Raw genomic sequence first — 57,671 nt, 5'->3', positions numbered from 1 at the left:
TCTTCCTTAATTTTGAACCGGGAGGCAGAGCGGTGGGCCTTTATGGAATGCAGCAGTATACTACTTTTTCCATGGTATTTGTACTGGTTGTCCTGATCACACTGCTCAACTGGAAGCTCCTCAAATCCCGCTATGGCAGGGCCCTTTATGCTATAAGAGAAAACGAAATCGCTGCTGAGGCATGTGGTGTTAATACAACCGGCATGAAAGTGGCTGCTTTTACTATTGGCGCTTTCCTGGCTGGTCTGGCAGGAGGGCTTTATTCCCATTACATGGGCTATATAGCACCGCAGGATTTTGGTTTTATGCGTTCGATTGAGATACTCAACATGGTGGTACTGGGCGGAATGGGCAGTATTCCGGGTGTGATACTGGGAGCAGCTATCCTTACTGTGCTGCCTGAGATGCTGCGCATAGTAGCGGATTACCGTTTGCTCTTCTACGGGGCTTTACTTGTGATCCTCATGATTTTCAGACCTAATGGTATTATGGGAGATATGCGCATTTATGACCTGAAACAGCTTTTCAGGGCAAAAGAGGTGAAAACATGCAAATCCTGAAATTGGAAGGGATAACCCAGGAATTTGGAGGGCTGCGCGCTTTAGACTGTGTTGACCTGGAAGTAAAAAGAGGAGAGATTTTCGGAGTTATAGGCCCCAATGGAGCCGGTAAAACTACTCTTTTTAATATAATTACAGGTATATATATTCCTACCGGAGGCGACTTGATTTTTAAAGGCGAGAGATTAAACGGCCTGCCTTCCCATAAAATTGCTTCCCTGGGGATAGCGCGCACTTTCCAAAATATAAGGCTTTTTGATCGGCTTTCGGTGGAGGATAATGTGAAAATAGGCAGTATGGGGCTTATGCCAACAGGGTTTTTTAGAAGCCTTTTAAGTTTGCCGGCAGAAAGAAAGGCGGAAAAAAGGATACGGGAAAAGAGCAGGTTTCTTTTGCAGATGCTGGGCTTGTATGAGAAAAGGTTAGAATATGCTTCTTCTTTGTCTTATGGTGAACAGAGAAAGCTGGAGATTGCAAGGGCTTTGGCTTTGGAGCCATCGCTCCTTCTTCTGGACGAACCGGCAGCCGGGATGAATCCAGCGGAAAAAGAAGAACTTATGGAGTTAATCCGCAAAATAAAAGGAGAAATGGGGATAACCATACTTTTGGTCGAACACGATATGAACCTGGTTATGAATATATGTGAGAGGATAGCGGTTCTGGATTATGGGCGCAAAATTGCGGAAGGAAGTCCAGATGAAGTAAAAAATGATGAAAGGGTAATCATGTCGTATCTGGGGGATTTGGGAGATTGATTATGAAAAAAGGAATTGTATATCTGGTTGTTGTTCTGGGCGTTCTTTGCATGTCAACAGCTTCCATAATGATAAGAATGTGTGCAGCCCCTGCTCTGGTTATTGCCTTTTATAGAGTTTTATTTACCTCTTTTATTGCTCTGGCTTTGAACTTTATGGGCAAAAAACAGGCTGACTTGAGCCTGGCGGTCAGGAATGATTTCCTTTATATAGCAGGAGCCGGTTTTTTTCTGGCTCTGCATTTTGCTTTCTGGATAACTTCCCTTTCTTATACCAGTGTTTCCAGTTCGGTGCTTTTTACCAATCTGCAGGTCATTTTTGTACTCCTTTTTTCCTTTTTGTTTCTTAAGGAAAAGCTCGGGGGAATGGGGATTGCTGGAATAATTATTGCCCTCTGCGGATCTGCTTTTATAGCAGGAGGGGATTTGAGGGAAGGGAAGTTTCTGGGGGATATACTCTCCCTTTTAAGCGGTTTTTTTATTGCCCTTTATTTTATAATTAGCCGGCGGGTGAGGAATAAGATAGATACCTTTGTTTATATGGCAATAGTTTGTTTGGTATCTGCCGGAGTGCTTCTCCTGTTTAATTTGATAGGTGGACAGGATTTAGCAGGGTATGCTGGCTATAACTGGCTGCTTTTTTTCCTGCTGGCTCTGGTTCCCGGCATAGGAGGCCATGCTTCTATTACCTGGGCTTTAAAATATATAAAGGCTCCCATAGTAGCTGTTTCTGTTCTGGGTGAATCAGTGGGAGCCAGTATGCTTGCTTATTTATTTTTTAAAGAGAGTCTTATGTGGTATCAGTGGGTGGGAGGAAGCCTTATAATAATCGGCATATACATAGCTGCTTTAAACGAGTATAAAGGGGAAAATCAGTCATAAAGCTTCATCATTCTCGCTTTGGGGAAGTAGTGATTTATTATTTGCGAGAACTTTTTGCCTTCCTTGGCCATAGTGTAAGCTCCCCATTGTTCCATGCCGGCTCCGTGCCCCCAGCCGCTGCCTTCAAAAACAATATAGCTTCCCTGCGGGTATATGCGGCTTAACTGGGTGGAAAACAGGCGGTCAAAACCTATTTTTTCCCGTAATTCTACGGCAGATATAGAAGCTTTGCCAGCTGATATGGTAAGAGCTCTGCCGGAAGGCCCTCTTTTGCTTATGCGTATATCATCAAGAGAACCTGCTTTGCTCCCCATTATGGCACGCACTTCGCTTCTTTGCACTTTTACTTTCCATTTTTTATACTTGTCGGGTGCGTTTTTTAAGCCGTTAGTTTTGACAGGAACCAGATAAGGGGCTTTATTTTTAAGTTTGGGGAAGCTTTCGGTTATGTCAGCAGTTTTATCTTTAGATGCAGAATGAAACAGGGCATAAACGAATTTCCCTTTATCGGATATTAAAAATTGTCCGCGGGTAGCCTCTACTGCCCGGGATATTTTATCGGTGACTTTATTTGGGTCATAAGCCTGAAACTCGGTGTGATTGTCGCTGGCATCAGTATTGTGAATTTTTCTGGTGCCTCCTTCATATTCAATTAAGGCCATGGTCATGGTGCGGGCTACTACCGCCTGGGATTTTAGAGCTTCCATAGGGAATTCATCACCGATTTCCGCTGCCACTACCCCTTTAATATATTGTTCAAGGGGCAGGCTTTCTTTAGCTCCCGTAGCGGAGCGGTAGAGGGTTATGGTAGGTTCATTGTTTTTTATTTTGGCCACTTCCGGGGCTAACCTGGGAGGGGGCAGGGGCTTTTTTGCCTCTTTTTTGGCACAGCCGGGTAGCGTAAAGGCTATAAGGAGGACTAAAATAAAAGTTAAGAGGGTTAGAAGGCTAAAACGCTTTGGTTCAGTTTTACGGTACATTTATACCTCTCCTTATAAAAATTTTTTCATATTTTTGCCCTTATAAAGCTTTATTATAACTGGCAAAGTTATGTATAATTTATTCTACTGATTTATAAAACATGGAGGCATGGTATGCATATAGTTCTGGTTGCACCTGAGATACCTCAGAATACAGGAAATATAGCCCGCACCTGCGCTCTTACCGGCAGTAAACTGCATCTGGTGAAGCCTCTGGGTTTTTCTCTGGAAGATCGCTACCTTAAAAGAGCTGGGCTTGATTACTGGGATAAAGTAGAAGTCAGGGTCTGGGAAAATTTTTATGAAGTGGAGGAATTTTTGGCTGGACGCAACATATATCTTGCTACTACGAAGGGAGCCAGGTTCTATCATGAAGTAAAGTATACCGTAGATGATGTACTTGTATTTGGCTGTGAGACGAAAGGGCTTCCTGATTATATTTTGGAGAGGTATCCTGAAAACCGGATCAGGATACCCATGATAAATATAGGGCGTTCCCTTAATTTGTCCAATTCGGTAGCTATTATTTTGTATGAAGCCTTAAGGCAGACCGGCTTTAGAGGTTTGTGCTGATTTTTTTAAAAAGAAAGGTGCGGATAATTATGGATAGACCGCAGATGCAGCTTATGGATGTTCTTCTGGGTTTCTCGGAAGCTCTGGACCTGGTAGATCACTCTATGGCCAACCACCATATGCGGGTGGCCTATATAGCCTTCAGCATAGCTGACCGGCTGGGTTTTTCTGTGGATGACAAGAAACAGATTGTCATGGCCGGGGCTTTGCATGATATTGGCGCTTTATCAGTACAGGAAAGGCTTCTGGCTTTACAGTTTGAAGATCATTTGACACACCAGCATGCAGAAGTAGGGTATCTTTTTTTAAAAGAATTCGCTCCTTTGAAGCGGGCAGCAGAGATCATCCGCTATCATCATGTGCCCTGGATTTATGGCAAAGGAAAGCGCATTTTTGACTTTGAGATACCTATAGAAAGCCACCTTTTGCATCTGGCAGACCGGGTGGCTGTGCTTATAAAAAATCGGGATTGTATTCTGGAGGAAAAAGATAAGATATGTGAAAGGATAAAAAGGTACAGCGGCATAGGTTTTGTGCCGGAGCATGTAGACGCTTTCCTGGAGCTGGCAGAATATGAATATTTCTGGCTGGATATGGTGTCCAATCAAATACCTAATATCCTTAAAAGATATTTAAAGCCGGCGACTATCGATTTGTCTATAAGGGATTTGCAGGTTTTTTCCAAGCTTTTTTCCCGTATAGTTGACTTCAGAAGCCCCCTTAATGCATCACATTCCAGCGGAGTAGCCCTGGCAGCCAAAAGGCTGGCAGAAATGGCGGGTTTTTCAGAAGGGGAGTGTGAGCTTATGCTGGTGGCAGGTTATCTGCATGATTTGGGCAAGATTGCGGTACCTCCTTCTATTCTGGAAAAGCCGGGCAAACTTACTCCCCAGGAAGTTATGGTTATAAAACGGCATCCTTATTATACCTGCAGCATTTTAAGCAGTATTGAATCTTTGAGCACCATAAACAGCTGGGCTTCTTTGCATCATGAAAGGCTGGATGGCAGAGGATATCCTTTTCATCTGAAAGAAAAGGATATCCCGAAGGGGGCTCAGATTATGGCGGTAGCCGATGTTTTTACAGCCATATGTGAAGATAGGCCTTACCGCAAGGGGATGACCAGGGAAGAAGTGTTCAGGGTGCTTGATAATATGGCTTTGAATAAAGCGATAAATGGGGATATAGTGGCTTTTTTGAGGGACGATTTTGATTTTATCGACGCGGAAAGGAGAAAGGTGCAAAAAGAGTCGCTTATAGAGTATGAACATATAGTACATCCGGTTAGAAACCTTAAGATATAGTGTGATTTTGTTATAGTCTTCCTGGTAGTTAATTTAAAGGGCTTAGTTTATAATATTTTTATGATTTACAACTGTTTATGGGGGTACGAGGGTGGCCAGAATACTTGTGGCTGATGATGACGCAGTATCCAGAAGGATTTTGGAAGGGACGCTTAAGGCTTGGGGGTATGAGGTTATAATCGCAGATGATGGGCGACAAGCCTTGGAAATATTAAGCACGGATGATAGGCCGAATTTGGCTATTATAGACTGGGTTATGCCTGGCCTGGACGGAACCGAGGTATGCAGAAGGGTGCGGGAAAGGGAATCTCCCGGCTATGTTTATATAATCTTACTTACAGCCAGGTGCGGGAGGGAAGATATAGTAAAAGGGCTGGAATCAGGCGCTGATGATTATATGGTAAAGCCTTTTTATCCGGAAGAGCTCAAATACAGGCTGAAGATTGGGGAAAGGATAATAAAGCTGGAACAGGATATTTTAAAAATAGCGCGTACTGACTATTTAACCGGGGTCTTAAACCGCATGGCTTTTATGGAGAGGCTGGCCGGAGAAATAAACCGGGCCAGGAGGGAAGAAAAGCCTTTAGGAATAATAATTGCTGATATAGACCATTTCAAGAAAGTTAATGATGAATATGGGCATCAGGCAGGGGATGTGGTGCTTAAGAACTTTGCCCTCTGTCTTAAGAAGGTATGCCGGGATTATGACATAGTAGGAAGGTATGGCGGCGAAGAGTTTATCGTTTGCCTTCCTGGCTGTGATAGGGAAAAAACATTTCAAACAGCAGAGCGTATGCGCAAAGTGGTAGAGCTTAATGCAAGTTATATTGAGAATATTAATAAAGATATTCCAATTACAGCCAGTTTTGGAGTTACCAGTTTGGAAGCGGGGGAAAAGAAAAGCATTGATGATCTGATAAAAGAAGCGGACGAGGCTCTTTATGAAGCTAAAAGAACGGGACGCAACCGGGTAGTTAAAGCAGGTGGATAAAGATAAAAGAACCGTCACCTTGATAAGTTTATGTAGAAAGGGGACGGTTCTTTTTATGGGCTTTATTCCTCGGGCTGAGGTGCGCCGACCGGGCATACATCAGCACAGTTTCCGCACTCGGTGCAGAGTTCGGGGTCGATAACATATTTGTCTTCGCCTTCAGAAATGGCTTCTACCGGGCATTCTTCCACGCAAACTCCGCAGGCGATGCACTCATCAGTAATGATGTAGCTCACCGTTTTCCCCCCTTCACGCAAACTCAATACTTGAATTATAATTAAGGCTTGGCTTACTTGTCAATTTTTAATACCCCCAAACGTGTATTAACTTTTTGATAAATTTAAAGCCATTGCTCCTGTTCACCAGTTAGTATAAAATTGATATTACTGGTTGTTTGAAGATGATAAGCGGGAGAGAGAAATGGTTATGAAATGTGTGATAATGGCGAACGGGGAGTATGGAGAGGTAGAAGAATACAGAAAGATTGCCAGGGATGCTGATTTTGTTTTTTGTGCTGATGGTGGGGCAAACTATGCTTATAAGGCAGGGATAGAGCCATTGGCGATAATTGGCGATATGGATTCCATAGAACCTGAAGTTAAGGATTTTTACCTTAAAAAAGGAGTTATCTGGCGTAAATATCCCCGGAAAAAGGATTTTACCGATACCCAGCTAGCCCTGACTCTGGCGGAGGAAAAAGGGGTACGGGAAATAATATTTTTGGGCACTCTGGGGGGAAGGTTGGACCATACTTTGTCCAATATTTATGCCGGTATTGAATATGTAAAAAAAGGCATAAAGATAAAGCATTACGCACCTTCATACATAGTTTACCTAACCGGAGATGAACTGGAGATAACAGGCAGGGAAGGGGAGATTGTTTCCCTCCTCGTGCTAAGCGATATAGCCCGGGGGGTATGGCTAGAAGGTTTTGCCTATGAGCTTAATGATGCTGATTTAGAAAAAGGAAATCCCTATACCATATCGAATGTATTATCAGTTCCCCGTGCTCTTATAAGGGTCAGGGAAGGCATACTGGCAGTTATACATTATACAGGTAACAATTCTTAATATTTAACATGTGGAGGAATAAGAGTTGGATTTGAGTTTTTTATCCGGTGTATTTGCCAGCCCTTTTAACATAATAAAGAGCATACTTGATATTACTATTGTCGCCTACATTTTTTACCAGATTTTGAAACTTATAAAAGGTACCCGGGCAGAGCAGCTTTTAAAAGGCCTTATCCTTCTGCTCATTTTTTCTGCTTTAGCCCGTTTTTTGCGGCTGGATGTGGTAAACTGGCTTCTTTCTAAATTATGGCTGGTATTTGCCATCACTTTGCCGGTAGTTTTTCAGCCTGAATTAAGAAGGCTTCTGGAGCAGATAGGGAGGGGAAGCTTTTTTTCTTCCAGCCGTTTTACTTCTTTGCCTGATGAATACAGGCAGATTATAAGCGAAATATGTGATGCAGTGTATAATCTTGCTAGAACCCGCACCGGGGCTTTAATAGTTATCACCAGGGAAACCGGTATAGGAGAGTACATAGAAAGTGGGGTTACGCTTGATGCTGCGGTAACCTCGCATCTCCTGATGAATATATTTTTCCCTAATGCTCCGCTGCATGATGGAGCAGCAGTTATAAGCGGAGGAAGGATCTATAAAGCCGGGTGTTTTTTGCCTTTAAGCGATAACCCTCTGGTAGATAAAGAATTAGGTACCCGCCACCGTGCTGCTTTAGGCATAACTGAAGTATCTGATGTTATTGCAATAGTTGTATCAGAGGAGACGGGAGCCGTTTCGGTAGCCATGGAAGGAAAACTTAAACGTTCTTTGCCCCGGGAAAATTTAGAGGCTCTTTTGGAAAATGAACTGGTATCCCGGGAGGGCTTGAAAGCAGCCTTTTACAGGGGGTGGCTGGCAGATGATGTCAAAAGAAAACAGGGATAAAAATACCGGTTTAAAAGTTTTATCGGTGGTTTTTGCTGTTTTATTATGGCTTTATGTAATAGGCGAAGGGCAGGATCCTACCCGGCATACAGAAAAAGAAGTAAATTTGAAATATTATAATCTGGCAGAAGGGTTTACGGCAGAAGGGCCTGATACTGTAAAAGTTAAAACCTGGGGAACGGAAAAGGAAAATGGAGATGTTGAAGTATATATTGATCTGAATGGCCTTAAGGAAGGGCAGTATAAGCTTCCGGTAAAGGTAAAGACATTAAAGGGGGCTTTGCTGACAGCCGTTGAACCCAAGGAAGTAGAAGTTACGATAAAAAGGATAAATGAACATACTTTCCGGATAAAACCCCATATGACTGGAAGTTTGCCATCAGGCTATGAACTGTGGGGCCTGGAGATTTCGCCGGATACCTGTCTGGTAAAAGGAGAGGAAAAAGCGGTAAAAAGGATAAAAGAAGTCTGGTGTGAAATAGATCTGGCCCAGGTAAAAGGAACAGCGGTGATGGAAGCACCGCTTAAAATGGTTGATGAGAGAGGGGCTGAAGTAAAAGGCGATTTGCGGATTATTCCTTCCAAAACAACTGTTTATCTGGTAAGCGGGGATATGCTGAAAAATAAAGAGGTAGGGGTAAACGTTATCTTTGAGGGAATTCCTGAAGATAAGCATGAACTGGGAGTAGTAAGCATCATTCCGGATAAAATTACGGTACTGGGTAATCCTAGTATCATAGAAGGACTGCAAAAAGCTGATACTTTACCGATAAGTTTGGAAGGAAGGAATGCTTCTTTCAGTCAAAGGGTAAAGCTGGTTTTGCCGGATAAAGTAAGGGCTTATCCAGATGAAGTGCTGGTAAATGTGGAAATAAAGAAAAAAGAAAATGAGTGAGAGGTATGAAGATAAGGGTAAGAGAAATAAGGCTGCCTTTAGATCATGAAGATGATGATATAAAGGTAGAAGCTGCCAAGAAGCTTAGGATAAAACCGGAAAATATAAAGAATTTTACCCTGGTCAGGAAAGCGGTTGATGCCAGGAGAAAGCAGGTTTATTTTACTTATATAGTAGATGTGGAACTTAAAGAAGGGTTTACAATCCCGGAGGATTTATTTTTTTCTCCTGATATTGCGAAGGTCAAAGAAGAAGAGGAAGAAAAAATAACCAGGGGGGATGAAAAACTTACCTTTTCTCCGGTAATCATAGGTTCCGGCCCTGCTGGACTTTTTTGTGCCCTTCTTCTTGCTCGCTATGGTTATAAACCGGTAGTTATTGAGCGAGGACAGGATATAAAAAGGCGGATAAAGGCGGTAGAAGATTTCTGGCAAAAAGGGATATTAAATGAGGACTGCAATACCCAGTTCGGAGAAGGAGGAGCAGGCACTTTTTCCGACGGCAAATTGACTACCCGAATCGGAGATAAAAGGGTAGATTATGTTTTGAAAACCATGGTTGAAATGGGAGCCCCTCCTGAGATAGTGTACCTCAAAAAGCCGCATGTAGGTACTGACAATATACGAAAAGTGGTAGTGAGGATAAGGGAAGAGATAATAAACCTGGGCGGCGAGTTTTACTTTGATGCCTGCCTTACAGATATAAATGTTAACCAAAAGTATCTAAAAAGCATAGTAATAAATAATAGGTATGAAATTCCCTGTTCAGTTCTTGTGCTGGCAGTAGGCAACAGTGCCCGGGATGTTTACCGTTTGCTTTTAAGAAAAGGGATTATGATAGATTCCAAGCCTTTTGCGGTAGGGGTCAGGATAGAACATCCCCAGGAATTGATTGATAAGATTCAGTATGGTGATTTTGCCGGACATCCCAGGCTTAAAGCTGCCGATTATCATCTTACCTATCAGGACAGGATAACCGGACGTTCTCTTTATACTTTCTGCATGTGTCCGGGAGGTTATGTTATTGGAGCTGCATCAGGAACTGGCCAGGTGGTGACCAACGGCATGAGCTATTATGCCCGGGACAGCGGTGTTGCCAACAGTGCACTGGTTGTTACGGTAAAACCGGAAGATTTTAACAATGAGCCTTTAGGTGGCATAAAACTGCAGGAAGATTTAGAAAGCAAAGCTTTTGTTCTGGGGGGAGAGGATTATAAAGCCCCCTGCCAGAGGCTGGTTGATTTTTTAGAAAAAAGGGCCACTTTATCCCTGGCTGGCAGTATAGCCACTTTCAAGCCGGGAGTAAAGCCTGCCAATCTGTGGGAACTCCTGCCGGCTGAATTTTGTGAGGTCTTAAGGAGGGGCATTTATTATTGGAACAGGAAAATGCCCGGATTTATCGATGAACGAGCAATTTTAACCGGGGTAGAAACCAGAACTTCAGCTCCCGTGAGGATAGTAAGGGATGAGGGTTTTGCTTCTGTAAGCAGCCCTTTTATATATCCATGTGGTGAAGGGGCAGGTTATGCAGGCGGCATAGTAAGCGCGGCTGTTGACGGGTTAAAAGTGGCGGAAGCAATTATAAGGAAATATTCTCCTCCGGAAGTTAGGGTGGAGGTTAATGGCGAAGGGATAGTAAGGGGCAGCAGCCTCTAGAATTAAGTATAGTGGAGGGACGAAAGTGGGCGTTCTTTTTGGAACCGATGGAGTAAGAGGAGTAGCTAACCGGGAGCTTACTCCCGAGCTGGCTTTTAGCCTGGGGAGAGCTGGCAGTTATGTGCTGGCACAGGATAGTAAGGGCAAGAGAACCTGTATTCTGGTGGGGAGAGATACCAGAATATCAGGAGATATGCTGGAAGCGGCCCTTGTTGCTGGCATATGCTCAACCGGGGTTGATGTTTTAAAGGCTGGGATTATAACCACCCCGGCAGTAGCTTATCTTACCAGGATTTATGGAGCTGCCTGCGGCATTGTTATATCAGCTTCCCACAATCCGGTAGAAGATAATGGAATAAAGTTTTTTGGCCCTGATGGTTACAAACTTCCTGATGAAGTGGAAGAAAAGATTGAAGAATTAGTCATAAAAGGGGTTGATAACCTGCCGCGGCCAGCTGGTGCTGAGGTAGGAAGGGTATATGAGCTTGATGATGCACTGGAAAAATATCTGGATTATTTGCAGGGGACCTATGGCCTTAAAGAAGACTTAAGCGGGCTTACCGTGGTAGTTGACTGTGCCAATGGAGCAGCCTATAAGGCGGGGCCGCTTCTGTGGGAAAGGATGGGAGCCAGGGTTATACCTATAAATTATAAACCAGACGGTGTAAATATAAATTACAAATGCGGTTCCACCCACATGGAAAGCCTTAAAGAAGCGGTAAAGCAGCAGGGGGCAGATTTTGGCATAGCCTATGATGGGGATGCTGACCGCTGCCTGGCTGTGGATGAAAAGGGAGAAGAGCTGGATGGAGACCAGATAATGCTTATTTGTGCCCTGGACATGAAAAGGAGAGGGGTTTTGAATCCTTCCAGGGTAGTGGCTACGGTTATGAGCAATATTGGACTGGAGGTAGCTTTGCGAAAAGAGAATATATCTGTTATAAGCTGCAAGGTAGGCGACCGTTATGTGCTGGAGAAAATGCAGGAAACAGGAAGCATAATAGGAGGAGAACAGTCAGGCCATATAATTTTTTCCGGCTATGCGACTACCGGTGATGGTCTTCTGACTTCCCTCAAACTGGCCGAAGTAGTAAAAAGAAGCCAGCAGCCCCTGTCCAGGCTGGCTGGAGAGATGAAAAAATACCCGCAGATTCTGGTTAATGTGAGGGTGGAAAACAAGGAACAGGTTTTATCAAGGCCTTCGGTAGTAGAAGTGCTTAAAGAGGCAGAGGAAAAACTGGGCGAATATGGCAAACTGGTGGTAAGGCCTTCGGGAACAGAGCCGCTGGTTAGAATAATGGCCCAGGGTCCGGATGAAAATATATTGAAGGAGGTGATAGAAAAGATAAGAGAAGTGGTGGAAAAAGAAAATCTATAGCCCTTAGATGGGCAAAAGCGCCTGCCCCGGATATATTTCCGGGTGACGAGGAGAGGGTTTATCGAGTTTTCGGCGGGTGCCCTCCGGTGAGCCGCCATCGTAAGCCTGGCTACAAAACTGGCTAGCAATAGCCAGGACAAAAGGCCAGGTAGCGGCATTTAATTTAAATAAAAGAACTAACTGGAGGTTTTTTTATGTGTGGCATTATGGGATATATAGGCAAAACCGCAAGTTTGCCGGTAATAATAGATGGACTTTGCAAACTGGAATACCGCGGCTATGATTCAGCCGGGGTAGCTTTCTACAAAGATGGGAAAATAAATATTGTGAAAAAGAAAGGCCGGCTGGCTGATTTAAAAGAGGCTTTGGGAGAGATGGCAGAAAGCCATATCGGAATAGGCCATACCCGCTGGGCCACCCATGGGGTACCGAGTGATACCAATGCCCATCCGCATACCGACTGCAGTGAAAGGATTGCGGTTGTGCACAATGGCATAATTGAAAATTATGCCTCACTGCGCAAGGATTTGATTTTGGAGGGGCATGATTTTGTATCGGAAACGGATACCGAGGTTATAGCCCACCTTATTGAAAAGTATTATGTTAATACTTCCCTGGAAGAAGCAGTGCGCAAAGCCCTTAAGCACATGCACGGCTCTTTTGCCATTGGTGTTATATCGAAGGATGAGCCGGATAAAATAGTGGCTGCCAAAAAAGACAGCCCCCTTATTGTAGGGATAGGGGAAGGAGAGAACTATATAGCTTCTGATATTCCTGCCATACTGGGAAGGACCAGTAAAGTTTATATAATGGAAGATAATGAATTTGCAGTAGTTACTAAAGATGAAATAAGGTTTAGCGATTTTGAAGGGAATCCGATACAGAAGGAAATCTTTCAGGTCACCTGGGATCCGGTAGCTGCTGAAAAAGGCGGCTATGAACATTTTATGCTGAAAGAAATCCATGAACAGCCAGAAGCTCTGCGCCAGACTTTACGGGGCAAAATAACTGAAGGCCGGATAGATCTGGGGGATTTAGGCATTTCTCCTGATAAAATCGGGAAAATCTATATAGTAGCCTGCGGAACTGCCTATCATGCCGGACTGGTAGGAAAACTGGCCATTGAAAAACTGGCCAAAATACCGGTAGAAACCGATATAGCTTCAGAATTCAGGTACCGGGAGATACTGTGGAAACCAGATGATTTGATGATAGTGATAAGCCAGTCTGGAGAAACGGCTGATACACTGGCTGCCTTAAGGGAAGCAAGGCGCAACGGCATAAAGGTCCTGGCGGTAACCAATGTGGTAGGGAGCTCAGTAGCCAGGGAGGCGGATAAAGTTATCTATACCCATGCCGGGCCTGAAATTGCGGTTGCCTCTACCAAGGCATATTCTACCCAGCTTTTGATAATGTATCTTCTGGCGCTCTACCTGGCTCAGGAAAGAAAAACCCTGGCGGCAGATGAGATAATAAGGATTACTTCTGAACTTATAAATATAGATGGGAAAGTGGAAGAAGTATTGAAACAGGAAGAAAAGATAAAAGACCTGGCTTACCGCTACAAGCATGTAGAGAGCACTTTTTTCCTGGGACGCAGTTTCGACTATGCGGTGGCTATGGAAGGAGCCCTGAAGCTTAAAGAAATCTCCTATATCCATGCCGAGGCTTACGCGGCAGGTGAGTTGAAACACGGCCCTCTGGCCCTGATAAGTGAAGGGGTGCCGGTTCTGGCACTGGTTACCCAGGATAGCCTGGTAGAGAAGACCATGTCCAATATTAAAGAAGTTAAAGCCAGAGGGGCGGTAGTGGTAGTAGTCTGCAAATCTGCGCTGCAGGAAGCCTGCCAGGAATGTGAAGAGCAGATACTGCTGCCTGATGTAGATCCCTTGCTGGCGCCAATTTTATCGGTAGTTCCCCTGCAGATATTTGCCTATTACATGGCTGTATTCAGAGGAGCGGATGTAGATAAGCCGAGAAACCTGGCCAAGTCGGTGACGGTGGAGTAGGCGGGTAAAAAATATTAAACGAAGGAACCCGGGAGGCGGCTAAGAAGAAAAAAGGCTGCTTCCCGGGTTTTATTTATTTAAGCAGCAGGCATCGGCAGCGGGGGCAGATTTATTCTTTTATATCCCAAAGGTTGCCGCAGGCGTTGCAGAAGATGATGGCATCTTTTGATTTGTCAGATTTTTCGTAGGAGTTCAGGAATCCGTGGTAGCGCACTTTATCACCAATCTGGTAGTAGTTGTATATGACATCATTGTCAGCGACGCTTATTTTATGGATTTTCCCATCCTCACTGCGGACAAGATGGAAAAGGTTCAGGAAAAGATTTCTAAAGGCGATCAAGGGCTTATAAAAGTAATATCAGTCGCGGCCATGCTGGGTTCTTTTGGGGCTTCAGTATCAGGACACCTGGTGGCTATGAATAAAAATACCATTGCGGCGCTGGCTGGGGGGCTATCATGCTAATCTTATCTCCTCTGGCGGACAGGAGAAATATTAAATGGCTCAAGGAATGGGCTATGGCCATAGCTCTATTTGGCGGCATGCTGGTAGCAGTTTCCTTCTAGCTGGAATGAAAGCAGGGATAAGGAGGTAAGGTATTGATGGATAAAAAACAGATATTTGAAAAAGCAGGATACAGGTTGATTTTACAGCCTGTATCCTGCTTTCTGTTATAAAAGGTGGGGGAGAGTTTTAAGCAAGAGAAGGTTCGGGGACTCTGTCCAGTTCTTTGAGCTCGCGGTAAGAACCAAGGTCGGTATGGACTTCTTCTCCTTTGAGGATATTCTTCTTGTATTTGAATACCTTGTAGTAATGATATACAAATACTGCTATGTTGGAAGCCAGCGACAGTCCGCTTACTACCATGAGGGCTGCTGGATCATGGGAGGATTTTACCGCAAATACTGAGGTATCTACAAAGCTCGGGAAGGTCATTACAAACATCATCCAGATGCCCAGGGTTTGTGCTCTATGCTGCAGCCAGGCTCCTTTTCCTCCGCTTAAAAATGCAGGTATGGTACAGGAGAGGAGCAGTGCTGCGCCTGCATAGAAGGAATGGTCAGGTACGCAGTTGTAGACATAGGCAAAGTTCCAGAGGTCGTAGGCGATAATCCAGAACCAGAGCTGATCAGGCCAGATCATGTCCCGGCGCTTGCGGTTCTGGGAGATGTAAATGCCTGCCCAGCCGGAAATAGTTATTATGTTGAGAATGCCTGCGATCCCGTTCATGATGTTCCATGGTCCGCCGACTATGAGCATCCCATCTACAAAACCGTTGAAGCTGAAGCACTGAAAATCGCGGATTACTGCTTCCAGTATGTTGATGGAAAGTATAGCCGGGGGAAACATCAGGAAATACTTGTTCTGGGCAGCCCCTTTGATATAGCGCAGAGCCAGGAAGCCAAGACATCCAGCAAGTGATGAGTAGACTTTTGCCCAGTGGAACCAGGTGCCGACACTGCTGCCTGGAGTTGCGGTTTTGGTCCAGACGGCAAAGGTAAGGATGAGCGGCAGCACCAGGAAAAGCAGAAGACCTGTCCACAGGTTAGCCCTGCCGAACTCATTGAGCAGCATGAGGCCGCACAGGACTACGATAAACATGATAATCTGCGACCAGGTAAGCGGTTCCCAAAGAAACATGTTTTATACCTCCTTTTACCGGTTTTTATTAGCTGTTTTTATAATAGGATTTGTTTTTTACAGGATTGTGTACTTTTTTTAACAAAGTTGTAATAAAAAGCTGGCAAAAGGAGGCTTTTGTTTTTATTCTTTTAGAGCCTGGGGAAGTGAAAAAAAGAAAGCGACTCCCAAAGAGGTGTTATATGCCCCATACCTGCTCCCGTGCAGGTCCAGAATATTGCGGGTGATGGCCAGGCCAAGGCCAGTACCGCCGTATTCCTTGCTGCGGGATTTGTCTTTTCTGTAAAAAGGCAGCCAGATTTTGTGCAGCTCTTCTTCTTCCAGATGAGAACCTTCATTTTCGACAATAAAAAGGATTTCCCCTTCTTTTTCCTGCAGGGTGATTTTTATTTTCCCTTTTTCTGGGGTATTCTGAATGGCATTGGTAATGAAATTGGCGAGACAGATTTCTATTTTGCCATAGTCTGCTTTTACTATCGGATATGAGGCATTATTTTCAGCTTCCAGCATAAGTTTTTTATTTTCCAGATAGCTTTGAAAGCGGTGGACGGTTTTGATGGCCAGCTGATAAAGGTCGAATTCCTGGTATTCCAGATGGGTGTAACCTTTTTCCAGCCGGGAAAGGTCAAGCATGTCGCTTATGAGTTTGCCCATATAGGAGGTTTCCTGGATGATGGTGTTGAGGTATTGTTCCTGTTTGGCAGGGTTTACCCCGTCTTTTACCGCCTCTGCATAGCTCTGGATTATGCTGAGAGGAGATTTCAGCTCATGTGAAGCGGCGGCGATAAAATCTTTGAGGATGCCTTCCAGCTCTTTTTCTTTCTCAATATCTTCCTGCAGGCGGTCATTGGTGTATTTTAGCTCACTGGCCAGCTGCAGAAGCTGGCGCATGGTGTAGGTGCCTATAGCCCCTGCGATACCTACCCAGGAGTAGTTGAGGTAGCGTATGAATTGTTCAGCTGGCACCCCTCCTGAAGGGATAGAAGATGGGAAAAAGAGGACGAAAATATAATCTCCAGCTATGCAGAGGATAGTGGCATATATTACCAGGAGATAATCAAAATAGAAGATGGAGAGGATTATGCTCAAATATAAAATGGTATGGACCTCGATGGCAGCATGAGCAGCAGCTCGGAACATCATGAAGATGGAAAACGCGGAAGTGATAACCAGCCATTTGCTCCAGTCGTGTTTGCCGTATTTAACCAGTATACGGTGCAGCAAAAGGAGGATAATGGCACTGGCAATAACTACTTTCACAATGTTGGATAGTGAAAGGTAGGGGCTGGTAAGTCCACCTATTTTCATAAGGACGGTTACCGGCACGATGATGGCCAGCAGAAAAGAAACCAGTTTAAGGATGAAAAAATTGTTGTGCTGGGTATTGTTTTCAAGCAGGTGGCTTATAAGGCTGCTGTTCATAAATTTACCCTCCTGTGGGCTATTTGAGGTTTTAGTTTTGCCAGCCAGAGAGGCTGAATTTATAGCCGAATCCGCGCACTGTTTGAATGAGATCGGCAGCTTTACCCAGTTTATCCCGCAGGCGGTTGATGTGAGTGTCAACTGTGCGGACATTGCCGTAATAGGAATATCCCCATACCCCTTGCAGGATTTGCTCCCGGGAAAGCACAATATCGGCGTTATTTATAAGATAGAGCAGAAGGTCGTATTCCCGGGGAGAAAGGTATATTTCTTCGTCATTTATGAAAACCTGATGGGACAGGCGGTCTATTTTTACCGGGCCTATCTGAAGAAGTTCCGCAGGATAAGCGGTTTTTTCCTGTACCCTTTTTAGAAGGGCTTTGATTCTGGCTACCAGTTCCCGGGGACTGAAAGGCTTGGTCACATAGTCATCAGCTCCCAGTTCAAAGCCGAGCAGGCGGTCTTCTTCCTGGGAACGGGCAGTAAGTATTATAACCGGTATACTGGAAAAAGTTCGGATATTGCGGCACACGCTCCAGCCGTCTATGCGCGGCAGCATGATGTCAAGAACTATGAGGTCAGGATGTTCTGTTTTTATAAGCTGCAGGGCAGTTTCCCCATTGTCTGCTTCCAGTACCGCAAACCCTTCTGTTTCCAGATAATCTTTTATGATTTCTCTTATTTTAGTGTCATCTTCTGCCAGGAGGATTTTTTTGCGCATCTGGGAAATTCACTCCTGTCCATAAGTTTTCTTGCATTTATTTTAGCAATTTTATCTGGATGAATGCTAAATTTTTCATTGCAGTCTAATACAGGATGAGGTATTATTTAAAGCGATAATTGAAATAATTGCGGGAGATGATGAAGATGTTCAGAGCTAAAAAAGTTGCATTATTATCAGCGTTGTTGGTCCTATTTTTTGTATCGCCGGTTTGGGCAGACATCGGTCTGGATATTAACGGCAAAAATTACCTGCCGGCTGCTAAACCGGTAGTTAAAGATGGTATTACTTTTATTCAGCTTGAAGAGCTGGAAAAAGTACTGGGGGCGAATACTTCGTTTTCATCAAGCGATAATTGGGCAACTATATCTAAAAATGGCAAAGTCATAAAGATGTTTGTAGGAGAAAACTGGGCCTATATTGATGGAGAGAAAATAGAAATGCCAGCTGCAGTATTAAAGAATGATAAGGGGATAATGGTGCCTCTGCGTTTTATAGCGGAAAATCTGGGCTTTTCGCTTGCCTGGGATAAAAGCAGCCGGGTAGTTAAAATAAATTATGATGAAAAGAGAGAAGGGATGTCTGTTGAGGAGGTTTTTCTTAAAGCATCGCAAAAGATGAACGGGTTTAAAAAGTACCGGATGGTGAGTGAAGCGGAGTTTGATTTAAAAATAGAGGGATTGCCGGAGGAAACTAACGGAAATGTAAATATAAAGGCAGCTTCTTCTTCGGAGAGTTTTTATCAAAAGGAACCGCTTGCTATGTATGTAAAGCAAAAAATATTGATGGAACTTCCGCCGGAAATGACGGGGGATAGCCGCCAGGAATCGGTTGATATGGAAAGCCTTTTTGTCGGCAATAATTACTATATGCGCATGGGGGAAAAAGGCTGGATTAAGATGGATATGAGCGGACTAAATCTGGAACAGGTAATAGAAAAATATAACAGCAGTAATCCAGCTGTTATGATGCAGATAATAAAGGATTGGGGCATGATTTCGGTTTTCCGTGATGATAAGGTGATTGATGGTAAGGAATACTGGGTTATAAATACGGTGGTTGATAAGGATAAATTTATGAATGAGTATGAGAAGTTTATGGGGGCTTTTATGCAGTCTATGCCTTCCGAAACAAAGCAAATTATGAAGGATGCTAGCTTTGATTTTAATTGTATAAGTTACATAAATAAGGAAACTTTTATAAATGAAATGACAGAAATGGACATGAAAATGAAGATGGGCATGGAGGTTCCGGAGGCTAAAGGTCAGAAGGTATGGTTGTATGGTACTGCACATATGAAAGGTTATATTACTGATTTTGATAAGGATTTTGCTCTTCCTGATGTGAGCGGGGCGCTGGACATAGCTCAGCTGGCAGATAAAGATAAAAATTAAATATTAAAAGCCGGTGGTTCTTAAAAACACCGGCTTTTAAATATTATGGCCTTATTTCATCAAGAGCTATATCCTGATAGGTATGAAAGAGTTTATCGCAGAATAAGTCCCACTTTTCTGCCATTTCTATTGTCTTATCGTCCAGGGTGTAAATGTCAGGATAAGAGAGGAAAAAGGAAAGCTCTTCCTTAAGTTCTTTTATTTGTACGCTTTCTCCTCCCTTAAGCAGGTTGTCAACAAATTTTTCCGGTGCGTACCAGGATGCTGCCCGCTTGAGGTCCCGGTATATCTGGGTTAAAAGCACATTGCGCGGGCCTTCCCACAGTTCATTTACGTTAGAATCGCGGTACAAACGAGGAAGGGAGGAAAAGTCTTCTATTACTCCATGCCCTCCGAAGACTGACATGGCAGTATGGAGGATTTCGGTAGCGTCTTTGGCGGCAGTTATTTTCTGCAGCATTATAAGCTCCCGGACTTCAAAGCGCTTCTGCCTTACTGGTTCAGGTTCATCGGTTATGAGGCCCCCTTTTAATCCTTCCGGCAAGCTCAAAAACTCTTTATAGATTTTAAAAGCAGCGGCAGTAGTCCTTTTGGCGGCTCTGTCTATTTTTTTCAACTGATAGGCGAGCAGGGGAAACATGCCTATTTTTCTTCCAAAGGCTTCCCGGAACTCTGCATATTTTAAGGCTTCTCTGGCTGCCCTGGTCATGGAGGCAGCGCTGGAAAGGCCTACTGTTAATCTGGAATAAGTAAGAACGATTCCCACCATGTTGGCCAGGCCTCTGTCAAGCGGGCCTACCGGGTAGGCAACAGCTCCGTTAAAGGTTATTTCAGCGGTAGTAAGTTCGCTGGTTCCCAGCTTCCACTTTATGCGGTCAATGGTAAAGTTGTTGCGGATTTCTTTTTCTTTGTTTCCCGGCAGCCAGGAAGGAACCAGAAAAAGGCCAATTTTTTCCGAACCCTGTGGTTTGGCGGTTACCAGGGCATAGTCAGCATGGGTGGCGGAACAGAAGAACTTGGTGCCGTAAAGCCTGAAAAATCCATTTTCTTTGACTGCCTCCAGGAGATTGGCAGGCACATCTGATCCTCCCTGAATTTCGGAAAGATACTGGGCTCCTATGCCAAAATCGCCATCGATGCCTTCCTTGCAGTGGGTAAGTATTCTTTTTAATTCAGGAGTATCTGCGTATTTTTCTAAAAGGGCTACCAGACCTTCGGTACAGGTTAACGGACAGGCAATGCATGCTTCCCCGTTTTGATAGATGAGATACATTTTGATAAGCCTTTCCCAGAGGGAAGTACGGGATGAAAAAAGCCCCAGGGAAAAGATTTCTTTTTCCATGATTTCTGTTTCTTTGGGCCTTACTATGCGGTCAATGCGGTTGTTAAATGCGTCATAGTGCAGTATAAAAGGCTGTTTTTCCGGACGGGCTATGGCATCGGCCATTTTGCGAAAACGCTGGGAAACAACTGGTGACAGCTCGCGGGCTTTTTGGTCTACCCTTTCCCATTCTTTTTCGTCAGCAATATAATGTTTAAGGACTTTTTGAATAAAAGGGTCATCGGCATAGTAATCCACTTTTTCCCGCCACTCCAGAAATTCCTGAAAACTGTACGGATTATTGCGGTCAGGCAGGGACATAAACATACCTCCTTATTACATTTGTAATAAATATATCATAATATTATGGAAAAGTTGTTATGCTATGAAAATTTTTGTAAAAACAGGTGCTAGAAGCTGAAGATAAAGCTATAAATGATATAATTTTATAAATAATCGCTTTTAAAACAGGAGATGATGCTTTTATGCCCAGAAAAATCAAACTTTTTGTTCTTTTTTTTATAGTTGTGGCTGCTGGCATATATGCTGGCTTTAAGCTCTTGTACATTTCGCCGCCTCCTGAGTCAGAAGATTTTGCAGGAAAAGGAGAAATGATAAGCTTGCCTGAGCCTTCATATAAGAGTGAGGTTTCGGTTGAAGAAGCTCTTAAAAGACGTCGTTCGGTGCGTGATTATAGTGATGAACCGATAACCTTAAAAGAACTGGGGCAGCTTCTCTGGGCCGCTCAGGGGATAACCGACAGCGAAAGGGGGCTAAGAACAGCTCCTTCTTCCTTTGCCCTTTATCCTCTAAAGATATATGTGGCAGCAGACAGGGTAGAGGGGCTGCCGGCAGGCCTTTATGGATACAGTCCTGAAAATCATGCCCTGGTAGCTCTGGAGCCCCACAGCTATAAAAACCACCTGTTTCTGGCAGTCAAGCAGCCGTCTATCAAAAGGGCCCCCTGTTTGCTTATTATTGCGGGCAGTTATGAAGAGATGGAAAAGAGGATAGGGGATAAAAAGAGAGGAAAAGAAATGGCCAAATTCTGCGTACAGGCTGAAGCTGGACATGTGGCGCAGAATGTCTATCTGCAGGCCGTTTCCCTGGGATTGGGTACGGTTTCGGTGGGCGGATTTGATGATGGAGAAGTAAAAAAACTTTTGAATATCGAAGATGAAGATATATTTTATATTATGCCGGTAGGTAAAATAATGAGGTAAATTATTATATTATTTTGGCAGCCCGGTTGGGACAGGTCTGGATACAATTCAGGCAGAGGATACATTCAGTGCCGTTTTTTCTGGTGCGCTTTGGATTTAGCATGTCTACCTGCATGGGGCAGGAATTGATACATTTTTTACATTGGGTGCATTTTTCCGGGTCGACTTTTATGCGGAGCAGGGAAAAATAGCTGGCTGGTTTTAAAAAAACGGTTATCGGGCACAGGTATTTGCAAAAAGCGCGGTTGTCTTTGTATATAAAGGCAAGAATAATGCCTGCTGTGTAATACAGGAGGTTGCTTATGATAAAAAGAACGAGCAGGGCATTTTCTGTTATAGAAGTTTTAAAATAGCGAAGGATTATTACTCCTATAAATATAGCGGAAAATATAAAATAGCGCAGATATCTCAGCTGGTTAGAAACTGCTTTTTCCGGCATTTTATAGGGGAGCAGGTCTAAAAGCATGGCTGTCCAGCAGGCATAGCCGCAGAATCCCCGGCCGAAAAAGAGGGGCCCTCCTATTTTGGCTGCAAAATAGTGGATAACAACTGCTTCTGTAAAAATACCTGCTGTAAGGTAGTATAAGAATCCTTCTATTTGCAGGTTATTATTTTTTAACAATCCGAGTATAACTAAAAGATAGCTTCCAACAATCAGCTGTATTATTTGCCGGGAATAAGGATGTTTTTTCATATAAAGAAGTATGCTGAGTGTTATCATAATGCCTATAAAAGAGAAATTAAGCAGATAAAAAAGGCTGTGCAGCTTTATAAAGAAAATAAGGCCAGTTACGCTGAAAAGGGCGACAATGGCAAACATTAAAAGTTTATCCATAAATACCTGTTTCCCTTTCTTAGTATTTGAGGATAAAAAAATTATACCGCCTTAAAGGACGGTATGCGAAGGTGCCTTAAAAATTTTTTAGCCTACCTTGTGGAGAGCCTGATAGGGTATTTGCACTATTACCGGGGTTCCGGGTTTGAGATATGGGGAGCTGCAATAGTTAAGCTTATCTATCCGCAGAGTGGTGGAGCCGACTCTGATATTATAGATTATTACATTGCCAGCCATATTTGTCTCGGTTATTACCCCCTGGCAGGTTATGCTGGAAGGGCTGGAAAAAGGCAGCTGCCTGTTTTCGTCAGCCAGGATGTTAATTTCGATAGCTTCGGGGCGGACAGCGTAAAAGGCATTTTCAAAATCCTTATGGCTTATCTCTGCCAGTTCTTTGTGGGAAAGCAGGTTGTAGTTGCCTATAAAGCCTGCGACAAAAGGCGTCTCAGGATGGGTATATATTTCTTTCGGAGTCCCTTCCTGTTCTATTTTTCCTTCATTCATGACCAGAATACGGTCTGATATGAGCATGGCCTCTTCCTGGTCATGGGTTACAAATATGCTGGTGGTGCCAGCAGCTTTTATGATTTTGCGCAGTTCAAGACGCAGATTCTTGCGTATTCTGGCATCCAGGGCGCTTAAAGGCTCATCAAGGAGAAGAAGCCGGGGATAGGTAGCCAGGGCTCTGGCCAGGGCAACTCTCTGCTGTTCGCCTCCGGAGAGCTGGTGGGGAAAGCGGTAAGCTTTTTCCCGCAGGTTTATAAGGCTTAACATATTAAGGACTCTTTCCCGTATGGTTTTTTTGTCCAGCTTTCTCATTTTAAGGCCGAAAGCTATATTTTCATATACATTTAGATTAGGGAAAAGGGCATAGGATTGAAAAACTATGCCGATTTCTCTTTTTTGGGGAGGCAAGCTGGTTATATCTTTATTTTCCAGGTATATTTTGCCTGATGTTGGATTTATAAGTCCTGCCATTATTTTGAGCAGCGTGCTTTTGCCGCATCCGCTGGGCCCCAAAATGCTTAATATTTCGCTTTTTTGGAGAGTAAAAGATATATCATGCAGAACTGGCTTTTGTTCATACTGGTGATTGATATTTTCTATTTTAAGGAAGCTCAACTAACTCACCTCGCTGTCTTATTTTCGATACTGGATTGGCAACAGGGGTTTTTTCACCCTTTAATTCCAGTAATTCCAGCCTGGATGGCAGGTGGAAGTCTTTGAGCTTGAGCGCTATGATGGAAATAATACTTATGAGCAGGAAATAAAAGCTGACGATAGCACTTGAAACATGCCCGTTTTGTTTAAGGGATTTAAAAAGATAAACCTGTACCGTTTCATAAGTTCCTCCTACCAGCAGGTTGGCCAGCACAAATTCCCCCATGAGAAAAGAGAAGGAGAGCAGGGCGACAATTGCGATGCTGGTTATTATATTGGGTATTATTACATAGATAAAACTTTTGAAAGGAGAAGCTCCCAAGGTGAGGGAGGCATAGAACAGTTCTGTTATATTGCTGGATTTAAAAGCATTCTGCAGCCCCTGATATATAAAAGGCATTATGATTATAAAGTAAGAGCCTAAAAGGAGTAAAAAAGGGGGGAGGGCAAAAAGGTTGTTATATAACCTTATCAAGCCTACTGCCAGCATTATTCCCGGAAATATAAAAGGGAACATGGCTATAACTGAGGTATATTTTTCTTTGCCGGGAAAATAAAGGTTGATTGTGAAAACAGCCGGGATGAGGACGATAAGGCTTAATATTACTGCACCTGCTGAAATAATGAGCGAACGGAAAAGGGCAGCCAGAAAACGGGTATCAGAAAGTAGTTCTTTATACCAGGCAAGGGTAAGGGAAGATGGCAGTATGCTGTTTTGCCACTGGGAAGCCAGTGAATAAAGGAAAGTAGCTGCTATAGGCAGCAAGAGATATATTATGAAAATGGTTATAATAAAGCTGTTTTTCTTTTTTACCATGATGTAGTACTCCTCCTTAAATAAGCAAGGCCTATCTGGTATATAAGTATGCTGACAGCCAGTATCAGTCCCAGCAGTACTGTCATGGCTCCTGCCAGATGGGGGTTTAAGAATAAATCTCCAGCTATAAGCTGGGCTATGCGTATAGTAACCAGATTAAAATTGCTGCCTGCCAGGGCATAAGCAGTGGCATAGGCTCCCATAGCATTGGCCAGCAGCAGGGAAAGAGTGCCAAGTAGGCTGGGCAGCAAAAATGGCAGTTCAACTTTTAATGTAAAGGCAAGAGAGCTGGCTCCCAGAGTGAATGCAGCTTCCTGCCATTCTTTTTTTACATTGGAAAAGGCAGGCAGCAGTAGAAGAACAGCCAGCGGCAGCTGAAAATAGACATAGATGAGAATGAGGCCGCTCCAGGAATACAGGTCAAAGTAACCGGTAAGGTCGAATCCCAGCCTGCTAAAAAGCAGAGTGAAAATGCCGTTGGTGCCAAGAAGGACTATAAAAGCAAAGGCCAGAGGCACACCAGCGAAGTTGGATACCATGTTGGTGATTACCATCAGCTTTTCTTGGTTTTCTTTGCTGATATTGAGCATAGCCTTGACAATCAGTACACCTGCCAGGAGCGCTATTAAGGCGGAGGTGATGCTTATTATAAAGCTGTTTTTAAATGCTTGCACATAAAAAGGATTCTGCCATAACTCCTCATAGTGGGCCAGGGTAAACCCACCAGAGGAGGCAGACGTGAGACTGTTTATAATTATATATAACAGGGGGGCGGCTTGAAAAAGTATAACCAGGGTTATAAAAGGAAAGAGCGTATATATGATAGCGGTTTTTTTATGCATATTGCCTTGCTTCCTTTCCTTATCTATTATCCTTACTTATATAACTTACTTAAGGTTTACCAGCACCTTTTCCTGCCAGAGGGAAGGCATGTTTTTGGAACTTTCTTCCCAAGCTTTGAAATCCCTTATCGGGCGCGCGTTTTTATATTGTTCAGGAGGCAAAAGCCTGGCTTTAACTTCAGGCGGAAGTTCTACATTTTCCCGAATAGGGCGGGCATAGCCTTTAGCCAGGTTTATCTGCCCTTCATCACTTAAGATGAACTCACGGGCCAGTTTGGCAGCATTGGGATGTGGGGCATATTTATTTATGATGGTTGCATAGCCGCTTATGATACTTCCGTCCTGGGGTATAACTACCTCAAATTGTTCTGGATTAATCTGATCCCGGTAACCAAGGGCGTTGAAGTCCCATAAAAGGGCAATGGGGATTTCGCCTTTTTCGATGTTGGTAAGATTCAAGTCGGCTTTAAGGAGCTGCCCTTCTTTGGCCAGCTGGGCAAAATATTCTATACCCGGCAGAATGTTTTTTTCATCTCCGCCGCCAGCAATAGCAGCTGCCAGCACAGCATGCTGGGCCTGAGAAGCTTTCATGACATCGCCTGCTGCTACCTTATAGTCGCTTTTTAAAAGTTCAGCAAAGCTTTTGGGAGGATTGGGAACCAGCTTTTTATTGATGAGGAAAGCCATGGTGCCCTGATAGCCTACTATCCAGTGACCTTCTTCATCTTTGGCCCAGTCCGGAATTTCATCCCAGTAAGAAGTCTTGTAAGGCTGGGTAACTCCTTTGGCTACTGCTATCGGGGCAAAAGCTATTCCCACATCGCCGATATCAGCGGTGGGATTGTTTTTTTCTGCTTCAAACTTGGCTATTTCTTCAGCGCTTGACATATCAGTGTCTTTATGCTTAATGCCGTATAATTCTTCTATTTCCCGCCAGGTTTCTCCCCAGTTGGCCCAGCTGTCAGGCATGCCCACACTGGCGATCATGCCTTCCTTTTTAGCCAGTTTGATTATTTCTTCCAGAGAGGCTGGTTCTTTTACATTTTCTGCGGACGGATTTCCTTTTTTGCCACTACATCCAGTAATCGATAAAGCCAGGATCAAAAGGATTATCAGGCTTGATTTTAATTTTTTTAGACTTTTCATTATTTAAACCTCCTTAAAATAATTGCTTTGCTAAACCACATCATAATCTGTCTATTTTAAAACGGGGTAAAGGATTGTCGCTTGTCAGGTAAAAAGATTGTAAAATCAGCGGGCCCTTTTTATCGATATAATTTTTTCTTCCTGCCATCCAGGCCAGCTGGAGAAAGGCAGGGGAAGCATATTTCCTATCTGCATAATCCTGGCAGCCAGAGGGGCAATAGCGGTCTGGGGTATTTCATTCCTGTAATAGCCTGCTTTTATAAAGGGAGTAATAGTAAAAAGCGGAATTTGCCTCTCTTTCAGGTTGTTGCCCCCGTGTATGCCGTTTTCGTCCATGCCGTGATCAGATGTTATTATTATGTGATAGCCTTCCTTGTGCCAGAGGGGGACCAGGCTGGCAAGCAGGCTGTCTATGAAAAGGACTTCCTGCCGGTATTCTTTGGAATCCCCTCCATAGAGGTGCCCTTTGAAGTCTATGCTCATGGGGTGGATAAAGAGAAAGTCGGGATCATATTTGCGCCTCAAGGTTTCAGCATCAGCAAACAAATGGGTGCTGGGGTAACTGTCTTCAAAATAGAAGCGGCCGAACTGGATAGGCTTGTTTTCCTCTTCCTGTTCCCGGTCGGTCAGAGGGTTAAAAGGATACTGGTTGTAGAGTTCGCTTATCCAGAAATAGGCAGCCGCAGCAGTGCGCAGGTTTTTTTCCCTTGCCATATGGAAAAGGCTGGGCACCGGGGAAGGCGAAAGGAAATTATTGGTGGTTATTTCATGGACTTCGGGAACGGTACCGCTTAAAAGGGTAGCATAGCCAGGCCTTGATAAAGTGGGTAGTTCAGCTTTGGCAAGGTAAAGGGCAGCCTTGTCTGCTTCTATCAAATGGTTTAAAAATCCCATGGAAGATAACGCGGCATCATAGCGCAGGCCGTCTAAAAGTACAAAAATAAGTTTGGACATAAAATTCCTCCTTTTTTATTTGCCAGCTTTGGTATCTACCTGTAATTCTAAAGGCCCATTATAAAATTATTTTTAAGATACTTGTAGAAACAGGTAATAAAATAGTAAAAAATTTAACCCAAAATAAGAGTGCAATTCGAGTTTGGGAAGGATTGTTTCCGGCATTAAGTTTATTTTTTATAGAGGAGGTGGAGATAGGTCTGGTTGGATATAGAGAACAGATGTCTTGTGGGAAGAAAACGGATTGTGATTTTGGATTTATATTATTGATAGTAAGCAATTACTTCAAAATTATAGTTTAATTTTTGAAAAACTGAGAACAATATTATTTTAGCTTATATTTGTAAAATTTAATGTTTTATATAAAAGAGCAACTCACCAATATATAATTATACCATTTTGATAAAAATTATAGGAATTTCAGAAAATCAGCAATTTGGTAAAAAATGCTTAAAAGAAAGGAATGCAGGAAAAATTTTGTCAAATTGTTATGATAAAAGAATAAAAGATGATGCAGAAATATTGCGAATCGTGATAAAATATTTTAAAAAGCATTTGGTAAAAATAACCTGCTGAAAGGAGGCGAAAAGCAAGGAATAATATAAAAATTTTTTATGTAAAAAAGGGAGGCGATGGCGGAAGGACCTGGTTTTAAGAGGAGGAGTTTATATATGAGATGGTTTAACAATTTAAGTATAAGGAAGCGAATTACAGGTGGTTTTCTTATTGTTATGCTGTTTAATTTGGCTATGGGCATTATAAGTATTCATAATCTAGATACTATTACAGAGATAAATAGAAAAACACATGAACGCATAACCAGGCCGCTGGCAGAACTTTTAATCATTGTCGAATCATATCAGCGAATGCGCAATAATGTAAAAGATTTTATATTTTTCAATAATGACGCGGATAAAGCGTATGATTATCGGAACAGGATACAGGAAAGGAATGCTGATTTTGAAAAAAATTTAAATTCTTTTAGTCAAACGCTTATTTCTGAGGAAGGCCGCAGGTTGGTGGCCAGGCTTGATGAAAACAAAAAAGAATATGACAGGCTTATAGAGGAAGTTTTGCAGCTGGCAGAAAAAGGTGAAGAAAAAGAGGCGATAGCTCTTTTGTATGGACGCGGTGAAATAATCCGCAAAGAGATGGAGAAAGATTATAGCCGGTTAAAAGAATTAAAGCTTATTTTTGCGGAAGAAAATTTTAGCTACAGTATGAAACTGGCTGCTGATACGCGCAGGAATATTATATTTTTTCTCGGATTTACCCTCTTGCTCTCTTTTGTCTTGGCTTTGCGCATTGCCTCGTCAATCGCTGGCCCTTTGGAAAAGGCTGCTGAACATGCGCACTATATGAGCAAAGGTGATTTTACCCATGATATTGAGGAAAGCATTCTTAATAGAGGTGATGAAACGGGTATTTTCAGCCGCACTTTTGCGGAAATGAAAAAAAATATCTCGTATATGACTTTTAAAATGTCTGAAGCCATAAAAGAGCTTAGCAAAGCTTCAGAAAGCCTTTTGAAAACTGTTGATGAGATAAACAGCCAGTGTCAGAACGTAAACCTGGCTGTAGGGCAGATAGCTGCAGGTATGGAGGAAACCAGTTCTTCCATCCAGGAAGTTTCAGAAAGCAGCAGCCGGATAGCCAACACTATAAGGGGGCTGGAAGATAACGCACGTGAAGGGCAGAAAAAGGTTGAAGAAATCGAAAAAAGGGCTTACATGATGCAAAATACTGCTAAAAATTCCAGAGAAGAAGCCAGGGTTATATATGAGGAAAAGCAAAGGAATATAATCGAGGCGATAAATGAAGCAAAAATAGTAGGGGAAATATCAAAAATGGCAGATGTTATTTCAGAAATTGCTGGACAAACTAATCTTTTGGCGCTTAATGCGGCTATTGAGGCAGCCAGGGCTGGTGAGGCAGGACGCGGCTTTGCTGTGGTGGCTGAAGAAGTAAGGAAATTGGCAGAACATTCGGCTGTTACTGCGGGAAATATACAAAATGTTATTGAAAAAGTAAAGAAGGCGGTAGAAAAGCTTACTATCAATGCGGAAGAGATTTTGAAGTTTATAGATAACAGGGTTACTCCAGATTATGATATGCTGGATAAAACAGGTGAACAGTATGCTAAAGATGCTAAAGCGGTTAAAGAATTTATTATCAATTTTACCGCGTCAGCTTTAGACATAGCTGCTTCGGTGGAAGAGATGAACGCGCTTATTCAGGGAGTAGCAGCAGCTGTGCAAGAGTCTACCGCTTCTTCTATAGAGATAAATGAAAATATAAAAGGGACAGTTAAGGTAATTGCTGAAGTTAGTGAGGCAGCGCGCAGCAACGCAGAACTTGCTGCCAGCTTGAGAGAAGAAGTTGAGAAGTTCAGGCTGAGCAATTAATGAACCCAGAATTAAAATTTTGGCGGGAGATAAAAAAAATTTATTAGTTAAAATTTTTGATTAGTTCGATTATTATTTAATTAAGTAAAATAATACCAAAATAAAGAATAAAATTACAGTTAAAAGGAGGAGATTTTTATGATGATGGATAGGGATAAGATTGAAAGTATGTGGGCATCGCAGATGAAAATGGCGGAAGGGTATTGGAATATGTGGAAATCCTGGGCAGAAAGTGCAAGCTTGTGGCAGGAAAAAGGCAGGGAATTATTAAATGCTTATATGCAGGGAAGCAAGGAATTGTTTGATGAACAGAAAAAATGGTTTGATGCTGCTATTATGCAGGCGAGCAAAGGGCAGGAACAGATGCAGATGATTATGAAAGAGGTTTTTATTACAGCTGTGGAAAATATGACTGATACTTCCTATAATCCCTGGCTTGCGCTGTGGAACTGGCAGGGAGCAGGGAAAAAGAATGAAAATTAAAAAACAAGTGGAGGCTGAAAATGGATAGCAAAGAGAAAGAATACCGCAAAGTTAAGGATTTTTTGCGCAGTCATGTAGAATACACGATAGGAGATAGATTGGCTGAGATAGCAGAAAAAAAACCAGAGTTTACTGCATTTATATACCAGGACAAACAGGTGAGCTACCGTGAATTTGATGAATTAGCTAACCGGTTTGCCTGGTTTTTTGTTTCTAAAGGCATAAGAAAAGGCGATGTAGTAGCGTTATTCCTTAAAAACTCCCCTTATTATCTGGCTATGGTAATAGGGCTTAGCCGTATAGGGGCTATTGCGGCACTTATAAATACGGAGCTTAAAGGAGAAAAACTGGCAGAAGATATAAGCATGGCAGAAGCCAAAATGGTGGTAGTAGATGAAAATTTGCTTCCCAAGTGGGAAGGGGCCAAAGATTTTGTAAGGCTGCGCTATCCGGGAGAGATAGTTTATTATCCTTGCCTGCTTGAGGGTCTGCCAGCAGATGTGCAAAAACCCTCCTGCACTGTATCCAGGAATTTTGAGCCTTTTGTGTATCTCTACAGTGCAGGCGCAACCGGAGGAAGGAGGGTAGTCCCCTTAACCCATTACCGCTGGCTTTTAACAGCAGAGGCGGTACGCATATATGCTGAGCTTACAGAAGAGGACAGAGGATATACGTGTATTCCTTTCTGGCTGAACAGCGGTTTTAGCGGCGCTTTTGCAGCTATGCTGGCCAGCGGAAGTACCCTGGTGCTGGTGGAAGAGTTTTCAGCCAGCCGCTTCTGGGAAAATGTAAGCAATTCTGGAGCTACTTACTTTTTAGGTACTGGGCAGATGTTTCGCTATCTCTGGCAGGTGGAACCCAATCAGTTTGAAAAAAACCACCGGGTAAGAAAGATTTTGAGCAACGGCATGCCGGGAGATCTTTTTGTACCGGTGAAAGAAAGGTACAATGTTTCACACATTGTGGAAATATACGGCACTACTGAAAATGTTGGCATCCTTATTAATATAGATGAAATCCCTGGCATGTGCGGGAGCCTTAACTGGGGAGGGGAAAGAGAAGGGGAAGTGGCAAGGTATGATGAGGAAAAAGATGAAATTATCTACGGAGAAGATGGCTATGCTTTTAAATGCTGCGCAGGTGAAAGCGGGGTTTTGCTGCTTAAGGTTGATGAATATGAAGGATTTGAAGGCTATATAAATAATTTTGCAGAAAGCGAGTTCAGGCTTTTAAAAGGGGTTTTTGAAGAAGGAGACTGCTATTTTAATACCCGTGACCTGGTTAAGCTGCATTCCAATGATTATGTGGAGTTTGTAAGAAGGCTGGATGATATTTACCGCTGGCGCGGCAAGACAGTTTCCGCAGCGATGGTAAGGGATGTTATCCGCAAGTTTTTTGGCCCCGTGGAAGATGCTTATGTTTTTGGGGTTTCGGTTAAAGGATATGAAGGAAGGGCAGGCATGGCGGTTGTAAAGCTGCTGGAAGGCGAGAAACTGGACTGGAACAAGTTTACGGATTACCTGCAGCGCAGGCTTTCCCGTGCGGAAATGCCGGCTTTTATAAGGCTCACTTATACAAAAAAGAGGCTTAAAGATAATAAGATTAAATATATAGAAGAAGGGTTTGACCCCGAAATGGTAAAGGAGGAGTTATTCGTATACAGTGGGGAACGGAAAGGGTATATTCCGCTTACTGCAGAACTCTACCAGGATATTTTAAACCACAAATTCTGGCTTTAATTGAGGGGGAATAAGAATGTTTGCAGGCGTATGGGATGAACAGATTATTAAGAAGAGCATAGAGATGTCGTTTTTCCCTTTTTCCTACTGGTGGGATAAATACCAGAAGCTGCAGAAATATCTGGATGTGCTGGCAGTAGCCCTGCATCCGGTGAATGAATGGTGTACTCCCAATAATATTATTTATGAACACCAGACTTTGCGGCTAAGGCATTTTTCAAATCCCGAAGAAGCGACAGCCAGAAGGCCTGTTCTCATCCTGCCCCCTCAGGCCGGGCACAGTTCCCATTTAGCGGATTATTCGCCTGCCCAAAGCCTGGTGCGGGTTTTCCACCGCTACGGATATGATGTTTATGTTACGGAGTGGCTTTCTGCTTTGCCGGAACATAAAGACTTAGGGGTGGCAGATTATATAAGGCTTACTGATGAGGCAGTGGAAGAGATAAGAAGGAGGACAGGGATTTATAAAATCCATATCATAGGGCAGTGTCAGGGAGGATGGCAGGCAGCTATCTATACTGCACTTTATCCGGAAAAGATAGCTTCGCTGGTTATTGCTGCCTCCCCCATCGATGTGGAAGCAGCTCCCGCTGCTATAGTTGAGTATGCAAAACTGCCGATGGAATTTTTTGAGTATCTGGTTGCGCGCGGCAATGGGCTTATGGATGGAAAATATATACTGATGGGCTTTAAAAGCCTGCAGGCGGATGAGCACTATGTGCGCAAATATAAGCGGCTGTGGGATATGATTGAAAAAGGGGATGAAGATTGGCTTAAACGTTTTATCCGTTTTGAAAACTGGTACGAAAATACGCACTTTTTGCCGGGAAGGTTTTATCTGGATGCCATAAAAAATATTTTTAAGGAAAACCGGCTTACCAAACCGGGGAGCTGGATTTTGGAGGGAAGGCCGATAGATCTTGGCAATATAACCTGTCCGGTTATCATAATGGCAGGGAAAAAAGATCATATAACCCCTCCTCCCCATGCCTTTGCTCTGCGCAACTATGTAAGCACCCCTCAGGAGAATGTAATCGAAATACTTACCGAAGGCGGGCATATTGGAACCTTGATGGGAACAGAATCCTTGCGGGAGGACTGGACGCGGGTAGCGGAGGTTATGAAGCTGGTAATATAAATTTAACAAATATGACATTAGTAAAAGGCTGTTTTCTCATGAGTGCTGGAAAACAGCCTTTAAGTTTTTATTAGATATGCCAGCCAGGGAAAAATTATTAAGCTTAACTAAGTTTTTTGTTTGTAAGCTAAAAATAAAGTAAAGAAACCGGTTTCAGATTATGATTTGTGCTTGCAGAAAAATTTCTAAAAATTAATTAATACTGTCCATTGTTCTCTAAAAGATGGGTTTTTTCATCAAACCTTTCTTTGCCGGTTATGAGGAGCAGTGTAATTATGCCTATGACGGCTGATATGAGAGAAGCGCATAAAATCCCGATTTTAGCTTCTTCGATATATACCGGGTTTGTAAAAGCCAGGTTAGTTATGAAAAGGGACATGGTAAAACCTATGCCAGCCAGGCAGCTAACCCCGTAGATGTGTTTAAAAGTTATGTTGGAGGGAAGAAAAGCTATGCCTGCCTTTACTCCCAGATAGGAGAACAGGGTAATGCCTATCTGTTTCCCCAAAACAAGGCCTAATATTACCCCCAGAGTTATGGGATTAAAAAAGTCTATGTTTAGTTCTGAACTGGTAAAGTTTACCCCGGCATTGGCCAGCGCGAACACCGGAATTATGAAAAATGATGCTGCCGGCTGCAGGGCATGTTCCAGCTTCTGCAGAGGGGTATTAATTTTATTCAGGAGATATTTAAGCTCTTCTATAGTCTGGTACTGATTTTCATCTGTACACATGATGTCGAATTCTTTTTCCGGAAATCTTTCCAGGAGATTAAAAGTTTCCTCTTTAAATTCTTCCGCACCTATTTTAGCCCGGGAAGGAATAGTAAAGGCCATCAAAACCCCGGCGATGGTGGCGTGTACCCCTGACTGCAAAAAGGCAAGCCACAGAAAAAGCCCGATAAGGGCATAAGGCCAGGTTTTTCTGACTCCCATGAAATTAAGGAATACCGATATCCCCAGGAAGAACAAGGCAGTAACAAGGCTTGCGATACTTATCTGTTCGGTATAGAAAAGAGCGATTACCAGAATAGCCCCCAGGTCGTCAACGATAGCCAGTGCGAGCAGAAAAACTTTGAGAGCCAGGGGAATGTGGCTGCCCAGCAGCATAAGGACTCCCAGGGCAAAAGCGATATCAGTAGCCATAGGTATTCCCCAGCCGCTTATGCTGTCAGTGCCGGCATTCAATAATGAGTATATAATGGCAGGGACTATCATTCCGCCCAGTGCTGCCAGCATAGGCAGGCTGGCCTTTTTAAAGCTGGAAAGTTCCCCTACCATAAATTCTCTTTTGATTTCAAGGCCCACTACAAAGAAAAAAATGACCATAAGGCCGTCATTAATCCAGTGCCCTAGAGTGTCAGATAATACAAATTTGCCGATTTGCAAGCTTACTTCGGTTTTCCATAAGGCAAAGTAACTCGGGGCATAAGCCGAGTTGGCCCATACTAGAGCAGTTATGGTGGCAATTAGAAGCAGGCCGCTGCTTAAAAGATTAGAGTCAAAAAACTGGCGAATAGGCTGAATAAGATAAAGTTCAAAAGGGGTTTTTTTGTTCATGCAGACATCCTTTCTTTTTAAAATTTTATCATTTTGTTATCTTAACATATTTCAGCGATTTTATTAAATATTTTAATAAAGGTTTATATTATTCTGGCTGCTGGATTTATATGAGAACAGGGAACACCGCTTACGCATTTGCCGCATACATCAGCCAGGCCAAGACTAGCATGGATTTCGGCATTTTTAAGCAGATATTCATAACATTTGAAACGGTCAAAGCCTTCAGGGGTTAGAGCTTTAACCGGACATCTTTCTATGCATTTCTGGCAGCTGCCGTTAAGGTAATAAAGGCAGTAGTTTTTAGGCGGAAGAATTTCTATATCAAGCGGAATATTAGTAACTATGCTCCCCAATCTTCCGCTGCAGCCTGCTTCAGTTATAAGGAGGCGGTGCAACCCCAGACTCCCTAACCCTGCCAGCTGTGCAATATGCCGGTGTGACCAGCTGCTTATCAATTTTTTTTCATCAAAGTTGTGGGTAGCAGGGAGGTTGCTGCAGCGGTATCCGTATCCGGATAATTTTTGTTTAAGATAGCCGTTTATTTTCCCTATAAGCTTATTGGTTTCTATGTAGGCATAAGCCCATTCTTTTGAGCTTAAAGGGGTATCCTGGTTGCTTTTTGTTATACTGCGGCTAAAAGGAATAAAATATACTATTATTGATTTGGCATCGGGAAGAAGGTCATAAGGCATAAGATGAGCAGGGCCTACTATTTTTTTGAGCGTTTTTAATCTTTCATCATCAGCTTTTATAAAAGATATGAGCGGTTTTTGCCATAAAGGGCAGGGAGAGGTTTGCCTGGAACATTCTAAAACATATTCGGTTATCCAGTTTTTGATTCTATCCTGCATACTGTTTCGGCCTCCATTTAATTTTCATGTTTTTATTATAGCTGAACGGTAATTTGTTCTGTTCAAAGGTTAAATAACTTTTGCAGATATTTGGTAATATGCCATGAGTTTAGTTCAAAATCTTTAAATTTTTAGGTGAACAATTCTAAGGCATTTTCTGTGCTACCTGTTCATGGGGAGCTTTTTATTTTTTTCGGAGATAAACTTTTAAGATAAGTTATTATATAAATAGTATAAAATTTTAAAAAATAGCGGGAGGGAAGGAAATGGAAAAGGGGTATAATAGAGGGTTTTATGTGGAAGGGCATGAAGGTTTCAGGATATATTTGCACAGCTGGGATGAAGTAAAGGAGCCTCGGGGAATAGTCCAGATACTGCACGGTATGGCTGAACATGGTAAAAGGTATGATAGTTTTGCGCGCTATTTGAATAGCCATGGATGGCTGGTGTTTGCCGATGACCACAGGGGGCATGGGATTACAGCTGGTTCCCTTGATAATATAGGCTATATAGGTAAAGATGGTTTTAACTGTATTGTGGAAGATGAGCATATTATAACCAGATATTTAAGAGGTAAATATCCTGGACTGCCCCTGGTTATAATTGCCCACAGCTTTGGTTCTTTTATTGCCCAGGAATATATTATACGCTACGGAAGTGAAATAGATGGGGTGGTTCTCTGCGGCTCTGCGGCCATGGATAACTGGAAGGCCAGGGCTGGCTATGCGGTGGCTTCTATGGTAAGGGTTCTAAAAGGTGAGAGGCATAAAAGCCGGCTGCTTGACTATCTGAGTTTTGGGACTTTTAACCGCAGGATAAAAAATCCTGCCAGCAAGTTTTCCTGGCTCAGCACAGATGAAAAAGAAGTCGAAAAGTATGAGCAGGATCCTTTTTGCGGGACGGTTTTTACAGCCGGGTTTTTTTATTACCTGTCCCGGGCTTTCTTGAACTTGTATAGGAGGGAAAGGCTGAAAAAAATACCAGCTGAATTGCCTGTCTTTATAATCGCAGGTGGGGAGGATCCGGTAGGGGGGTATGGAAAGCTGGTAGAAAGGCTTTATTACATATATAAGGATACTGGGTGTGTGAATGTGGATATGAGGTTGTATCCAGGGAAAAGGCATGAACTATTTAATGAAAAGGAAAAAGAGAAGGTATATTCTGATGTAAAGGAATGGCTGGAAAAAGCGATATTAAAATATTAAAGATGTGAGATTAAAAAAGAATTTTATAACACAAAAAAATACAAGCTCTATTATTTTTCACCATAATATGATAAAATAAATCCTGAAATGGTAATAAAAGGATTGCCTTCTGAAGGTGGTTGGTAAGAGATGGGAAAAAATTTTATACGGGAAGTCCTGGAAAAAGCCCCTGTAGGATATGCTTTACTAAAAACGGTGGAGAATGCAAAAGGGGAAATAGTAGATTTTGTTTATCTGGATGTAAATGCAGCTTTTGAAAAGATGACCGGCTTGGTTCGGAGCGAGGTGCTGGGAAAAAGGGCTAAAGAAGTTATGCCAGGGATAGATAAGGAAGCTTTTGATTGGCTGGGCGTTTTTTCTAAGATAGTGAGAGAAGAGGGTGAGGAGGAATTTTCTCGCTATTATGAGCCTTTACACAGGTGTTACAGGATAAAGGCTTTTTCCCTGGAAAAGGGGCTTTTAACGATTTTGTTTTTTGACATAACTGAGGAGACAGAGAGGATAAAAGAGCTAAAAAAACAGAAAGAAGAGATAGAAAGCTTGACTGACCAGCTAAAACTTATTTTTGAAAGCACACAGGATGCTATGTTTCTTGCCGAATATAAAAGAGGTAATTTTTACTACATAACGTCAAATCCTGCCCACCAGAAGCTGACAGGCTACCGGCTGGAGGATATAAAAGGCAAAACCCCGGAAGAAGTTCTGGGGGAAGAGCTGGCAGCCAGGGTAAAAAGCGGTTATATGAAGTGTATCAGTGCGGAAACTTCTTTTTCTTATGAAGAAACTTTGCCTCTCCCGGCAGGGGAAAAAACCTGGCTGGTATCGCTAACCCCGGTCAAGCAAAAGGGACGTATACGCTATATAATAGGTTCGCGAAGGGATATCACCGTGCAAAAAAAGCAGGAAGCAAGCCTTAAGAAAAAGCTTAAATATGAGAAAATGGTGAGCAGTATTTCGCAGCTGGCTTTGCAGGAGAGGGAAAAAGATGTTTTTTTAAAGGAGGTTTTGAGGATTATCGGGGAAGGGACTGATGTAAGCAGAGCTTATTTTTTTGAACAGGATGCCGGGAAAAATACTGTCAGCAATACTTATGAATGGACAGCTCCCGGGATTCTGCCTCAGCAGGATAAGCTGCAGGAGCTTAATATGGAATTTTTTGGCTGGTGGATGGAAAAGATACGCAACAGGGAAATTATAAATTTCCGCGATATAGAAGAGCTTCCGGATGAATTCACCAGGCTTTTTTTGCGCGAACAGGACATAAAATCTATCCTGGTTATTCCTGTAGGCACAGAAAAAGGAGAAATAAGCTTTATAGGTTTTGATGAATGTGTCCAGGAAAAGGTGTGGGATGATGATGAGATTGTTTTGTTAAGCGTGGTGGCTGATGTGGTTAACCAGTATCTTAAACTGCGCAGATATGAAGAAGAGATTCTGTATAAAAGCTATCATGACGCTTTAACCGGTCTCTACAACAGAAGGTTTATAGAGGAAAGGCTCAAGGAGCTGGATAAGCCGGAAAATCTGCCTCTGGCCATTATTGCCGCTGATGTGAACGGCTTGAAAGTGGTAAATGATGCTTTGGGACATGCTATGGGAGATCTTATGCTGAAAGAAGCTGCCTGTGCCATAAAGAAGAGCTGCCGGCGCGATGATATTATAGTGCGCTGGGGAGGAGATGAGTTTTTGCTGGTTCTTCCCCATACTACCTCTGAAAAAGCGGAAGAAATAATTGAACGTTTAAAAGAAAGCTGTGAAAAGGTTCAGGGTTTGCCGGTTAAAATAAGCTTGGCAACAGGATTTGCGGTGAAAACTAAAAAAAATCAGAAGATAGGTTCAGTTTTAAGAGAAGCTGAAGAATGGATGTACCGAAATAAGCTGCTTAAGGAAAGGAGTAGCCGCAGGGCTATTATAGACACTCTGCTGTCTACTCTGATGGAGAAAAGCGCAGAGACCAGGGAGCATGCGGAACGTATGCGGGAATTGGGTATAAAAATAGCAAAGCGGCTTAAGCTTTCATCCCGCGACATAGATGAGCTTTCTCTTCTGGCTTTGTTGCATGACATCGGAAAGGTGGGGGTAAAAGAGGAGATCCTTAAAAAACCTTCTTCGCTTACGGAAGAAGAATGGCAGGAGATGCGCAAACATCCGGAAATAGGGTGCCGGATAGCGCAGAATACCGCTGAGCTTCTTTCAGTGGCTGAATACATACTTTCACATCATGAACGCTGGGATGGCACCGGCTATCCGCGGGGGCTTAAAGGGGAAGAAATACCCCTGCTGGCTAGGATTATTTCTGTGGTAGACGCTTATGATGCCATGACAAGTGACCGGCCGTATCGCAAAGCTTTAAGCCATGAGGAGGCTTTGGAAGAGATAAGGAAAAACGCTGGCACCCAGTTTGATCCAAAGGTTGTAGAGATATTTCTGGATATAGTAAATAGTGATAAATAAGAAGGATGGGGAAGTTTATGGTTAATTTATGGTTGACCAAGAATTTGCGGCGCAGGTTTTTGGCTGTGGTTTTACCGCTGGTAGCCTTTATTTTTATAATGCAGGTAATCTTCAGCGTGGTCAGTTTTGATAAGGTTGTTGAGGCCAAAACAGAGGAAGCCTTGCGTGAACAGGCAGTAAATGAGGCTGAACGCTTGCTTAAGCAGTTTGCAGATGCAGAAAGTGTTTCCGCGATTATGGCTGTCAATCTGGGAACTTCAGGTGATTATGGAATAAATCGCTGGGAGCCGCTTATGAGGGGCTATATAAAAGATAACCCTAACATAGTGGGAACAGGCTACTGGATGGAGCCGTATGTTTATGATGAACAGAGGTACTATGGCCCTTACCTCTATCGGGAAGGGGATAAAATAGAGCTTACCTGGATCTATAGCAATGAGCAGTATGATTATTTTAAATATGATTGGTACAAAATAGGTTTTACCGGGGGACGGGAGACTAAGTGGACTTCCCCTTACCTGGATGAAGTAAGCGGAGTGGTAATGATAAGCAGTATAACCCCTATTTTTAACGCGCAGGGCAAGATTATTGGGGTTACTAGCTGTGACCTGGGCTTGCCTTCGCTTACTGAGTATATGAAAAAAATACAGGTGGGTAAAAATGGGTACGCTTTTTTGCTGAGCAGGGAAGGTTATTATCTGGGCCACAGAGATGAGAAGCGTAATTTTAAACTGAAAATTACGGACGAAAAAGACGAAAGCTCAAGATTGGCCGGACAAAGGCTGCTGGCGGGAGGGAAAGGGCTGGTTATAGATGGGGTTTTAAACGGGGAAAAAATGATACTTGCTTCTGCTCCCGTGGGGAATACAGGTATAAAGATGGTTTTGGCGATACCGGAGTCAGAGATATATGCGGCCAAGAACAGGGTGCTTAAAGTAGTGGGATTATCTCTGGTTATGGCTTTAATTTTGCTGGGAATTATTCTGTGGCTGATGGTAGCGCGACATATTTCCAGGCCATTGGGCGATGCGAGCAAATATGCTGCCAGGATGGCTTCCGGAGATTTTGCATTTGAGCTGCCAGATATTTATATGGGCCGGCAGGATGAAATTGGACGGCTTATGCAGAGTTTTGTCTCTTTGCGTGATGACATGCGTTTGGTTATGGATGATATAAAGAAGGCTTCCCTTGAGCTGCTTGCTATAAGCAGGGAGGTATCTGACACCAGCCAGGATGTGGCTGCTTCTATGCAGGAAAATACTGCTTCTGTGGAGCAGATAACCTCTGGTATGGAAGAAATAGCCTCTGCTACGGAGGAGATAAATGCTTCCGGGCAGGAAGTTAAAAATGCTGTGGGCGCTATTGCTCAGAAGGTAGAAAAAGGCTATGAAAGTGTGCGGGAAATAGAAAAGCGGGCGGTAAAAATAGAAGAAAATGCTTACTCTTCGCAGAAGGTGGCCGTTGACATATATAATGATATAAAACAGGCTCTGGAGAAAGCTATTAAAGAAGCGGGGGTAGTGGAGGAAATAAGCAGCCTGGCCCAAAATATAGCCGCTATAGCCAAACAGACCAACCTTTTGGCTTTAAATGCTGCGATTGAGGCAGCCAGGGCTGGTGAACAGGGCAAAGGCTTTGCTGTGGTAGCTGATGAAGTGCGCAAACTGGCAGAGAGTTCTGCTTCTGAGGTGGAAAATATCCAGAACCTTACCGGACAGGTACAGGAGGCCATAAACAGGCTGCGGGAGGATAGCAGCAGGGCTTTGGGTTTCCTGGGCAATGAGGTGATACGTGATTATGAATCTATGGTTAAGATCGGCAGGCGTTACAAAGAGGACAGCCAGGCGATAGCTGAGCTTATTTCGGAAATAAATGAAGAAGTGGAAACTATTACCGCTACGCTGGACAGCCTGTTTGATGCCATGGAAAACACGGCGGCCAGTGCTGAAGAAGTTAGCGCAAGTTCCCAGGATATTGTGAAAAGCACCGAGATGACTGCCAGACGGGCAGTAGAGATGAATGGGGTCGCTGAACAGCTGCGGCTGGAAGCAGAAAAGATGCAGGATGTTTTGCAAAAATTTAAGGTCTGATTTGTTTTTGCGGCTCTGCTGGATAAGATATATCAAATGCCTGTTTCCCTTGCATAAAGGGAAGCAGGTTTTTTGTTAGCTAAAAAGACATTTTTTATATAAAATAAAATACAGGGGAATGGATGATAAACAGGGGGGTATATATTATAAATACACTTGGGATTTTGTCGCTTATTGCAGCTATTTTTTATTTATGGCTGGGGTTTTTTGGGTTTTATCTTTACAGCCGGGGAAGGTTGAACCGCTTATTTCTGGGTATAAGCCTGTGTCTTGCGGTATGGTCTTTCGGGTATGGCTTTTTTTATTCCGCTCCTGATGAAGCATCAGCCTGGTTCTGGTTCCGACTGTCTTCTCCGGGGTGGGTTTTGCTGCCTGCGTTTCTTTTGCTTTTTGGGCTGGAGGTTGCCGGCAGGCTGAAGTACATGAAGAATTATGCTGTTTTGTTTGTTTTTATGTGGCCGGCTCTGGAACTCTACAAAGCTCTGACAGGAGTTTTGACTGCGGAAGGCTTTAAACAGGAGATATGGGGTAATGTAGAAATTATTTCTTTTGCCAATCAATGGCACTGGCTGCATGTGGCTTATTATATAACCTATGTAGGTATCATGTTTTTTTTCATATGCAGGTGGGGAAAGAAAAGCCCTTTGCGGCGCGAGAAGATGCAGTCTTTGCTTATTATAATATTTGGTTTCTTTATTTTGATAAGCGGCATGATCACCAATCTTATCCTCCCGGCGCTGAATGGAAGTTCTCCGGGAGTAGCCCATTTTTTTGGCGTAATATGGGCAGCCGGTTTTCTGTATGCCGTTGCCCGCTACAGGTTTATGCGTTTTGATTACAGCCAGATTCTGGAGAATGTCCTTGCTCATGTTAATGACATGGTTCTTATATTAGGCTATGATTTTCGGCTGCTTAAGATAAACCAGAAGGCGGAAAAATTGCTGGGAATAGATGCAAGCAGGATTAAAGAACTTTATTTCTGGGATCTGGTTGAAAACGGGGAGGGGCTGCGAAAGAACTTGCAAAAAATTAAAAAGCAGTCTTATTTATATATGCCGGTGGTTTTTAAAACCGGAGGCAGAAGGAAGATAATTACCCGTACTTTCTGTACTGCCATTAAGGATGATTTTGGCGACATTATCGTGATAACGGTGGTAAGCCAGGATATCCGGCTTATAAGCCGTTTGCGGCAGGAAGTAAAAATGAGGAGGAACAAAGAAAAAGAGTTAAAATATCTGAGCATGCATGACCCTTTGACTGGACTTTATAATCGGGCTTATTTTATGGAACTGATGAGGGACATAGAAGAAAATAAAAAGGTAAAGATAGGGCTTATTGTATGTGATCTGGATGGTTTAAAGGAGATAAATGACCGTTTTGGACATCTTATGGGAGATGAATTTATAAAAAAGGCAGCGGAGGTCTTGAAAAGCTGTGTGCGCAGCCAGGACAAGGTCATGCGCATTGGAGGAGATGAATTTGCAGCGGTGCTTATGGATATAGATGAAGGAATGCTTAAAGAAACAACTGCCAGGATAAAAGAAGCCTTTAGCTGCATGAATTTGGCCATCGGTGAGGCATGTGTACCGGGAATTTCAGCAGGCTATGCTTACCGGGAAGATGTTTCTACAACGGTGGACGAGCTTTTTCGGCTGGCTGACAGCCGCATGTATGAGGATAAATATAGCAACAGGAACAAGGGGGAACAAATATGCTGAATTTTGTTTTTAATAATCCGGGAAAGATTTTTTTTGGCAGGGGACAGATAGAGGTGCTGGGAGAAGAGATAAAGAGGTATGCCAGCAGGGTACTGCTGGTTTACGGCGAGGGGAGCATAAAAAGGAATGGCATCTATGATAAGGTTACGGGCATTTTAAAAGAAAATGGAATTTTTTATGCTGAACTTCCGGGAGTTAAACCTAATCCCCGTATCGATAGCGTAAGGGAAGGGATAAAAAGGTGCCGGGAAAATGATCTGGAGCTGGTTCTGGCAGTGGGAGGCGGAAGTGTTATTGACTGTGCCAAGGTTATAGCCGCTGGTTTTTATTATGATGGGGACCCCTGGGATTTTTTTACCCGTCAGGCTAAAGTTAAAAAGGCTCTGCCGGTAGCTTCGGTGCTTACCCTGGCGGCTACTGGCTCAGAGATGAACGGCAATGCGGTTATCAGCAATGATGAAACCAGGGAAAAGAAAGGTTTGGGAAGTAATCTCCTTATTCCTAGATTTTCTATCCTGGATCCTTCTTATACTTATACCGTATCCCCTCTGCAGACAGCAGCAGGAGTAGCTGATATTATGAGCCATGTATTTGAACAGTACTTTAGCAGCAATAATGATGCCTACCTGCAGGACCGGCTTTGTGAAGGGGTTTTGAAGACCTGCATCCATTATGCTCCCATAGCCTGCAGCAAGCTTGATGATTATGAGGCCAGGGCTAATCTCATGTGGGCAAGTAGCATAGCCTTGAACGGTATTTTATCAACCGGTAAACTTACCGACTGGGCTACCCATATGATTGAACATGAAATAAGTGCTCTTTATGATATAGCTCATGGAGTGGGGCTGGCCATACTTACCCCATTCTGGATGGAGTATGTTATGGAAGAAAAAAACCTGGATAAGTTTGTGCTTTATGCTGCCAATGTATGGGGGATGGTCGACAGGGATGAAAAAGAGATGGCAGGTATGGCCATAGAAAAAACCCGGGGATTTTTTAAGGCTCTGGGGCTTCCTTCAAGGCTCAGTGAAGTAGGGGTAAAAGAGGATGACCTGGAGTTTATGGCGGCAAGAAGTGTAGAAAATGGCAAACTGGGCAGGTTTAAAGAGCTCGATAAGGAAGATGTGCTTAATATATTAAAAATGGCTTTTTAATATTTTGGCTTTGCAGTGAATTAAGGAGGAATACTTTAATGAACAGGTTTGAGTGCTGCCAGGACAGGGAATGCTGCAGTTTTTTGGAGGACAAAAAAGATGTAAAAAAAGTGGTGATTGATTTTCTGTATCTCGATCTCAGTGTGTGTACGCGCTGTCAGGGTACAGATGCCAATCTGGAGGCTGCCTTAAAGGAAGTCAAAGATATCCTGGAGAGAGAAGGGGTAGAAGTAGTTGCTAATAAGGTAAATGTAATCAATGAAGAACTGGCGGTAAAGTATAAATTTGCAAGCTCTCCTACTATAAGGGTTAATGGTTGGGATATTCAGATGGAAATTAAGGAAAACTCATGCGCTTCCTGCGGCGACCTGTGCGGAGAAGATGTGGACTGCCGGGTATGGGTTTATAAAGGGCAGGAATATAACGAAGCTCCCAGGGAAATGATTGTGGAAGCCATTTTGGGAGCTGTATATGGTGAACAAAATGGTGAGAAAGCAGAAGAGGGAGAATATGTAATGCCTGAAAACCTGAAGCGGTTTTATGAAGGGATGAAGAAAAAGAGGAGGATAGATATTTTTTAAATTAAATAAAGAAATAGCTGTATTTAATATATTCTTCATCATATTTCAGAGCCAGTTTAAAAAGAAAGTTTTTGATATTTTTAAGGCTGGTTTTGTCTTCTGACCACTCCCGCATCAGTTTATGAAAGCGGGTTTTTTCTTTAGTATCAGCCTTGTTTTTAAAATATCCCCATATGTGGTTAACGGCATTGATTTCTTCTTTTTTGCTGGGCGGCAGGTTAAGGCACTGTTCAATTTTTTCATAAAAAGCAAGAGGATCTGCTTTGGATTTATCTTTGAGCATTTCCCGTATTTCAAGATAAGTTTTTTGGGAACGGCTTAAAACCAGGTATTTGTACCTGGACCATTCTTTTTCCAGGATTTTGACAGGAAGATTATGAGAGGTTATGTGTATACACTTAAGGGCGGATAAATTTTTGTCTTTTACTTCCAGCATGATATCTGGATATAGAGAATGTGCTCTAAGTTCCTGGTAAAATTGATGGAAAATTTGGCTGTTTATAGTTTCTGAATGCGCACCTTTTTTGCCGCTTGCAGCCTGCTCTGAATAATGTATTTTTTGATTGCCGTCTTTGCTGGACCAGGTTGAACAGCATGTTTTAATCCAGTCCAGGAGGGACCTGTTGCCGGATGGATTTGTAATATGATGCAGGTTATCGAATACTACGGGAATATTGAGTTTTTCCGCTATATACAGGACATCTTCTATATTGAAACATTTTTCATCGTTTTCTATTACCAGCCGCGCTTTGGTTTCCGGGGGAAGATGCTGGTAATTGGCGATGAATCTGGCGGCGGCTTCTCTTTTATTGCCGTATAAACCCCCTATATGCAGGATGATTTTGTGGGAGCTGTCGAGCTTAAGCGCATCTAAAAACCGGGTATGGTATAAAAGGTCAAGATAAGCGTTTTTTACTACTTTTTCATCCGGTGAGTTAAGTACTGTATACTGTCCCGGATGCATGGATACCCTGATGCCGGATTTTTTTATTTTTTCCCCAATGGCTGCAAGGATTTCTCTGTATACCATCCACCATTTAATGTCATTTGCCTCATGGGAAGCAAAAGGGATTATATCAGAACTTATGCGAAAAAGTTTTATGTTATTTTCTATATTGTAATCTATCATTTTGTCCAGTACTGAAAGGTTGTGTTTTATAACTTCGTGCAGTTTTTCCCTATCGGCATTTTTAAGAGTTATGCCTCTTAGATTGCACTCCGGCACTCCCAGCATAAGACAGGCATATCCTATTCTCATTGCAAGGTGGTCCTTTCTTAAGCATGTATAAATTAATTTTATATTTAAAGAAAATGGAGAGCAAGTTTATAAATTAAAACGCAAAATGCCGGCTTTTTTGTAGAAAAAAGCCGGCATTAAAACCTGGGATGTATGAAGTATCAGTTATTCTTCAGTATTGGCATTAGACTGGATGAGCCCATCAGCTGTTTCGTCAGGAGCTGCTGCTTCTAAAGGAGGGATGTTTTCCGGGGAAGTAGTTTTGTTATCAGTATAATCAGGTACCGGGTTCTGGCTGTTGCTAGCTGGTGCTGTTATGTAGTCAGCGGGCAGAGAAGCCAGTATTTTAACATGATTCAAATACCAGGGGCATGGATTCCAGAGGGTGCCAATACCGATGATATCCATATGGTCATATGTATCCATTACCCCCATATAGTTCCATACGCCGGGAAGAGGGGTGCCGCTGAAGTTGACAATACTGTCAGAAGAATTTATCTTGGGCCCGTTCTGTGAAATAAGGCTTACCAGCCCATCGTTGGGCCACCAAGAACTGTCAATAGGTACCTGTCCGGGCACATTGCGGGTATAGGAACCTATATGCAGGGCAAACGGCTGCAGGAAAATGTTCATGCTCATTACCGGGACCTGATAGTTGGAAAAAAGCGCTTTGCGGGTAGCATTCGTCGCCCAGGAAAAATAATAGACATCAGGCTGGGCCTTTACCCATCCGTTAAGCTCTCTGGCCCCTTCGACGGTGAGGTCCCAGTTGGAAAGATCGCGGCTGGTTTTCCAGAAGGAGCTGTTAAATACCCGGCTTAAATAGTCGCTCAATTTTTCACCCTGGTATCTGGTAAGGCCCCACTGGTCGAGTTTAAGATCATAAATGTTATTGGGGGTGCTTAAAGTAGACATAAATCCTACAAAGCTCTGCAGCCAGGGCATTCCTTTATTTATGGCATTGTCGAGGGAAGTCCCATCATGGGGGGTGGATATGGTAGTCACGCTTTTTACCCAGCTGTGTCCACCAGCAAAAAGAGGAGACATATTATCCTGAGAAAAGCTCCTTTCTGCCTCATCACCTTCTGCCAGCAGCTGAACTAATGTCCTTACTGTTTGTCCTCCCATACTGTGCCCTATAAGGTGGACTTTTTTAATTTCCCCGGTTTGGGGATCAATTTTGCCCAGGTCTGGAATTAGGCCCTTATAAGTGCGCCCATAGCGGGCATGCCCGTATTTGGCGGCGTGAGCCGCTCCGTAGTCGACAGTACCCCCGACCAGCTGGGCGTAAAGCTCACATGCCCTGTCCCAGTTGCTGGAAACCGGCCCTACTGCCACTGTATAGACTTCGTATCCCTGGGCTTTCAGGTATTCCTGAATGTCATAAAGCCCTCCCCAGTATCTAAAGCCAAGCATTTCATCGCGGCCGAAACCCCCGAGCCCGTGTACCAGGATGATTGGATACTTGTTGCCGGAAGGGGGGGTGCTGGCTTTGACTGCAGTAGGGCAGAAAAAATTAAAAGACAGGAAAAGGAGCGTGATAATCTGGACGAAAAGATTTTTTTTGAACACTTTCTATTCCCCCTTTTTAAGTTCACAAGATATTATTATTGTCATATTATCATAAATAATATTACAAAAAGAAATTTTATGTCAATATTTACCGGGGAAATATTAAATTTTATTATTGTTGTCATTAGGAATATTAAGAAATTGTAAATAAAGTTGAAATTATATGTCAGAAAATGCGATATAATTAATAGAAAAGTGAAAAACATTGAATGCCTGATAAACAGCTTTACAGGTGGTTGTGGTAGCTTTGGGGGTAAAATTTTAATGGATGGATGGAATGATTATAGAAAAGAATGTCAGCTTATGAGGAGATTGGGTAAAGATAACATGCAAGCTTTACAAGATTCTCTGGCGGAAATGCTGGGTTTAAGTTTTTGCTTGTGGGACAGAAGTGGACAGCGAATAACGGTATGGTCAAATTCTTCTCTTTTTTGTTATGAAATAATTTCTAAAAATAAGGAGAGGTGTAAAAAACAGAAACAAATCATGCTTTCTCAAGTTTTAGATAAAAAAGAAACTGTCATAGGGACTTGTTATATGGGAATGAGTTTTTTTGCTATTCCTATTTTATATGAAGATGAGGTAATGGCTATATTTTATGGAGGGGGGTTTGTCAGCTTATCTCAAGGTCTTGATACTTCATATATTACACGTTTAGGGCATAGTATTCCGGCAGTTCCAGAAGAAAGATTACATAATGTTATAAATTTTTTTGAGAATTTTTTCAAGATTTTAAAATTGGATGATAATTTGTTTACCAACGAAGATAAAAAAATAAAACCACATAAAGAGGATGCAGATGTTTTTTTGCTGCAAAATCATCTGAGTCTGAGGGAAATAGAGATAGTTAAACTGGTTTTACAGGGGATGAGCAATAAAGAAATCGCTGATTATTTGGGAATAAGTGAGAAAACAGTAAAGGTGCATGTGAGCAATATCTTAAGAAAACTGCAGATGAAGGATAGGAGACAACTTATAATATTTTGTCAGCAGCAGCTTGGAAAAAGGTGAAATTATGAGTATAAAAAGACGACTTATGTTGTTGATAATATTTTTACTTGTTTTTCCTATGCTGAGCCTGATGTTTATATCGCAATTAGTTTTGGACCGGCAAATTAAAAATAGTGCGCGGCATTATCTTGTAAATGCTTCCAAGGTAGCCCAGAGTGTAATGTTATCTAGGGTAGAAAAAATGGAGAAGGCAGCAGCTGTGATGGTAATGACTGAAGATTTTTTATCAGCAGTTAGAGAAAAAGATAGTAAAAAAGTTGCTCAAAAAATCAGTGAGTTACAAGAAATAAATGATTTCACGGATTATATAATTTTGCTGGATAGCAACAATAGTCTATTTTATAGTTATCCGGAAACCCTTTCGCCACAGATTTCGGAATTTAGCCGTTTGTTAGGTGATGCTAGGAAAAATAAAAAATCAGTTATTGCCCATCAGGCTATAGTTTTGGAAAATCTTTTTGTTCCTGGAACTGAAGATTATAAAAAGTTTGAGGTAAGGTTGCAGCAAAAAGAAGGCGTATTTAAGTATGTACATAGTTTAACAGCAGCAGTGCCGATTTTTGAAAAGAATGGAACATATTTGGGGGCGCTTTTAATAGGGGATATAACTAACAATGATTCGTTTTTGCCCAAAAGGTATAGCTGGTATATAAAAGATTCTTATTTATCTCTTTCTTTATACGATGTCAGGGTAACTTCTAACATAAAAAGCAATCGCAAAACCAATTTTGTTGGTAGTTTGGTGCCGGTAAAAGTTGATACTTTGGAGGGCGAGCAAGATTATTATTTTGGGCAAGTAAGGATAGATGATGAAATACATTTTTTTCTGGATTGCCCATTATATGGTGATGAAGGCAAGATCATAGGGGCTCTGGGAGTGGGTATACCGGAAAAGAAGTTTAATATTTTGCAAAAAGTAAACAGCAATATAATTATAGTACAAACTCTGATCCTTTTGGGTATAATGCTGATAGTTGGCAAATTTATGGCTGATAACATATCGAAACCTATATTGGAAGCAGCGCGGTGGGCAGAGAAGATAGCTTCTGGTGAAAGAGAACTGTCAATAAAGGAAAGATTTTTGTACAATTCTTGTTCTGAAGCAATACTTCTGCTAAAAAATTTACAAAAAATGTCAAATGAGTTATATATCCGCGAGGAAGAGAAAAAAAATTTCATAGAAAGATTAAGAGAAGAACACCAAAAACAGACCGAGCTTTCCCAACAACTCAAAGAACTTAATAATGAATTAGAAACCAAGGTAAAAATGAGGACCCAAGAATTAGAAGAAGCCATAAAAATTTTGCGTAAAGCAGACCAAGTGAAAACTAGGTTTTTGGCCAATATGAGCCATGAACTAAGAACTCCTTTAAATGTTATAATCACTAGCGCCCAGGCCTTAGAAGAAGGGATATTTGGAGAATTAAACGAGAGGCAGCACAAGTATATAGTAAATATAAATACTGCCGCTCAACATCTTCTACATTTAATTAATGATATCCTTGATATTGCTAAGATTCAGGCTGGTAAGATGACTTTGGTTTTGGGGGTTTTTTCTGTCTGCGATCTGATAACAGGAAGTATTGAAGAAATAAGAAGTTGGGCGGAAAGTAAAAAAATAGATATAAGTTGTAGCTGGTTGGCGGATGATTTTTTGGTCATGGTGGATAGGCAAAAATTTAAACAAATTTTGTATAACTTGCTTTCTAATGCAATCAAGTTTACTCCCGAGAGAGGGAAAATAGAGATAAAGCTGTGGAGAGAAGAAAATTTTTATTGGATTGCTGTTAAGGATAACGGAATTGGAATTCCTGAAGCTTATCTAAACAGGGTGTTTGAAGAATTTGAGCAGATAGACAATTCATACGCCAGAGAATACGGGGGAACTGGTTTGGGTTTGCCGCTTACCAAGAAACTGGTAGAATTGCATGGAGGAGAGATTTTTCTTTTTAGTCGGGAGGGTGAGGGAACAGAAGTTGTGATAAAAATGCCTATAGCGTTAGCAGGAACATTTTTGTCAGGTGGAGAGGTGGTTTAGATGGCAAAGATTTTGTTAGTAGATGATAATATGCTGAGCTGTGAAGTTATGGGTGATGTCTTGCATACCTGGGGGTATGAGGTTTATAAGCTATCTGTGGGAACAGGTGTTTTCGAGTTCGTCCTTAAATATAAGCCGGATATTATTTTGCTTGATATTATGCTACCTGGAATGAACGGGTTTGAGATTTGCAAGAAGCTGAAAGGGAATTGGGATACTTTTCAAATACCAGTTATAATGCTGACTGTTTTGGATGATGTCGAGGATCGCATAAGAGCTTTTGATGTGGGAGCTGATGCTTTTGTTACCAAGCCGGTGAATTATAGTGAACTTAGGAGTATAGTAACCGCTCTCTTGCGCAGAAAGGAACGCTGTCGGTATTTTGAGGATGGTAAATCAGTGATTGCTAGCTTTTTGCAGTTGATCAAACTTTGTGATAAAGAATTGTATGAACATGTTATGGTAGTAGCTGATTATTGTGGTAAGGTGGCAGCTGTTTTGAATTTGAGCCGAGAACAGATTGAGTTGTTGATGGCAGGAGCTTATTTGCATGATATTGGTAAAATAGTGGAAAAGGGAGATGAGCATACAAGAAAAGGAATAGAAATTATTCGCCCTCTTAACTTGCTGGATAAAATGTATACTTTTGTATACAGCCATCATGAAAGGATGAATGGTAAAGGTTTTCCGGAGGAAATAACAGGTGTTAATTTTTCGTTAGAGCTCAAGATATTGACGCTGGTTGATGAGTATGTTAACTTACAGGAACAACTTAAAAATAAAGACAAGGCTTTGAATGTGCTCGATAGAAAAGTGGCAGAAGGTGCTTTTGATGAGGTAGTGTATAGAGCTTTATGTCAGGTGCTGGAAGACGAAGATTTTAGAAAAAATTTGGGCATGACTTGAATAGACTGCTAAATGAACAAAAGAATTAGAAAAGTATTATTTTTATAAAAATATAACGCTTTTTAAGACCTGGGTTATATTTGCATAACCTCGAGGTCTTATTTTTTTTGGTATTTTAGGGCTTTTACAGGGCTTATGGTCAATATGATTGTAGTTGCATTAGTAATAAATTTTTAAGTGAAAAGAGAAACGGCAGGCAAATGATTTATGAGATGAAAACAGGGGGTGATATTAAGAGTAATTTGTACAAAGTGATGCTAAGCGAAAAGGCAAATTAAAAAGAGGAGGGAATTTAAGGTGGCTGCTAACAAAAAAGTGAAATTGGAAGAGATTTTGGCGGAAAAAGGGATGCCCATAAGTTTTCAGTATGGCGGCAGAGCTCCTGAAGAAATGGTAGATAGGGAAGTTAAAAAAGAACCGTGTGAAAGGGTTAAAAAACTTAAAGAGTTATATTTCCAGACTCTTTCATCGGCTACGGTAGAGTTTCCTTACTGGTATACCCGCAAATATGATGAGCTGGAAGGCGAAATTCCAGTAGTACGCAGGGCGGCAGCTTTAAAACATGCTTTTTCACATCTTACACCCACTATATTCCCCGGGGAACTTCTGGTTATGGGCAAAGCTCATTATTACAGAGGCTCTTTTCCTATGCCGTGGCTTTCTGAAGGCTACTTTATGGCTAAAGAGGATGAGCTCTATCAGTCAGCTTTATCAGCTGGTCGTACCAGTGCGGATGAAGTGTCAAAGTTTGGCACTGGCGGTGGTAATGTAACTCAGAGCTTTGGCAATGTGGTTTCTATTGCGGGTAAATTTGGCATTCGCAAAGAAGAAGTGCCAGCTCTTGTAAAACTGGCCAAGGCTTGGGTTGGGCGCTCGGTTGATGATTTGGGGCAGAAATATGAAAAAATGGTACCTGAATATCAGTTAAAAGAAAATATAATGAAATCTGTTATATGTATGTTTGACTCTGGTTATACTCTGCCGCAGGGACGTGAAGTAATTAATTATTATTATCCTTTACAGTACGGGTTTGATCGTTTGATTGAGATGTGTGAGGAAGGTAAAGCTAAAGTGGCGGGCAGAGCTGATGGTGACGGCATTATTGGAATGGATAGGCTTTATTTTTATGAAGCTGCTAAACTCGTGCTGGAAGGTATTCAGGCCTGGATACTTAATTATGCTGCTGAAGCTAGAAGATTGGCTTCGATTACTGATGAGTCTAAGCAGAAAAAAGAATATGAAGAAATAGCTGAATGTTTGGAATGGATTGCTCACAAACAGCCCAGAACATTCCGGGAAGCTTTACAGCTTACTTACACTATTCATATTGCTGTTTTAAATGAAGATGCTATTTCTGGTATGTCTCCTGGAAGATTAGGGCAGGTACTTTATCCCTGGTTTGAACAGGATATAGAAGCGGGACGTATAACGGAGGAAGAGGTTATTGAACTTTTAGAATGCCATCGCATGAAGATGACTCTTATTGACTGTTTTGCCTCTATGGGGGTAGTAGGTGGCGTATTGTCGGGGAATACCTTTAACAATCTGAGTTTGGGCGGACTTACTCGTGATGGCAGACCAGCTACCAACAGGCTGGAAATGCTTATACTGGAAGCAGCTATGCGCAACCAGACTCCGCAGCCTACCCTGTCAGTTCTGTATGATGAAAAACTTCCGGAAGAATTTTTGCTTAAGGCTATTGAATGTAACAAGACGGGAACCGGTTATCCAGCATGGATGAATTTCCAGGGAGGCTTACAGTTTATACTTGATCAATACCAGGCCGAAGGGATGACAGTAGAAGAGGCGAGGGCTTGGGCTATAGGCGGATGTTTGGAAACTTCTCCCTGTGCATGGATGCCGCTTACTTTAAACGGAAAACAGTATGAAATACCAGGAGGAGCCGGCCAGCCTACCAGTGTAGGGGTACATTTTATAGCTAATCCAAAGATTTTGGAATGTGTACTTTTTAATGGCTATGATCACAGAACTGGCATACAGGTTTATCCTCCGCATAATCGCAAACTGGAAACTTATGAAGAGCTGTGGGAAACTTTCAAAGAATATTATGAAATGACTGTTGATTGTTTAGCTAAATGCAACAATATTCAGCATGATATCTGGCGCAAGAATAATATGGCGGTATTTAATTCTCTGTTAAAACCTGATTGTTTAGCTAAAGGACATCATATTGGCAACATGGGTTACAGATATAATGCAACTTTCAATGTGGAAAGTTGTGGAACTATAAACCAGATTAACTCTTTGGCTGCTATTAAGAAACTGGTTTATGACGAAAAGAAATACACCCTCGATGAATTGAGAGATGCACTGCTTAATAACTTTGGATTCAAGACAGCAGCTGAAGTAGGTAGTTTCTCGTTGGCTGAACAAGAAAAGCGGCCTGATGGCGATAAGTACGACCGTATTTACAGTGATTGTTTGCTAGCTCCCAAATATGGTAATGATGATCCATATGTCGATTCCATACTTAAGGAATATGAAGAATGGTTCTGTGCTATGTGTCGGAGATACGAATCTTTATATGGCAAACCGCTGTATGCTTGCCAGATTTCTGTATCTACTCATGCGCCACAGGGAGCTGCAACCCTGGCATCTGCAGATGGCAGGCTGGCAGGAACTACCTATGCAGATGGCTCTATGTCAGCTTATCCGGGAACTGACCGCAGCGGCCCGTATGCACTATTTAATTCCGCTACTGTTTGGGACCATACACAGTCTCAGAATTCTCAGATGAACCTCAAGATACATCCAAGTGCCATAAAAGGGGAAGAAGGGGCTCGCAAGCTGCTTGATCTCACTCGTGCTTATATGCGCAAAGGTGGATTCCACATTCAGTATAACATAGTGGATTCTAAAATATTGAAAGATGCCCAGAAGAATCCTCAGAACTATCGCGACTTGATGGTACGTGTAGCTGGCTTTACCCAGTACTGGGTTGAAATTGGGAAGCCCATACAGGATGAAGTTATAGCACGTACTGAATATGAAGGAGTGTGATTTTAATGGCTAATGGATTAAAGCATAACGACTGCCGTAATTTTGCACCGGTAGACGTGGCTAAAGGTATTTGTCGGATAAAAAATGAGCTTATATTTATAGATGGAGAACCGTGTGAAAAATTTGAAATGCTTCCCAAGTGCAAAAATTGCGGACATTTTGTAAATGTTGACAAAGACGATATTGGTACCTGCAAAGGCTTCAAAGATAACTACTGGGCCTTTGGGGAAAATATTGCGGTAACCTGTGAAAACTATCAGGTTAAATGCCAGAATTAAAACTGAAAAGGGTGCTTTAGGCACCCTTTTCATGAATTCATGAAATTTTGCGAATGACATATGGTTGGGAGGTTGAATGTATGGATGAAGCGCGCAGGCAGAACATGGGCAGGATGGTAGTAGCCGCTTCCTGGTTAGCAGTATTTTGTCTTTTTGGGTATAGGGCTACTTTTTCAGTGCTTTTGAGGCCTATGTCTGAAAGTATGGGTTGGAGCGTTACTCAGTTATCGCTTGGTTATTCTTTAATGATGAGTGTGTATGCAATAACTGCTTTTTTCAGCGGCATGATAATCGATCGCTGGGGAACCAGACCTGCTTATGCTATAGGAGCGGTTTGCGCAGCGCTAGGATTTTATCTGACTAGTAATGCCAGCACTTATTTGGAATATCTTATACCTTATGCTCTTTTTGCTGGCATAGGGACTGGTATGTTGTGGGTGTCTTCTACAGTGTCAGTACGTAAATGGTATGTAGGTAGCACTTATGCTAGTATGTGGGGGATAGCATTTATGGGAGCTCCTATTGCTCAAGTAGTTTTGAGTCTAGGAGTAAAGCAGGTTTTACTTACTATGAACTGGCAGCAAGCTATGAAGGGTCTGGCGGTAGTGGTTTTTGTAGCCCTTGCCATGGCGGCTTTGCTTGCTCGAAAGAATCCTGAAGACTATGGAGTTGAACCATTTGGGCTTATTAAGGCTCCTGCTGCAGGAGGACCTCCCAAAGCTGAATATATATGGAATTTAGGAGATGCTTTTAAAAGATTTGCCATTTGGGGAGCTATAATTGCTTTTCTTACCAGTATGCTGGCGGAATTTTTAATCTGGACTCAGGTTGTGAATTACTGGACCAATGATGTTAAGCTTTCTTTGGCTAGTGCTACTAACCTCTATGTAATAATAGGCATAGCTGGCATATTTACCATGCCTCTTATGGGCAAAGTGGCTGATAAAGTGGTGGCCAGATATGATATCGAAAGTAAAGGCCGGAAAGTAATGCTTATATTTGCCCCGACAGTTGGCGTGATAGCCTGTGTATGTTTGTTGCTTACCAAAGTGAGTTATCTGTTTGGTGTGCTAGCTTGTATTTTGTTCGCTGTTTATTGGGCTATTGAACCTGGGGGAGTAGCAGGTTATGCTGGCTCTGTTTATGGCAGACAGTCACTAGGAAAAATATGGGGCCTGGCTACTTTAATAGTGATGGGAATTGGACCAGCGGTAGGGGTTTACATGGGTGCTTATCTTTTTGATATATCTGGCAATTACTTGAATTCGATACTATTTGCCGGTGGTGCTTTCCTAGTTTCTGCAGTAGTGGCAGCTTTACTGCCGCTAAAGGCGGAACCTCCCGTATCTGTTGAGGAAGAAGCGGCACCGGCAGGAATTAATTAATATTACCCTCGTCCCCCAATATTTCTAACCTCATCCCACAACTTTAACTTTTGGCCAGGGACGGGGAACAGGAAAAGTAATTCTCTGTTCTTCTTAGTTCCTGGCCGGGATTTTTATAAAATTATTTTATTATTTTGGATGGGAGTTGAGAAAATGGTTATGCATAGTACGGAAGTGAGAGTCAAAAAGGGGTTAATTTTTGACATACAGAGCTATTCAGTACATGATGGTCCGGGTTGCAGGACTTTGATTTTTATGAGCGGATGCCCTTTGCGCTGTGAGTGGTGCGCTAATCCGGAAGGGCTGATGGTAAAGAAACAGGTAATGTTTAGCAGCGTGAAGTGCAAGCATGAATCATATAACTGTCATTATTGTATAGATAATTGTTTTTATCAAGCTATAAAAATCAGCAATTCTCGTGAAAATATCCTGGAATTTGATCGTGAAAAGTGCAGCAGTTGCGAAAATTTTCTTTGTGCAGTAGCCTGTCCCTATGAAGCCATAAGGATAGTGGGAAGATGGATGTCTGTGGATGCTTTGCTGAAAATTCTAGATAGGGACAGACAGTATTGGGGTTCCGGAGGGGGAGTAACCTTTAGTGGAGGCGAACCTTTTGTACAGCATGAGTTTTTAATGGAAATGCTTATGCGCTGCAAGGATAAGTATATACATACAGCTATTGAAACTAGTGCATATGTGGATACAGGCATATTTTTACAGGCTTTTCGCTACCTGGATTTTGCGTTTATTGATATAAAGCACATGGATGATTTTCAACACCGTGCTAAAACTGGGGTTAGCAACAAGCTTATTTTGCACAATATAAAAGCTCTTTCTCAATCCGGATGGAAAGGGAGATTGGTTTTGAGAATGCCGGTAATAAGAGGGTATAACGATAATGATGAAAATATTGAAAAGATAATTGATTTTATGAAGGAACTGGGGCTTTTTGAGATAAATATTCTTCCTTTTCACAGATTGGGAGATTCTAAGTGGAAGCAACTGGGGCTGGTTTATAAGTATGCTGATGAGACTGGTACTCCGCGGGAAAGGTTAGAGGAGATACAGGATAGATTTTTGGAAGCGAGAATAGCCTGTTATATAGGACATGAAACCTGCTTTTAGTCTTTAATTTTTAGTTGTGGGAGGAGGTAGTAAAAAATATGTTGGGAGTTAGAGATGTAAATGCTAAAGGAAGTTTACGCATTAAGTTGCTAATGATAGTATGTGGGATAATTTTTATTAACTGTGCCTTATTGGTAGGAGTGGCTATTAAAACTTCCAGTTATATATTGCAGAGGGAAATTGAAAATTCTATGCAGAAGGTAGCAAAACAAGCAGCGAATACTATAAGTTCACGTAATGCAGCGCGTTTTTGTGTGCTGGAAGGGATGGCGTCTAACAATGTGGTAGTTTCTAAAGACACTTCCATTAATGAGA

The 57,671-nt window shown here is 42.4% G+C and carries 48 protein-coding genes and 1 pseudogene (2 of these 49 running past the window's edge); 33 read left to right on the top strand and 16 right to left on the bottom strand.

All coding sequences use genetic code 11. The features are described from left to right. The 3 genes in view from ACZ42E_RS09325 to ACZ42E_RS09315 are tightly spaced (at most 2 nt apart) and all read left to right on the top strand, a layout consistent with a single transcriptional unit that may run on beyond the window. A protein-coding gene (locus ACZ42E_RS09325) for a branched-chain amino acid ABC transporter permease (protein WP_464892059.1) crosses the window boundary here: on the top strand, window positions 1–560 show its 3' portion. 328 nt of this gene lie to the left of the window's left edge; 560 of the gene's 888 nt are visible here — the last part of the coding sequence; its start codon lies off the left edge, out of view; its stop codon occupies window positions 558–560. Then, window positions 548–1,315 carry an ABC transporter ATP-binding protein gene (locus tag ACZ42E_RS09320; protein WP_464892058.1) on the top strand — a complete coding sequence of 256 codons (768 nt, stop codon included), beginning with the start codon at window positions 548–550 and terminating at the stop codon, window positions 1,313–1,315. Before ACZ42E_RS09325 ends, ACZ42E_RS09320 begins: the two co-directional genes overlap by 13 nt. A gap of 2 nt (window positions 1,316–1,317) precedes the next feature. Further along, window positions 1,318–2,196, top strand: a complete 879-nt coding sequence (locus ACZ42E_RS09315) for a DMT family transporter (RefSeq protein WP_464892057.1) — start codon at window positions 1,318–1,320, stop codon at window positions 2,194–2,196. Here ACZ42E_RS09315 and ACZ42E_RS09310 read toward each other — a convergent pair. After that, window positions 2,187–3,176, bottom strand: a complete 990-nt coding sequence (locus tag ACZ42E_RS09310; RefSeq protein WP_464892056.1) for a SpoIID/LytB domain-containing protein — start codon at window positions 3,174–3,176, stop codon at window positions 2,187–2,189. The two genes, ACZ42E_RS09315 and ACZ42E_RS09310, sit on opposite strands and share 10 nt — an antisense overlap. Before the next feature lie 114 nt (window positions 3,177–3,290). On the opposite strand from ACZ42E_RS09310, the gene ACZ42E_RS09305 reads away from it, so the two are divergent. The 3 genes from ACZ42E_RS09305 (at window position 3,291) to ACZ42E_RS09295 (ending at window position 6,044) form a co-directional block, all read left to right on the top strand. Further along, complete coding sequence (locus ACZ42E_RS09305) at window positions 3,291–3,749, top strand: tRNA (cytidine(34)-2'-O)-methyltransferase (RefSeq protein ID WP_464892055.1); 459 nt, start codon at window positions 3,291–3,293, stop codon at window positions 3,747–3,749. A 29-nt stretch (window positions 3,750–3,778) separates the two neighbouring features. Then, complete coding sequence (locus ACZ42E_RS09300) at window positions 3,779–5,053, top strand: HD domain-containing phosphohydrolase (protein WP_464892054.1); 1,275 nt, start codon at window positions 3,779–3,781, stop codon at window positions 5,051–5,053. A gap of 91 nt (window positions 5,054–5,144) precedes the next feature. Further along, on the top strand, window positions 5,145–6,044 hold the full coding sequence (locus ACZ42E_RS09295; RefSeq protein ID WP_464892053.1) for a diguanylate cyclase: 900 nt from the start codon (window positions 5,145–5,147) through the stop codon (window positions 6,042–6,044). Window positions 6,045–6,106: 62 nt separating this feature from the next. On the opposite strand, the gene ACZ42E_RS09290 is transcribed toward ACZ42E_RS09295, so the two are convergent. Continuing rightward, window positions 6,107–6,280: a 4Fe-4S binding protein gene (locus ACZ42E_RS09290; RefSeq protein ID WP_464892052.1), complete on the bottom strand. Its 174-nt coding sequence runs from the start codon at window positions 6,278–6,280 to the stop codon at window positions 6,107–6,109. 154 nt (window positions 6,281–6,434) lie between these two features. On the opposite strand from ACZ42E_RS09290, the gene ACZ42E_RS09285 reads away from it, so the two are divergent. From ACZ42E_RS09285 to ACZ42E_RS09255, 7 genes and pseudogenes are all read left to right on the top strand, one after another. Next, complete coding sequence (locus ACZ42E_RS09285; RefSeq protein WP_464892051.1) at window positions 6,435–7,115, top strand: thiamine diphosphokinase; 681 nt, start codon at window positions 6,435–6,437, stop codon at window positions 7,113–7,115. 31 nt (window positions 7,116–7,146) lie between these two features. Beyond that, entirely contained in the window at window positions 7,147–7,992 is an 846-nt protein-coding gene (cdaA, locus tag ACZ42E_RS09280) for a diadenylate cyclase CdaA (RefSeq protein ID WP_464893521.1), read from the top strand. After that, window positions 7,967–8,887 carry a CdaR family protein gene (locus ACZ42E_RS09275; RefSeq protein WP_464892050.1) on the top strand — a complete coding sequence of 307 codons (921 nt, stop codon included), beginning with the start codon at window positions 7,967–7,969 and terminating at the stop codon, window positions 8,885–8,887. Before cdaA ends, ACZ42E_RS09275 begins: the two co-directional genes overlap by 26 nt. Before the next feature lie 5 nt (window positions 8,888–8,892). Continuing rightward, complete coding sequence (locus ACZ42E_RS09270) at window positions 8,893–10,542, top strand: NAD(P)/FAD-dependent oxidoreductase (RefSeq protein ID WP_464892049.1); 1,650 nt, start codon at window positions 8,893–8,895, stop codon at window positions 10,540–10,542. Between the two features lie 25 nt (window positions 10,543–10,567). Further along, window positions 10,568–11,920, top strand: a complete 1,353-nt coding sequence (gene glmM, locus ACZ42E_RS09265; protein ID WP_464892048.1) for a phosphoglucosamine mutase — start codon at window positions 10,568–10,570, stop codon at window positions 11,918–11,920. A gap of 194 nt (window positions 11,921–12,114) precedes the next feature. After that, window positions 12,115–13,929: a glutamine--fructose-6-phosphate transaminase (isomerizing) gene (gene glmS / locus ACZ42E_RS09260; RefSeq protein WP_464892047.1), complete on the top strand. Its 1,815-nt coding sequence runs from the start codon at window positions 12,115–12,117 to the stop codon at window positions 13,927–13,929. A 271-nt stretch (window positions 13,930–14,200) separates the two neighbouring features. Then, window positions 14,201–14,493, top strand: a pseudogene (locus tag ACZ42E_RS09255) (DUF5058 family protein). 127 nt (window positions 14,494–14,620) lie between these two features. Here the strand turns inward: ACZ42E_RS09255 and ACZ42E_RS09250 are convergent. The 3 genes from ACZ42E_RS09250 to ACZ42E_RS09240 form a co-directional block, all read right to left on the bottom strand. Next, a complete protein-coding gene (locus ACZ42E_RS09250) occupies window positions 14,621–15,568 on the bottom strand; it encodes a DUF5692 family protein (RefSeq protein WP_464892046.1) in 948 nt (315 codons plus the stop codon). Between the two features lie 123 nt (window positions 15,569–15,691). Next, window positions 15,692–16,990 (bottom strand): sensor histidine kinase, encoded by a 1,299-nt coding sequence (locus tag ACZ42E_RS09245; protein WP_464892045.1) that lies wholly within the window; start codon window positions 16,988–16,990, stop codon window positions 15,692–15,694. Between the two features lie 31 nt (window positions 16,991–17,021). After that, complete coding sequence (locus tag ACZ42E_RS09240; protein ID WP_464892044.1) at window positions 17,022–17,711, bottom strand: response regulator transcription factor; 690 nt, start codon at window positions 17,709–17,711, stop codon at window positions 17,022–17,024. Window positions 17,712–17,857: 146 nt separating this feature from the next. Between ACZ42E_RS09240 and ACZ42E_RS09235 the strand changes: the two genes are divergently transcribed. After that, entirely contained in the window at window positions 17,858–19,105 is a 1,248-nt protein-coding gene (locus ACZ42E_RS09235; RefSeq protein ID WP_464892043.1) for a DUF6612 family protein, read from the top strand. A gap of 43 nt (window positions 19,106–19,148) precedes the next feature. Here ACZ42E_RS09235 and ACZ42E_RS09230 read toward each other — a convergent pair whose 3' ends face one another. Then, on the bottom strand, window positions 19,149–20,747 hold the full coding sequence (locus ACZ42E_RS09230) for an acyl-CoA dehydrogenase family protein (protein WP_464892042.1): 1,599 nt from the start codon (window positions 20,745–20,747) through the stop codon (window positions 19,149–19,151). Between the two features lie 164 nt (window positions 20,748–20,911). Between ACZ42E_RS09230 and ACZ42E_RS09225 the strand changes: the two genes are divergently transcribed. Next, window positions 20,912–21,649 carry a SagB/ThcOx family dehydrogenase gene (locus tag ACZ42E_RS09225; RefSeq protein WP_464892041.1) on the top strand — a complete coding sequence of 246 codons (738 nt, stop codon included), beginning with the start codon at window positions 20,912–20,914 and terminating at the stop codon, window positions 21,647–21,649. 4 nt (window positions 21,650–21,653) lie between these two features. On the opposite strand, the gene ACZ42E_RS09220 is transcribed toward ACZ42E_RS09225, so the two are convergent. From ACZ42E_RS09220 to ACZ42E_RS09195, 6 genes are all read right to left on the bottom strand, one after another. After that, window positions 21,654–22,484 (bottom strand): 4Fe-4S binding protein, encoded by an 831-nt coding sequence (locus ACZ42E_RS09220; RefSeq protein WP_464892040.1) that lies wholly within the window; start codon window positions 22,482–22,484, stop codon window positions 21,654–21,656. 87 nt (window positions 22,485–22,571) lie between these two features. Continuing rightward, on the bottom strand, window positions 22,572–23,606 hold the full coding sequence (locus ACZ42E_RS09215) for an ABC transporter ATP-binding protein (RefSeq protein WP_464892039.1): 1,035 nt from the start codon (window positions 23,604–23,606) through the stop codon (window positions 22,572–22,574). Continuing rightward, on the bottom strand, window positions 23,593–24,462 hold the full coding sequence (locus tag ACZ42E_RS09210; RefSeq protein ID WP_464892038.1) for an ABC transporter permease: 870 nt from the start codon (window positions 24,460–24,462) through the stop codon (window positions 23,593–23,595). The genes ACZ42E_RS09215 and ACZ42E_RS09210 overlap by 14 nt, the downstream gene beginning before the upstream one ends. Then, window positions 24,456–25,052, bottom strand: coding sequence for an ABC transporter permease (locus tag ACZ42E_RS09205; RefSeq protein ID WP_464892037.1), 597 nt, complete (start codon window positions 25,050–25,052; stop codon window positions 24,456–24,458). Before ACZ42E_RS09205 ends, ACZ42E_RS09210 begins: the two co-directional genes overlap by 7 nt. 297 nt (window positions 25,053–25,349) lie before the next feature. Next, window positions 25,350–26,450: an ABC transporter substrate-binding protein gene (locus tag ACZ42E_RS09200; protein ID WP_464892036.1), complete on the bottom strand. Its 1,101-nt coding sequence runs from the start codon at window positions 26,448–26,450 to the stop codon at window positions 25,350–25,352. A gap of 105 nt (window positions 26,451–26,555) precedes the next feature. After that, window positions 26,556–27,404: an alkaline phosphatase family protein gene (locus tag ACZ42E_RS09195; RefSeq protein WP_464892035.1), complete on the bottom strand. Its 849-nt coding sequence runs from the start codon at window positions 27,402–27,404 to the stop codon at window positions 26,556–26,558. Between the two features lie 671 nt (window positions 27,405–28,075). Between ACZ42E_RS09195 and ACZ42E_RS09190 the strand changes: the two genes are divergently transcribed. The 4 genes from ACZ42E_RS09190 to ACZ42E_RS09175 all read left to right on the top strand — a co-directional run bounded on the left by ACZ42E_RS09190 (window position 28,076) and on the right by ACZ42E_RS09175 (window position 33,169). After that, the gene (locus ACZ42E_RS09190; RefSeq protein WP_464892034.1) at window positions 28,076–29,809 is read left to right on the top strand and encodes a methyl-accepting chemotaxis protein; all 1,734 of its coding nucleotides are present in this window, start codon (window positions 28,076–28,078) and stop codon (window positions 29,807–29,809) included. A gap of 138 nt (window positions 29,810–29,947) precedes the next feature. Beyond that, a complete protein-coding gene (locus ACZ42E_RS09185; RefSeq protein WP_464892033.1) occupies window positions 29,948–30,292 on the top strand; it encodes a hypothetical protein in 345 nt (114 codons plus the stop codon). A 20-nt stretch (window positions 30,293–30,312) separates the two neighbouring features. Further along, entirely contained in the window at window positions 30,313–32,031 is a 1,719-nt protein-coding gene (locus tag ACZ42E_RS09180; RefSeq protein WP_464892032.1) for an AMP-binding protein, read from the top strand. Window positions 32,032–32,047: 16 nt separating this feature from the next. Then, window positions 32,048–33,169 (top strand): alpha/beta fold hydrolase, encoded by a 1,122-nt coding sequence (locus ACZ42E_RS09175; RefSeq protein WP_464892031.1) that lies wholly within the window; start codon window positions 32,048–32,050, stop codon window positions 33,167–33,169. Window positions 33,170–33,365: 196 nt separating this feature from the next. Here ACZ42E_RS09175 and nhaA read toward each other — a convergent pair whose 3' ends face one another. Both nhaA and ACZ42E_RS09165 read right to left on the bottom strand, forming a co-directional pair. Next, complete coding sequence (nhaA, locus tag ACZ42E_RS09170) at window positions 33,366–34,727, bottom strand: Na+/H+ antiporter NhaA (RefSeq protein WP_464892030.1); 1,362 nt, start codon at window positions 34,725–34,727, stop codon at window positions 33,366–33,368. An 83-nt stretch (window positions 34,728–34,810) separates the two neighbouring features. Further along, window positions 34,811–35,581, bottom strand: coding sequence for a 4Fe-4S binding protein (locus tag ACZ42E_RS09165; RefSeq protein WP_464892029.1), 771 nt, complete (start codon window positions 35,579–35,581; stop codon window positions 34,811–34,813). 266 nt (window positions 35,582–35,847) lie between these two features. On the opposite strand from ACZ42E_RS09165, the gene ACZ42E_RS09160 reads away from it, so the two are divergent. The 6 genes from ACZ42E_RS09160 (at window position 35,848) to ACZ42E_RS09135 (ending at window position 44,783) form a co-directional block, all read left to right on the top strand. Then, the gene (locus tag ACZ42E_RS09160; protein WP_464892028.1) at window positions 35,848–36,786 is read left to right on the top strand and encodes an alpha/beta fold hydrolase; all 939 of its coding nucleotides are present in this window, start codon (window positions 35,848–35,850) and stop codon (window positions 36,784–36,786) included. Window positions 36,787–36,915: 129 nt separating this feature from the next. After that, a complete protein-coding gene (locus ACZ42E_RS09155; protein ID WP_464892027.1) occupies window positions 36,916–39,240 on the top strand; it encodes a sensor domain-containing diguanylate cyclase/phosphohydrolase in 2,325 nt (774 codons plus the stop codon). Between the two features lie 17 nt (window positions 39,241–39,257). After that, window positions 39,258–41,330, top strand: a complete 2,073-nt coding sequence (locus ACZ42E_RS09150; RefSeq protein WP_464892026.1) for a methyl-accepting chemotaxis protein — start codon at window positions 39,258–39,260, stop codon at window positions 41,328–41,330. 164 nt (window positions 41,331–41,494) lie between these two features. Further along, window positions 41,495–43,048 (top strand): histidine kinase N-terminal 7TM domain-containing diguanylate cyclase, encoded by a 1,554-nt coding sequence (locus ACZ42E_RS09145; protein WP_464892025.1) that lies wholly within the window; start codon window positions 41,495–41,497, stop codon window positions 43,046–43,048. Beyond that, entirely contained in the window at window positions 43,042–44,202 is a 1,161-nt protein-coding gene (locus tag ACZ42E_RS09140) for an iron-containing alcohol dehydrogenase (RefSeq protein WP_464892024.1), read from the top strand. Before ACZ42E_RS09145 ends, ACZ42E_RS09140 begins: the two co-directional genes overlap by 7 nt. 38 nt (window positions 44,203–44,240) lie before the next feature. Next, window positions 44,241–44,783, top strand: coding sequence for a DUF2703 domain-containing protein (locus ACZ42E_RS09135; protein WP_464892023.1), 543 nt, complete (start codon window positions 44,241–44,243; stop codon window positions 44,781–44,783). A gap of 1 nt (window position 44,784) precedes the next feature. Here ACZ42E_RS09135 and uvsE read toward each other — a convergent pair whose 3' ends face one another. Further along, window positions 44,785–46,041 carry a UV DNA damage repair endonuclease UvsE gene (gene uvsE / locus ACZ42E_RS09130; RefSeq protein WP_464892022.1) on the bottom strand — a complete coding sequence of 419 codons (1,257 nt, stop codon included), beginning with the start codon at window positions 46,039–46,041 and terminating at the stop codon, window positions 44,785–44,787. Window positions 46,042–46,185: 144 nt separating this feature from the next. Continuing rightward, on the bottom strand, window positions 46,186–47,592 hold the full coding sequence (locus ACZ42E_RS09125; RefSeq protein ID WP_464892021.1) for an esterase/lipase family protein: 1,407 nt from the start codon (window positions 47,590–47,592) through the stop codon (window positions 46,186–46,188). A gap of 153 nt (window positions 47,593–47,745) precedes the next feature. Here ACZ42E_RS09125 and ACZ42E_RS09120 point away from each other — a divergent pair, with 153 nt between their 5' ends. From ACZ42E_RS09120 to ACZ42E_RS09085, 8 genes are all read left to right on the top strand, one after another. Next, window positions 47,746–48,603 (top strand): LuxR C-terminal-related transcriptional regulator, encoded by an 858-nt coding sequence (locus ACZ42E_RS09120; protein WP_464892020.1) that lies wholly within the window; start codon window positions 47,746–47,748, stop codon window positions 48,601–48,603. Then, window positions 48,590–50,641 (top strand): ATP-binding protein, encoded by a 2,052-nt coding sequence (locus tag ACZ42E_RS09115; RefSeq protein WP_464892019.1) that lies wholly within the window; start codon window positions 48,590–48,592, stop codon window positions 50,639–50,641. Before ACZ42E_RS09120 ends, ACZ42E_RS09115 begins: the two co-directional genes overlap by 14 nt. Then, window positions 50,642–51,547 carry a response regulator gene (locus ACZ42E_RS09110; protein WP_464892018.1) on the top strand — a complete coding sequence of 302 codons (906 nt, stop codon included), beginning with the start codon at window positions 50,642–50,644 and terminating at the stop codon, window positions 51,545–51,547. A gap of 297 nt (window positions 51,548–51,844) precedes the next feature. Then, window positions 51,845–54,568 (top strand): 4-hydroxyphenylacetate decarboxylase large subunit, encoded by a 2,724-nt coding sequence (hpdB, locus tag ACZ42E_RS09105; protein WP_464892017.1) that lies wholly within the window; start codon window positions 51,845–51,847, stop codon window positions 54,566–54,568. A gap of 5 nt (window positions 54,569–54,573) precedes the next feature. Beyond that, a complete protein-coding gene (gene hpdC, locus ACZ42E_RS09100; protein ID WP_464892016.1) occupies window positions 54,574–54,846 on the top strand; it encodes a 4-hydroxyphenylacetate decarboxylase small subunit in 273 nt (90 codons plus the stop codon). Between the two features lie 80 nt (window positions 54,847–54,926). After that, a complete protein-coding gene (locus ACZ42E_RS09095) occupies window positions 54,927–56,231 on the top strand; it encodes an MFS transporter (protein ID WP_464892015.1) in 1,305 nt (434 codons plus the stop codon). A 138-nt stretch (window positions 56,232–56,369) separates the two neighbouring features. Further along, window positions 56,370–57,356 (top strand): 4-hydroxyphenylacetate decarboxylase activase, encoded by a 987-nt coding sequence (hpdA, locus tag ACZ42E_RS09090; RefSeq protein WP_464892014.1) that lies wholly within the window; start codon window positions 56,370–56,372, stop codon window positions 57,354–57,356. Window positions 57,357–57,394: 38 nt separating this feature from the next. Continuing rightward, on the top strand, window positions 57,395–57,671 hold the 5' end (the start) of the coding sequence (locus ACZ42E_RS09085) for a methyl-accepting chemotaxis protein (RefSeq protein WP_464892013.1). The gene runs 1,763 nt beyond the window's last position; 277 of the gene's 2,040 nt are visible here — the first part of the coding sequence; the start codon lies at window positions 57,395–57,397; the stop codon falls past the right edge of the window.

The organism is Thermosyntropha tengcongensis (assembly GCF_055381335.1).
This window is presented reverse-complemented; position numbering and strand designations above follow the sequence as displayed.

Bases quoted from the DNA above. Each gene is read 5' to 3' on its own strand.
- ACZ42E_RS09305 (WP_464892055.1), top strand. From the start codon at position 3,291: ATGCATATAGTTCTGGTTGCACCTGAGATACCTCAGAATACAGGAAAT.
- nhaA (WP_464892030.1), bottom strand. From the start codon at position 34,727: ATGAACAAAAAAACCCCTTTTGAACTTTATCTTATTCAGCCTATTCGC.
- ACZ42E_RS09200 (WP_464892036.1), bottom strand. From the start codon at position 26,450: ATGAAAAGTCTAAAAAAATTAAAATCAAGCCTGATAATCCTTTTGATC.
- ACZ42E_RS09140 (WP_464892024.1), top strand. From the start codon at position 43,042: ATGCTGAATTTTGTTTTTAATAATCCGGGAAAGATTTTTTTTGGCAGG.
- ACZ42E_RS09225 (WP_464892041.1), top strand. From the start codon at position 20,912: ATGCCCAGAAAAATCAAACTTTTTGTTCTTTTTTTTATAGTTGTGGCT.
- ACZ42E_RS09110 (WP_464892018.1), top strand. From the start codon at position 50,642: ATGGCAAAGATTTTGTTAGTAGATGATAATATGCTGAGCTGTGAAGTT.
- ACZ42E_RS09135 (WP_464892023.1), top strand. From the start codon at position 44,241: ATGAACAGGTTTGAGTGCTGCCAGGACAGGGAATGCTGCAGTTTTTTG.
- ACZ42E_RS09235 (WP_464892043.1), top strand. From the start codon at position 17,858: ATGTTCAGAGCTAAAAAAGTTGCATTATTATCAGCGTTGTTGGTCCTA.
- ACZ42E_RS09180 (WP_464892032.1), top strand. From the start codon at position 30,313: ATGGATAGCAAAGAGAAAGAATACCGCAAAGTTAAGGATTTTTTGCGC.
- ACZ42E_RS09195 (WP_464892035.1), bottom strand. From the start codon at position 27,404: ATGTCCAAACTTATTTTTGTACTTTTAGACGGCCTGCGCTATGATGCC.
- ACZ42E_RS09205 (WP_464892037.1), bottom strand. From the start codon at position 25,052: ATGCTCAATATCAGCAAAGAAAACCAAGAAAAGCTGATGGTAATCACC.
- ACZ42E_RS09185 (WP_464892033.1), top strand. From the start codon at position 29,948: ATGATGATGGATAGGGATAAGATTGAAAGTATGTGGGCATCGCAGATG.
- ACZ42E_RS09220 (WP_464892040.1), bottom strand. From the start codon at position 22,484: ATGGATAAACTTTTAATGTTTGCCATTGTCGCCCTTTTCAGCGTAACT.
- ACZ42E_RS09245 (WP_464892045.1), bottom strand. From the start codon at position 16,990: ATGAACAGCAGCCTTATAAGCCACCTGCTTGAAAACAATACCCAGCAC.
- ACZ42E_RS09160 (WP_464892028.1), top strand. From the start codon at position 35,848: ATGGAAAAGGGGTATAATAGAGGGTTTTATGTGGAAGGGCATGAAGGT.
- ACZ42E_RS09095 (WP_464892015.1), top strand. From the start codon at position 54,927: ATGGATGAAGCGCGCAGGCAGAACATGGGCAGGATGGTAGTAGCCGCT.
- ACZ42E_RS09210 (WP_464892038.1), bottom strand. From the start codon at position 24,462: ATGGTAAAAAAGAAAAACAGCTTTATTATAACCATTTTCATAATATAT.
- ACZ42E_RS09230 (WP_464892042.1), bottom strand. From the start codon at position 20,747: ATGTCCCTGCCTGACCGCAATAATCCGTACAGTTTTCAGGAATTTCTG.
- ACZ42E_RS09240 (WP_464892044.1), bottom strand. From the start codon at position 17,711: ATGCGCAAAAAAATCCTCCTGGCAGAAGATGACACTAAAATAAGAGAA.
- uvsE (WP_464892022.1), bottom strand. From the start codon at position 46,041: ATGAGAATAGGATATGCCTGTCTTATGCTGGGAGTGCCGGAGTGCAAT.
- ACZ42E_RS09250 (WP_464892046.1), bottom strand. From the start codon at position 15,568: ATGTTTCTTTGGGAACCGCTTACCTGGTCGCAGATTATCATGTTTATC.
- ACZ42E_RS09155 (WP_464892027.1), top strand. From the start codon at position 36,916: ATGGGAAAAAATTTTATACGGGAAGTCCTGGAAAAAGCCCCTGTAGGA.
- ACZ42E_RS09320 (WP_464892058.1), top strand. From the start codon at position 548: ATGCAAATCCTGAAATTGGAAGGGATAACCCAGGAATTTGGAGGGCTG.
- ACZ42E_RS09315 (WP_464892057.1), top strand. From the start codon at position 1,318: ATGAAAAAAGGAATTGTATATCTGGTTGTTGTTCTGGGCGTTCTTTGC.
- ACZ42E_RS09310 (WP_464892056.1), bottom strand. From the start codon at position 3,176: ATGTACCGTAAAACTGAACCAAAGCGTTTTAGCCTTCTAACCCTCTTA.
- ACZ42E_RS09300 (WP_464892054.1), top strand. From the start codon at position 3,779: ATGGATAGACCGCAGATGCAGCTTATGGATGTTCTTCTGGGTTTCTCG.
- ACZ42E_RS09165 (WP_464892029.1), bottom strand. From the start codon at position 35,581: ATGCAGGATAGAATCAAAAACTGGATAACCGAATATGTTTTAGAATGT.
- hpdC (WP_464892016.1), top strand. From the start codon at position 54,574: ATGGCTAATGGATTAAAGCATAACGACTGCCGTAATTTTGCACCGGTA.
- glmS (WP_464892047.1), top strand. From the start codon at position 12,115: ATGTGTGGCATTATGGGATATATAGGCAAAACCGCAAGTTTGCCGGTA.
- ACZ42E_RS09190 (WP_464892034.1), top strand. From the start codon at position 28,076: ATGAGATGGTTTAACAATTTAAGTATAAGGAAGCGAATTACAGGTGGT.
- ACZ42E_RS09275 (WP_464892050.1), top strand. From the start codon at position 7,967: ATGATGTCAAAAGAAAACAGGGATAAAAATACCGGTTTAAAAGTTTTA.
- ACZ42E_RS09150 (WP_464892026.1), top strand. From the start codon at position 39,258: ATGGTTAATTTATGGTTGACCAAGAATTTGCGGCGCAGGTTTTTGGCT.
- ACZ42E_RS09175 (WP_464892031.1), top strand. From the start codon at position 32,048: ATGTTTGCAGGCGTATGGGATGAACAGATTATTAAGAAGAGCATAGAG.
- hpdA (WP_464892014.1), top strand. From the start codon at position 56,370: ATGGGAGTTGAGAAAATGGTTATGCATAGTACGGAAGTGAGAGTCAAA.
- ACZ42E_RS09270 (WP_464892049.1), top strand. From the start codon at position 8,893: ATGAAGATAAGGGTAAGAGAAATAAGGCTGCCTTTAGATCATGAAGAT.